The 56,869-nt window shown below is 63.5% G+C and carries 55 protein-coding genes and 2 tRNA genes (1 of these 57 cut by a window edge); 11 read left to right on the top strand and 46 right to left on the bottom strand.

Annotated features, from left to right (window positions below):
• Positions 1–726 carry the 5' end (the start) of a molybdopterin-dependent oxidoreductase gene (locus ECTPHS_RS07050; RefSeq protein WP_008932021.1) on the bottom strand. Its footprint begins 1,761 nt before the window's first position, so only the first 726 of its 2,487 coding nucleotides appear in the window; the start codon lies at positions 724–726; the stop codon falls past the left edge of the window.
• A gap of 23 nt (positions 727–749) precedes the next feature.
• Positions 750–2,015: a 4Fe-4S dicluster domain-containing protein gene (locus ECTPHS_RS07045; RefSeq protein WP_083838794.1), complete on the bottom strand. Its 1,266-nt coding sequence runs from the start codon at positions 2,013–2,015 to the stop codon at positions 750–752.
• A 187-nt stretch (positions 2,016–2,202) separates the two neighbouring features.
• Between ECTPHS_RS07045 and ECTPHS_RS07040 the strand changes: the two genes are divergently transcribed.
• The 3 genes from ECTPHS_RS07040 to ECTPHS_RS07030 are packed head-to-tail and all read left to right on the top strand — an operon-like array spanning position 2,203 to position 5,907.
• Positions 2,203–3,075: a PhnD/SsuA/transferrin family substrate-binding protein gene (locus tag ECTPHS_RS07040; RefSeq protein WP_008932019.1), complete on the top strand. Its 873-nt coding sequence runs from the start codon at positions 2,203–2,205 to the stop codon at positions 3,073–3,075.
• Position 3,076: 1 nt separating this feature from the next.
• Positions 3,077–4,534, top strand: a complete 1,458-nt coding sequence (locus ECTPHS_RS07035) for a sensor histidine kinase (protein ID WP_008932018.1) — start codon at positions 3,077–3,079, stop codon at positions 4,532–4,534.
• Complete coding sequence (locus tag ECTPHS_RS07030; RefSeq protein WP_008932017.1) at positions 4,534–5,907, top strand: sigma-54 dependent transcriptional regulator; 1,374 nt, start codon at positions 4,534–4,536, stop codon at positions 5,905–5,907. The genes ECTPHS_RS07035 and ECTPHS_RS07030 overlap by 1 nt, the downstream gene beginning before the upstream one ends.
• Position 5,908: 1 nt before the next feature.
• Here ECTPHS_RS07030 and ECTPHS_RS07025 read toward each other — a convergent pair whose 3' ends face one another.
• The 6 genes from ECTPHS_RS07025 to ECTPHS_RS07000 all read right to left on the bottom strand — a co-directional run bounded on the left by ECTPHS_RS07025 (position 5,909) and on the right by ECTPHS_RS07000 (position 11,640).
• On the bottom strand, positions 5,909–7,513 hold the full coding sequence (locus ECTPHS_RS07025; protein WP_008932016.1) for a sensor domain-containing diguanylate cyclase: 1,605 nt from the start codon (positions 7,511–7,513) through the stop codon (positions 5,909–5,911).
• A 358-nt stretch (positions 7,514–7,871) separates the two neighbouring features.
• Positions 7,872–8,453: an RDD family protein gene (locus tag ECTPHS_RS07020; protein WP_008932015.1), complete on the bottom strand. Its 582-nt coding sequence runs from the start codon at positions 8,451–8,453 to the stop codon at positions 7,872–7,874.
• 75 nt (positions 8,454–8,528) lie between these two features.
• Positions 8,529–9,821, bottom strand: a complete 1,293-nt coding sequence (locus ECTPHS_RS07015) for an arsenic transporter (RefSeq protein WP_008932014.1) — start codon at positions 9,819–9,821, stop codon at positions 8,529–8,531.
• Positions 9,822–9,856: 35 nt separating this feature from the next.
• The gene (locus tag ECTPHS_RS07010) at positions 9,857–10,342 is read right to left on the bottom strand and encodes a CBS domain-containing protein (RefSeq protein WP_008932013.1); all 486 of its coding nucleotides are present in this window, start codon (positions 10,340–10,342) and stop codon (positions 9,857–9,859) included.
• A gap of 20 nt (positions 10,343–10,362) precedes the next feature.
• On the bottom strand, positions 10,363–10,599 hold the full coding sequence (locus ECTPHS_RS07005; protein WP_008932012.1) for a thioredoxin family protein: 237 nt from the start codon (positions 10,597–10,599) through the stop codon (positions 10,363–10,365).
• A gap of 42 nt (positions 10,600–10,641) precedes the next feature.
• Positions 10,642–11,640 (bottom strand): permease, encoded by a 999-nt coding sequence (locus ECTPHS_RS07000; RefSeq protein ID WP_008932011.1) that lies wholly within the window; start codon positions 11,638–11,640, stop codon positions 10,642–10,644.
• Positions 11,641–11,739: 99 nt separating this feature from the next.
• On the opposite strand from ECTPHS_RS07000, the gene arsC reads away from it, so the two are divergent.
• Complete coding sequence (gene arsC / locus ECTPHS_RS06995; RefSeq protein WP_008932010.1) at positions 11,740–12,171, top strand: arsenate reductase (thioredoxin); 432 nt, start codon at positions 11,740–11,742, stop codon at positions 12,169–12,171.
• A gap of 63 nt (positions 12,172–12,234) precedes the next feature.
• Here arsC and ECTPHS_RS06990 read toward each other — a convergent pair.
• The 23 genes from ECTPHS_RS06990 to rlmE form a co-directional block, all read right to left on the bottom strand.
• Positions 12,235–12,311, bottom strand: a tRNA-Met gene (locus ECTPHS_RS06990).
• Between the two features lie 67 nt (positions 12,312–12,378).
• The gene (locus ECTPHS_RS06985; protein ID WP_008932009.1) at positions 12,379–12,705 is read right to left on the bottom strand and encodes a DUF2818 family protein; all 327 of its coding nucleotides are present in this window, start codon (positions 12,703–12,705) and stop codon (positions 12,379–12,381) included.
• 11 nt (positions 12,706–12,716) lie between these two features.
• The gene (nuoN, locus tag ECTPHS_RS06980; protein ID WP_008932008.1) at positions 12,717–14,153 is read right to left on the bottom strand and encodes an NADH-quinone oxidoreductase subunit NuoN; all 1,437 of its coding nucleotides are present in this window, start codon (positions 14,151–14,153) and stop codon (positions 12,717–12,719) included.
• Positions 14,154–14,171: 18 nt separating this feature from the next.
• Positions 14,172–15,686 carry an NADH-quinone oxidoreductase subunit M gene (locus ECTPHS_RS06975; protein ID WP_008932007.1) on the bottom strand — a complete coding sequence of 505 codons (1,515 nt, stop codon included), beginning with the start codon at positions 15,684–15,686 and terminating at the stop codon, positions 14,172–14,174.
• A 57-nt stretch (positions 15,687–15,743) separates the two neighbouring features.
• A complete protein-coding gene (gene nuoL / locus ECTPHS_RS06970; protein WP_008932006.1) occupies positions 15,744–17,744 on the bottom strand; it encodes an NADH-quinone oxidoreductase subunit L in 2,001 nt (666 codons plus the stop codon).
• Positions 17,745–17,747: 3 nt separating this feature from the next.
• The gene (gene nuoK, locus ECTPHS_RS06965; RefSeq protein WP_008932005.1) at positions 17,748–18,053 is read right to left on the bottom strand and encodes an NADH-quinone oxidoreductase subunit NuoK; all 306 of its coding nucleotides are present in this window, start codon (positions 18,051–18,053) and stop codon (positions 17,748–17,750) included.
• A 130-nt stretch (positions 18,054–18,183) separates the two neighbouring features.
• Complete coding sequence (locus ECTPHS_RS06960; RefSeq protein WP_008932004.1) at positions 18,184–18,777, bottom strand: NADH-quinone oxidoreductase subunit J; 594 nt, start codon at positions 18,775–18,777, stop codon at positions 18,184–18,186.
• 18 nt (positions 18,778–18,795) lie between these two features.
• Entirely contained in the window at positions 18,796–19,287 is a 492-nt protein-coding gene (gene nuoI / locus ECTPHS_RS06955; protein ID WP_008932003.1) for an NADH-quinone oxidoreductase subunit NuoI, read from the bottom strand.
• A gap of 14 nt (positions 19,288–19,301) precedes the next feature.
• The gene (nuoH, locus tag ECTPHS_RS06950; RefSeq protein ID WP_008932002.1) at positions 19,302–20,354 is read right to left on the bottom strand and encodes an NADH-quinone oxidoreductase subunit NuoH; all 1,053 of its coding nucleotides are present in this window, start codon (positions 20,352–20,354) and stop codon (positions 19,302–19,304) included.
• Positions 20,355–20,381: 27 nt separating this feature from the next.
• Positions 20,382–22,766, bottom strand: coding sequence for an NADH-quinone oxidoreductase subunit NuoG (gene nuoG, locus ECTPHS_RS06945; RefSeq protein ID WP_008932001.1), 2,385 nt, complete (start codon positions 22,764–22,766; stop codon positions 20,382–20,384).
• A gap of 32 nt (positions 22,767–22,798) precedes the next feature.
• A complete protein-coding gene (gene nuoF, locus ECTPHS_RS06940) occupies positions 22,799–24,079 on the bottom strand; it encodes an NADH-quinone oxidoreductase subunit NuoF (protein WP_008932000.1) in 1,281 nt (426 codons plus the stop codon).
• A 6-nt stretch (positions 24,080–24,085) separates the two neighbouring features.
• Positions 24,086–24,592 carry an NADH-quinone oxidoreductase subunit NuoE gene (gene nuoE / locus ECTPHS_RS06935; RefSeq protein ID WP_008931999.1) on the bottom strand — a complete coding sequence of 169 codons (507 nt, stop codon included), beginning with the start codon at positions 24,590–24,592 and terminating at the stop codon, positions 24,086–24,088.
• Positions 24,592–25,845 (bottom strand): NADH-quinone oxidoreductase subunit D, encoded by a 1,254-nt coding sequence (locus ECTPHS_RS06930; RefSeq protein ID WP_008931998.1) that lies wholly within the window; start codon positions 25,843–25,845, stop codon positions 24,592–24,594. Before ECTPHS_RS06930 ends, nuoE begins: the two co-directional genes overlap by 1 nt.
• Entirely contained in the window at positions 25,838–26,563 is a 726-nt protein-coding gene (locus ECTPHS_RS06925; protein ID WP_008931997.1) for an NADH-quinone oxidoreductase subunit C, read from the bottom strand. Before ECTPHS_RS06925 ends, ECTPHS_RS06930 begins: the two co-directional genes overlap by 8 nt.
• Before the next feature lie 27 nt (positions 26,564–26,590).
• Entirely contained in the window at positions 26,591–27,067 is a 477-nt protein-coding gene (locus tag ECTPHS_RS06920) for an NADH-quinone oxidoreductase subunit B family protein (RefSeq protein ID WP_008931996.1), read from the bottom strand.
• A complete protein-coding gene (locus tag ECTPHS_RS06915; protein WP_008931995.1) occupies positions 27,058–27,414 on the bottom strand; it encodes an NADH-quinone oxidoreductase subunit A in 357 nt (118 codons plus the stop codon). Before ECTPHS_RS06915 ends, ECTPHS_RS06920 begins: the two co-directional genes overlap by 10 nt.
• A gap of 380 nt (positions 27,415–27,794) precedes the next feature.
• Positions 27,795–27,879, bottom strand: a tRNA-Leu gene (locus ECTPHS_RS06910).
• Between the two features lie 119 nt (positions 27,880–27,998).
• Positions 27,999–28,349: a preprotein translocase subunit SecG gene (secG, locus tag ECTPHS_RS06905; protein ID WP_008931994.1), complete on the bottom strand. Its 351-nt coding sequence runs from the start codon at positions 28,347–28,349 to the stop codon at positions 27,999–28,001.
• Between the two features lie 7 nt (positions 28,350–28,356).
• Positions 28,357–29,118: a triose-phosphate isomerase gene (tpiA, locus tag ECTPHS_RS06900; RefSeq protein WP_008931993.1), complete on the bottom strand. Its 762-nt coding sequence runs from the start codon at positions 29,116–29,118 to the stop codon at positions 28,357–28,359.
• Between the two features lie 75 nt (positions 29,119–29,193).
• Entirely contained in the window at positions 29,194–30,546 is a 1,353-nt protein-coding gene (gene glmM / locus ECTPHS_RS06895) for a phosphoglucosamine mutase (RefSeq protein WP_008931992.1), read from the bottom strand.
• Between the two features lie 56 nt (positions 30,547–30,602).
• A complete protein-coding gene (folP, locus tag ECTPHS_RS06890; RefSeq protein WP_008931991.1) occupies positions 30,603–31,409 on the bottom strand; it encodes a dihydropteroate synthase in 807 nt (268 codons plus the stop codon).
• Between the two features lie 128 nt (positions 31,410–31,537).
• Entirely contained in the window at positions 31,538–33,457 is a 1,920-nt protein-coding gene (gene ftsH / locus ECTPHS_RS06885; protein ID WP_008931990.1) for an ATP-dependent zinc metalloprotease FtsH, read from the bottom strand.
• 47 nt (positions 33,458–33,504) lie between these two features.
• On the bottom strand, positions 33,505–34,128 hold the full coding sequence (gene rlmE / locus ECTPHS_RS06880; RefSeq protein ID WP_008931989.1) for a 23S rRNA (uridine(2552)-2'-O)-methyltransferase RlmE: 624 nt from the start codon (positions 34,126–34,128) through the stop codon (positions 33,505–33,507).
• 195 nt (positions 34,129–34,323) lie between these two features.
• Here rlmE and yhbY point away from each other — a divergent pair, with 195 nt between their 5' ends.
• Positions 34,324–34,614 (top strand): ribosome assembly RNA-binding protein YhbY, encoded by a 291-nt coding sequence (yhbY, locus tag ECTPHS_RS06875; RefSeq protein WP_008931988.1) that lies wholly within the window; start codon positions 34,324–34,326, stop codon positions 34,612–34,614.
• 46 nt (positions 34,615–34,660) lie between these two features.
• On the opposite strand, the gene greA is transcribed toward yhbY, so the two are convergent.
• From greA to hrcA, 8 genes are all read right to left on the bottom strand, one after another.
• Positions 34,661–35,137, bottom strand: coding sequence for a transcription elongation factor GreA (greA, locus tag ECTPHS_RS06870; protein WP_008931987.1), 477 nt, complete (start codon positions 35,135–35,137; stop codon positions 34,661–34,663).
• Complete coding sequence (gene carB, locus ECTPHS_RS06865) at positions 35,134–38,355, bottom strand: carbamoyl-phosphate synthase large subunit (RefSeq protein WP_008931986.1); 3,222 nt, start codon at positions 38,353–38,355, stop codon at positions 35,134–35,136. The genes greA and carB overlap by 4 nt, the downstream gene beginning before the upstream one ends.
• Before the next feature lie 82 nt (positions 38,356–38,437).
• Complete coding sequence (carA, locus tag ECTPHS_RS06860; RefSeq protein ID WP_040405393.1) at positions 38,438–39,580, bottom strand: glutamine-hydrolyzing carbamoyl-phosphate synthase small subunit; 1,143 nt, start codon at positions 39,578–39,580, stop codon at positions 38,438–38,440.
• A 142-nt stretch (positions 39,581–39,722) separates the two neighbouring features.
• Positions 39,723–40,535, bottom strand: a complete 813-nt coding sequence (gene dapB / locus ECTPHS_RS06855) for a 4-hydroxy-tetrahydrodipicolinate reductase (protein WP_040405392.1) — start codon at positions 40,533–40,535, stop codon at positions 39,723–39,725.
• A complete protein-coding gene (gene dnaJ / locus ECTPHS_RS06850; RefSeq protein WP_008931983.1) occupies positions 40,532–41,677 on the bottom strand; it encodes a molecular chaperone DnaJ in 1,146 nt (381 codons plus the stop codon). The genes dapB and dnaJ overlap by 4 nt, the downstream gene beginning before the upstream one ends.
• Before the next feature lie 125 nt (positions 41,678–41,802).
• Positions 41,803–43,737 carry a molecular chaperone DnaK gene (gene dnaK, locus ECTPHS_RS06845; protein ID WP_008931982.1) on the bottom strand — a complete coding sequence of 645 codons (1,935 nt, stop codon included), beginning with the start codon at positions 43,735–43,737 and terminating at the stop codon, positions 41,803–41,805.
• A 114-nt stretch (positions 43,738–43,851) separates the two neighbouring features.
• A complete protein-coding gene (gene grpE / locus ECTPHS_RS06840) occupies positions 43,852–44,415 on the bottom strand; it encodes a nucleotide exchange factor GrpE (protein ID WP_008931981.1) in 564 nt (187 codons plus the stop codon).
• A gap of 97 nt (positions 44,416–44,512) precedes the next feature.
• Positions 44,513–45,571, bottom strand: a complete 1,059-nt coding sequence (gene hrcA, locus ECTPHS_RS06835) for a heat-inducible transcriptional repressor HrcA (RefSeq protein ID WP_008931980.1) — start codon at positions 45,569–45,571, stop codon at positions 44,513–44,515.
• 120 nt (positions 45,572–45,691) lie between these two features.
• Here hrcA and ECTPHS_RS06830 point away from each other — a divergent pair, with 120 nt between their 5' ends.
• Both ECTPHS_RS06830 and recN read left to right on the top strand, forming a co-directional pair.
• Positions 45,692–46,573 carry an NAD(+) kinase gene (locus ECTPHS_RS06830; RefSeq protein ID WP_008931979.1) on the top strand — a complete coding sequence of 294 codons (882 nt, stop codon included), beginning with the start codon at positions 45,692–45,694 and terminating at the stop codon, positions 46,571–46,573.
• Between the two features lie 130 nt (positions 46,574–46,703).
• On the top strand, positions 46,704–48,374 hold the full coding sequence (recN, locus tag ECTPHS_RS06825; RefSeq protein WP_008931978.1) for a DNA repair protein RecN: 1,671 nt from the start codon (positions 46,704–46,706) through the stop codon (positions 48,372–48,374).
• On the opposite strand, the gene fur is transcribed toward recN, so the two are convergent.
• A complete protein-coding gene (gene fur, locus ECTPHS_RS06820; protein ID WP_008931977.1) occupies positions 48,375–48,815 on the bottom strand; it encodes a ferric iron uptake transcriptional regulator in 441 nt (146 codons plus the stop codon). It lies immediately after the preceding gene.
• 107 nt (positions 48,816–48,922) lie between these two features.
• Between fur and ECTPHS_RS06815 the strand changes: the two genes are divergently transcribed.
• Entirely contained in the window at positions 48,923–49,252 is a 330-nt protein-coding gene (locus ECTPHS_RS06815; RefSeq protein ID WP_008931976.1) for an outer membrane protein assembly factor BamE, read from the top strand.
• A gap of 26 nt (positions 49,253–49,278) precedes the next feature.
• On the opposite strand, the gene ECTPHS_RS06810 is transcribed toward ECTPHS_RS06815, so the two are convergent.
• From ECTPHS_RS06810 to ECTPHS_RS06800, 3 genes are read right to left on the bottom strand one after another with little or no spacing between them, the layout of a single operon-like run.
• Entirely contained in the window at positions 49,279–49,593 is a 315-nt protein-coding gene (locus ECTPHS_RS06810; RefSeq protein ID WP_008931975.1) for an RnfH family protein, read from the bottom strand.
• A complete protein-coding gene (locus tag ECTPHS_RS06805; RefSeq protein ID WP_008931974.1) occupies positions 49,583–50,020 on the bottom strand; it encodes a type II toxin-antitoxin system RatA family toxin in 438 nt (145 codons plus the stop codon). The genes ECTPHS_RS06810 and ECTPHS_RS06805 overlap by 11 nt, the downstream gene beginning before the upstream one ends.
• Before the next feature lie 16 nt (positions 50,021–50,036).
• A complete protein-coding gene (locus tag ECTPHS_RS06800; protein WP_008931973.1) occupies positions 50,037–51,428 on the bottom strand; it encodes a sodium-dependent transporter in 1,392 nt (463 codons plus the stop codon).
• A gap of 165 nt (positions 51,429–51,593) precedes the next feature.
• Between ECTPHS_RS06800 and smpB the strand changes: the two genes are divergently transcribed.
• Positions 51,594–52,076, top strand: a complete 483-nt coding sequence (gene smpB / locus ECTPHS_RS06795) for an SsrA-binding protein SmpB (protein ID WP_008931972.1) — start codon at positions 51,594–51,596, stop codon at positions 52,074–52,076.
• Positions 52,077–52,097: 21 nt separating this feature from the next.
• Here the strand turns inward: smpB and dnaQ are convergent, their stop codons facing one another.
• From dnaQ to ECTPHS_RS06780, 3 genes are read right to left on the bottom strand one after another with little or no spacing between them, the layout of a single operon-like run.
• Positions 52,098–52,817, bottom strand: coding sequence for a DNA polymerase III subunit epsilon (dnaQ, locus tag ECTPHS_RS06790; protein WP_008931971.1), 720 nt, complete (start codon positions 52,815–52,817; stop codon positions 52,098–52,100).
• A 9-nt stretch (positions 52,818–52,826) separates the two neighbouring features.
• Positions 52,827–53,270: a ribonuclease HI gene (gene rnhA, locus ECTPHS_RS06785; protein WP_008931970.1), complete on the bottom strand. Its 444-nt coding sequence runs from the start codon at positions 53,268–53,270 to the stop codon at positions 52,827–52,829.
• Positions 53,263–53,949: a methyltransferase domain-containing protein gene (locus ECTPHS_RS06780; RefSeq protein ID WP_008931969.1), complete on the bottom strand. Its 687-nt coding sequence runs from the start codon at positions 53,947–53,949 to the stop codon at positions 53,263–53,265. Before ECTPHS_RS06780 ends, rnhA begins: the two co-directional genes overlap by 8 nt.
• 380 nt (positions 53,950–54,329) lie before the next feature.
• Here ECTPHS_RS06780 and ECTPHS_RS06775 point away from each other — a divergent pair, with 380 nt between their 5' ends.
• The gene (locus ECTPHS_RS06775) at positions 54,330–55,766 is read left to right on the top strand and encodes a LysM peptidoglycan-binding domain-containing protein (RefSeq protein ID WP_008931968.1); all 1,437 of its coding nucleotides are present in this window, start codon (positions 54,330–54,332) and stop codon (positions 55,764–55,766) included.
• Positions 55,767–55,894: 128 nt separating this feature from the next.
• The gene (locus tag ECTPHS_RS06770; RefSeq protein ID WP_040405406.1) at positions 55,895–56,719 is read left to right on the top strand and encodes a Stp1/IreP family PP2C-type Ser/Thr phosphatase; all 825 of its coding nucleotides are present in this window, start codon (positions 55,895–55,897) and stop codon (positions 56,717–56,719) included.
• Positions 56,720–56,869: the final 150 nt, after the last annotated feature.

The following is a 56,869-nucleotide window of genomic DNA, read 5'->3' as shown; positions in this document are numbered from 1 at the left end:
CCCCCATACCTGCATGTTGTTGTTGTAGGGGCGGAAGGCCTCCAGGAAACCGGCACCGAACATGAGCAGCATGTTGGCGTTCTTGTAGTCGTAGCTGTTGTACCCGCCAATGCCGTCCACCGCCTTCTTGGAGATGATGCTGCCGTCGGAACACATGGAGGAGTGACCGATGGCCACGTTGGGGGAACCGTAAAGCTTGCCGAAATTGCCCAGCAGACCGGCACAGGAAGCGCCCCAGCCACGCCCGTAGAGCAAGGCGAAGCGATGGGATTCCTCCCGCTCACGCAGCCCGTTGAGGCGATCGGCCACCATGTCCAGGGCCTCGTTCCAGCTGATGGGCACAAAGCCGGGGTCCTGGTCCCGGCCCTTGTTCGGGTTGGTGCGCTTCATCGGCCCCTTGAAGCGATCGGGGTCATAGAGGATGTAGGCCCCCAGGGGACCCTTGGGGCAGAGCTTGCCGTTGGAGATGGGGTGGTCCGAAGTCCCGTAGATGGCGTGGACCCGGCCCCCGGTGGTGTAGACATCGATGCCGCAACGGGCCGGGCACTGATGGCAGATGTTTTTGGTGATGGTGGTGTCGGCCGACGGCGCCGGCGACCGGGCATGGGACAGGGTCGTCAGGCCGGGGACCACCCCGGCCCCACCGGCCACCACCCCGGCACCCGCCACGGCGCCGGTGGCCTTGAGAAAACGGCGCCGATTGATCAAGGTTTCAAGCAGCTTCATCGAGATCCCTCCTCAGGGTTGACTCAGGCCCGGGACACACCGGGCACATCCGGAGCAGCCTCCGGGGGATGACATGGATCCGCTATCCGGGCCGAATCCTCACGTTCGGCCATCTGCCGGGACAGGGATCTTGCAAAGGCCTGGGAACGGGCGCAGGGGGCACATTCGCTCTCATCGCCGTGGGCCTGGAACGGACTGCCGCAGCGGCGGCAGGTGCGCGAACCGAACTCGCGCAGGACTTCCGGCGAGCGCCAGTCATCGTCCCGCCGTGCCTCAATCCGCAGGGCCTGCTCCGGACAGGCCCGCTCACAGGCCCCGCAACCGATGCAGTGACAGGGATCAAAGACCAGTGCCGTGGACCCGCCTTCCTCCCGCCGACGAAACAAGGCCCCGGTGGGGCAGACCGAACGGCAGACCCCATGACCGCGGCAGTCATCGCCCACTTCCATGGCGCTGAACAGTCCATGGGGCATGGGCAATCCCTGTTGCCGGGCCAGTTCCAGGCAGGCGTTGAGCAGACGCAGACGAGCAGTAGAAGGCCGCGGCGGCGGCACCGGGGCCAGGGCCGGGGGTGGCGTGGGCGATGTCGTCCCGGTCGCCGAAGAGACCACCGACATCGCCGGCACGGTATGGCCCAGCCAGCGCCCCGCCTCCAGCCCCAGACGACCCAAAAAGGCCCGGCGCGAGGCATCGGGGATCGCCGGATCCCGTGCCGTCGCCCCCAAAGCCCCGGAGGCCGAAGCCGGTTCCAGGCGCGGCAGGCGAGCCGGGGGAACCCCCATGGCTTCCAGCAAGTGACGGGCCTGATCCAGGGCCGCCCCGGATGGATGGATGTCCGCCCCGCCGCCGGAGGGGCAGCGGGCACACAATCCACGGTCCACCAGTCGGGGACCCTCCCCCGCCAGACGATGGGCTTGGATCAGGGCGGCCCCATCCAGCCCACCCAGGCAGGGCACCACCCGTGATCGAGGCAGGCACGCGGAAGGCGGGACCTGTTCACACTCCAGATGCGTGGCCGGCAGCGCCTCGGATTCGTCTCCCGTCAGGGACAAGGCGCCCATGGGACAGGCCGCCACGCAACGGCCGCAGCCGGTGCAACCCTCGGCGGGTTCCGGCACCGGATCGGTGCTCGACGGCCGCAGGGCCTGGACCGGACAGACCCGCACACAGGCGTCACAGCCGTCCAGGCGAATGGAGAAGGTCGTGCAGGTCATTACCGCCAACTGCAGTCCCCGGGCAGGGTGCAAGGTACGACGCACGGTGACGGGCATGGAAGAATATGCTTGCATGACATATGCAAAGCACAAAAAATGCCTGGTTTTATACCCGCCTGTTTTCAAAGATGATTTTGACAATCATCAAAATCATCCGGAGGATTCCGTTACCATGCGGTAACATGAGCTTCCGCCAACCCGTCACCATCGAGTAACACCCGGCACAAAGCGTTACCATGCGGTAACCAGGAGTCTGTACGCCATGGGCGAACCTGCCACCAAGACCGGTTTTTCCCCGGGTCGGCGCCGGACCCTGCAGGCCCTGGGTTGCCTGGGCGCCCTGGGCTGGGCACGCGTCGGCGCCGACGAACCCATCCGGTTCGGCCTTACGCCGGTGTTCCTGGACGACCAGATGGGTTTTCTGGAACGCTGGCGGCACTACCTGGAAGGGCGCCTGGAACGGCCGCTGCAGTTCGTCCAGCGACGCAGCTATGACGAGATCCTGCGGTTGCTGCTGGAAGGACACATCGACTTCAGCTGGCTGTGCGGTTACCCCTACTGGCGTCATCGGCACCACCTGGACCTGATCTCGGTCCCGGTCTACGCAGGCGCGCCCCTCTACCGTGCCTACCTGATTCGCCACGCCGAGGACACCCACCTACAGGACCTGACCCAGCTGCGCGGGCATACCTTCGCCTATTCGGACCCGGACTCCAATTCCGGCTATCTCTATGTGCGCCATCGCCTGCAACAACAGGGCCTCGACCCGGCGACCTTCTTCGGTCGCGGTTTCTTCACCCTGGCCCACCGCCGGGTCATCGAGGCCGTGGCGGTCCGGCTGGCGGATGCGGGCGCGGTGGATGGCTACGTCTGGGACGTGCTCTCCCGCCGCGCCCCCAGGATCACCGACGACACCCGCGTCATCGAACGCTCGGGCCCCTTCGGTTTTCCCCCGGTGGTGGCCAGTCGGCACCTGGCGCCGACGCTGAGTGAATCGATGCAACGGGTGCTCAACGGGATGCACCGGGATGCGGACGGCCGGGTCCTGCTGGCGGAACTGGCCCTGGACCGTTTCCAGACCGCGACCCCCGACCTCTATGAAGACATCGGTCGCATGGCGGACGGGGTGGCCTGACATGCTGCTGCTGCGCGATCTCAGCCTACGCTACAAGATCCCCCTGCGGGCCGTGGTCCTGGTACTGATCACGGCCACCCTGCTCACCGCCGTGCAGGTGCCGCGGGAACGGGATGAGCTGCAGCGGGACCTGGAGGAAAACGCCCGGCTGCTGGGTATCACCCTCACCCAGAACCTGGTGGTGCCCCTGATCCAGGATGACGTCTGGCGGGCCTTCGAACTGTTGCGGGCACCGCTGTCCGGGGTGGACGAGCGGGCAGCGGAGCGCCTGCCCTTCGCCCTGGTGTTGTTTGACCGGGACCTGCGGGTGATGGCCAGCTCCGATCCCGCCCGCTATCCGGTGAACGCGGAGCCCGAGGCCCTGCCCCGGTTTCGGGGTATCGCCCCCTGGGTACGGGCCTCGCCCACCCTGCCCGGGGCGCGGCCCCTGGTGGTGGACGAAAACACCCTGGCCCTGGTGCTGCCAGTGGTGGCCGACGGCGTCACCCTGGGACATCTGGCCCTGGGCTATTCCCGGGACGGCATGCGCGCCCGCGCCGCCCGCCTGGTGCGGCAATCGGTGGTCTACACCCTGGCCCTGCTGGCCCTGATCCTGCCCCTCACCTGGTACTGGGGGCAGCGCACCGCCAGGCCGCTGATCAAGCTGGCCGACGGCATGGCGCAAGTGGGGGCCTGCCTGCCCGAGGATGCCGCCCTGGACCTGGAAGAGTCGGGGGACGAGATCGGTCGTGCCGGCGTGGCCTTTCGGCGCATGCTCTATGAACTGCGGCAGAAAGAGGCCCTGGAGCAGGAGGTGATGGTGAACGAACGGCTGGCGGCCGTGGGACGCCTGGCCGCCGGCGTGGCCCATGAGATCAACAACCCTTTGGGCGGGATGCTCAATGCAGTGGATACCTTCAAGCGCTACGGCGGCGATGCCGAGCAGACGGCCCGCACCCTGTCCCTGATCGAACGGGGCCTGCTGCAGATCCGGGACACGGTTTCCGCCCTGTTGGTGGAGGCCCGCCCCTCGGGCAAGCCCCTGTCCCTGCAGGACTTTGAAGACCTGCATACCCTGGTATCCGCCGATGCCCACCGACAACGGGTGAACTTTGACTGGCACGTGGCGCTGCCGGACGTACCCCTGCCCCTACCGGCCACCCTGGTCAGACAGGTGGTACTGAACCTGCTGCTCAACGCCCTGCAATCCACACCACCGGGCAAGATCATCACCGTCTGCGCCCACATCATGGGCGAGTGCCTGAGCATCCAGGTGATCAACGCAGGCCCCCCCATCCCACCGGAACGCCTCGGCCACCTGTTCGAACCCTTCGCCGGAGATCACCCCCGCGGCCACGGCCTGGGCCTCTGGGTGAGCTACCAGATCGTCCAGCAGCTCAAGGGACAGATCGCCTTGGACAGCGACGAAAGCGGCACCGGCTTCACGGTGAGACTGCCCCTGTGCCCCGTGGAGGATTGATGAAGATGAAGACGAAGGCACGCATCCTGATCGTGGAAGACGACGCCATCATGGGTGAGTCCCTGCTGGATCGTTTCCGCCTGGAACACTACGACGCCCTCTGGTGCCGCTCCGCCGAAGACGCCCTTGAGCGCCTGTCCGCCCGGCCGGTGGATCTGATCCTGAGCGACATCCGTCTTCCCGGGATGAACGGCCGCGCACTGCTGGAGGCCGTCAACGGTCTGGCGGCGGCACCACCGGTCATCCTCATCACCGGTTACGGCGCCATTCAGGAGGCAGTCTCGGCACTCAAGGCGGGGGCGGCGGACTATATCACCAAACCTTTTGATCTGAACCGGCTGATGGAAAAGGTGGCGGGCCTGTGTCCCGAGCGAGAAGACCGGGAGGGTTTCCCGCCCCTGGGCGTCTCCGCGCAGATGCGGCAACTGGAGTCCCTGTTGCCCCGTGTGGCCGCCCAGGCCGGAACCATCCTGATCACGGGAGAATCGGGCGTGGGCAAGGAACGGGTCGCCCGGCGCCTGCACGATCTGTCCGGTAGCATCCCCGAAGCACCCTTTCTGGCCATCAACTGCGCCGCCCTGCCCCATCCCCTGCTGGAGGCCGAATTGTTCGGCCACGAGAAAGGTGCCTTCACCGGTGCGGACCGCCGCCGTACCGGGCTGTTCGAGGCCGCGGGGAGCGGTAGCCTGTTCCTGGATGAGATCGGGGAATTGGATCTGTCCATGCAGGCCAAGCTGCTGCGGGCGGTGCAGGAACGGGAGGTGATGCCCATCGGCAGCCACAACCCACGACGATTCGAGGCCCGGCTGATCTTCGCCACCAACCGGAATCTTAGGGAGGAAGTGGAGCAGAGCCGTTTCCGGCAGGACCTGTACTACCGGATCAACGTGATTCACCTGCACGTCCCGCCGCTGCGGGAGCGGCGGGAGGACATCCCCTGGCTGGCCCAGGGGTTCGCGACGGACTGCTCTCGCCGACAGGGCAAGCGCTGCGTGATCGCCCCCCAGACCCTGGAGGCACTGACCACCCATGACTGGCCGGGCAACGTGCGGGAACTCAAGCACGCCATCGAAAGGGCCTGCATCCTGTCCGATTCACCGGTGATCCAGAGATGCGATATTTTCCGGGAGCGTGACGTGGGCCTATCGGAAACCCGCGCCGGGGACACCGGGACATCGGCTCCGGCGGCAAGCCATCAGGACTTTGACCTGTCCACCCATCTGCAACGCTGTGAGCGAGCCTTCATCCTGGAGGCCCTGCGGGCCAACGAGGGCAGGATCACCCAGACCGCCCAGGCCCTGGGTATCAGCCGCAAGAATCTATGGGAGAAGATGCGGCGGCTGGGGCTGGAGGCTGATGGGCCGGGGCATTGACTTATTCGGAATCTCCCACACAGATGCGGTTACGCCCCCCGGATTTGGCCTGATAGAGCAGTTTGTCGGCGGCAATCAGCAATTCCTGCAGGCTCGTGTCCGGCCTGTGCTGACAGATGCCGATACTGACCGTGACCGGCCGGGGAACCGGGAATCGATGGGCGGCGATGGCGGCCCGGATCTTCTCGGCAATGACCATTGCCGCGGCCTGATCCGTTTCCGGAAACAGGATGAGAAACTCCTCGCCCCCCCACCGCGCTACACTGTCGGTGGCGCGAACCATGCCGCGCACCAGGGCCGCCAGTTCCTGAAGCACGAGATCGCCCACATGATGGCCATGGGTGTCGTTGATCTGCTTGAAATGGTCGATATCGAAGAGCATCAGTACGAAGGTGCCCTGATAGCGACAGACCCGCGAATATTCCTGCTCCAGCTGTTCGTTCATCTTGCGACGATTCATCAGACCGGTCATGGAGTCGGTCTGGGACAGCCGCTCCAGCAGCGCATTATTGCGCTGAAGTTCCTGATTCTTCTGATACAGGGCATGTTCCGTCACCGCCTCAATGGCCTGCGAAATGGTGCCGATCTCGTTTTTCAACTCTGCCAGCGGCACTGACTTTCGCGTCTGGCCCAAGGCCTTGCCATCGACCACATCCCGAACCCGCTGCTCCAGCAGACGCAACGGCCCCACGATATGGGCACTCAGGTTTCGCGCCATGAAGGCAGACAGCAACAACGCGATACACAGCACCACGGCCACGCTTTGCAGGATGCGCCACATGATGGGCAACAGGACTTCCCGCTTCTCCACCATGGTGACCACGGTCCAGTTCAGGGGCTCTTCATGAATGAACTGCACCATCCAGGTCCTTTGATCCACTTCCAGGAAGCGCTGACCGCTTCCCTCCCCCACCATCGGAGCCAGGCTGTCCCAACCGGCAAACCGGGTACCAATCAAGCCATCCTGCGCATGAAACAGTATCCTGCCCTCATGATCCAGCACCAGGTTGCGGGCAGTGGTGAAGGAGGGATCGCGGGCGCCGATGACCTCCATCACCGCATCCACCAAAGCATCAATTGCCACCACGCCGCGTAGCCCGCCATCCTCGTCCAGCAATACCTGACTGAACGACACCAGCCACTCGTCCGACTTGATTTCACGGTAAGGGATGCCGCCCGACAATGCCGGGCCCGCTCGCACCCCCGCCTCATACCAGGGGCGGACACGGGGATCGAATCCGGGAGGCGGCACATAATCATTGATGACCAAACGGCCGTCCTCGTAGGCGGCGAAGATGAAGTGTATGGTCGGATTGGCATCCTGCAGCACACGGAACAGTTCCAGGAGCCGCGACTCATCACGGTAGTCCGTATCCATGGCCTCACGGACGAAATCCTCGGCGGCCAGATACTGCACGACGGACCGCAACGGTTGCACATAGCCGCGAATATGGTGAGCGGCAGCCAGGTTCTTGTTGCGAATCACCGCCTGGGCCGAGTCGAGGCCACTGTGATAGAGCACGACCGAGACCAGGGAGCCCAGCAGGATCACCATGGCCAACGTCAGCAAGAGCAGTTTTCCGAACAGCGTCTTCTGGAGGCTCATGCCGCCGGTATCTCTGCTTTGGCTGGTTGCCCCCGGATTGTGGGGGAACGTGGAAGGAAGGTATGCCGCGGGCGCCATGCCGGCGACCGGATCCCGCTCATCTTACCAAACAGCGCCGTCCTGACGCCGCCACTCATCCTCACCAGCTCCGCCGTCACTCATCTTGGCCAGCTCCCGTCGTCACTCCCGCGAAAGCGGGAGCCCAGGAGTTTCAGCCCGCCACTGGATTCCCGCTTGCGCGGGAATGACGGGCTGGATAGCTCCTGCATCACACTTCCGGAATACCGCTTTTGCGGGAATGCCACACCCGGAACCTCCCTGGGCCTTCAGATGAGACCGCTGATCAATGAGGGCAGGTCTACGACTGCCTGACCACCAGGGTGGAGGCAATCATGTCATGGAGACCTTGCTTGCGCCGGGTAAAGGCGATCATCAGATAGCCGATGAACAGCAAAAGCGCCGAAAGGATCTTGGACCAGTAGCGTCCATTGGCACGGCCGAAGCCGATCCGGTTGCCGTCCATGTCCGTCACCCGCAGACCCAGCATTCGCTTGCCGGGGGTGGATTGCCATTTCGAGGACTCGAACACCGTGTAGTAAAGCCATCCGAGCAGCAGGGACAGCAGATTACCCACGTCTCCCGCAACCAGGGTGATCTCCTGCTCCGTGGCGCCGCTTGCGGCCATGGATGCCCCCAGGGCAAAGCCCAGCGGAACCGCCACCACGACGGTGATCAGGGTCAGGATGATTATGTCGATCACAAACGCCAGCAGGCGATACCAGAATCCGGCATCCCTGACCGATGCCGAGACAGACGTGGCAGCGGCGCCCGTTCCCGCCGCCATGCCGGCCGGCAGCGGCTGCGTGCCGAGGGACGCCCCGCAACCGGAGCAGAAACGTGCTGAATGATCGTTGTTGTGACCACATTGCGTGCAGTACATGGCGACACTCCCTGTATCGTCGACGATGGCTAGAACAGGGATTTTACCCCGTTCGATCTCCGCCTGCCGGGTTGATCAGCGAATCAACGACAGCCACCCGGCCAGGGCCAGCAGCGTGACCAGCAGCACCGGCGGCGTGATCAGGATGCCGATCCTGAAATACTGCCCCCAGGTGATCTTGATGCCGCGCCGTGCCAGCACATGCAGCCACAGCAGGGTGGCCAGACTGCCGATGGGGGTGATCTTCGGCCCCAGGTCCGAACCGATGATATTGGCGTAGATCATCGCCTCCTTGACCACGCCGGTCACATTGGCCTCGTCGATGGACAGGGCCACCACCATCACCCCGGGCATGTTGTTCATGATGGAGGAGAAGAAGGCGGCGATGAAGCCGGTCCCCACCGCCGCCGCCGTCACCCCGTACTGGCCGATCCAGTCCAGGGCAATGGCGATGTCCGCCGTCAGACCGGCATTGCGCAGGCCGTAGACCACCAGATACATGCCCACGGAGAAAATCACGATCTGCCAGGGGGCGCTGACGAAGACCCGGCGGGTGGAAATCACATGCCCCCGCGCGGCCACCGCCAGCAGGATGGCGGCACCCAGCCCCACCATGGCGGAGATGGGCACGCCCATGGGCTCGACCACCAGAAAGCAGAACAGCAACAGGGCCAGCACCACCCAGCCCGCCTTGAACACGGCCGGGTCCTTGATGGCCTGTTCGGGTCTGCGCAGGCCATCAAGGCTGTAGGTGCGGGGGATCTGTTTGCGGAAGAACAGATACAGGATACCCAACGAGGCGGTCACCGAGACGGCGTTGACCGCCATCATCACGGCGGCGTACTCGCGGAAGTTGATGCCGAAGAAATCCGCCGAGACGATGTTCACCAGATTGGAGGTGACCAGAGGCAGGCTGGCGGTGTCGGCGATGAAGCCCGCGGCGATGACGAAGGCAAAGGCCGCCCCGGCGGTGAAGCCCAGGGCCAGGAGCATCTCCAGCACGATGGGGGTGAGCATGAGGGCGGCGCCGTCGTTGGCGAACATGGCAGCCACCACCGCGCCCAGCAGGATGATGAAACAGTACAGGCGCAAGCCGCTCCCCTTGCCCCAGCGGGCCACGTGCAGGGCCGCCCATTCAAAGAAACCGGCCTCGTCCAGGATCAGGGAGATGATGATGATGAACACGAAGGTGAGCGTGGCGTTCCAGACGATGTCCACCACGATAGGGACGTCGGAGAACTGCACCACCCCCGTGGCTAAGGCCAGGGCCGCGCCGCCCAGGGCGCTCCAACCGATGCCCAGCCCCTTGGGCTGCCAGATGACAAGGGTGATGGTGACGATGAAGATCGTCAGGGCGGTCAATAACATGGGAACGTCCTGTGGGCGGGTTCGGTGATTGTGAGTCAGGTATCGGCACGAAACGGATTGCAGCAGCCGGGGTCATCCGCCAGGCACTTGAGCAGATCAAAGCGGGACACGATGCCCACCAGCCGCCCCTCCACCGCCACCGGCAGCGCCTGGATACCATGGTTGATGAACAACCGGGCAGCCACGCTCATGTCATCTTCCGGTTGCAGGGTAAGCAGCTGTCGAGTCATCACCTCGCCCGCAGTCCGACCGCCGATGCGGTTGGGATCGTCGCTGGAGGCATCCCCCAGGGGAGAACGATACAGGGACTCCTTCCACCAGGCCGCCCGTGGTTCCACCCGCTCATCCGCCATGCGGTGAGTCAGGTCGCCGGTGGTGATGATGCCCACGAGAACGTCGCCCTCTTCCACCACGGGCAGGCCGTTGATGCGGTGCTTCACCAGCAGACGGGCCACCCGCTGAATGGGGGTATCCGGTCTGACACTCAGCGGGTCCGGCGTCATCAGGTCCTGTATGCGCATGGCGATCTCCCCAGGATGAATCAGTCAGACAACCACTGCCGCACCTGTTCGGCCTTTGGCATGGAACCGCTGTGCACCAGGATGCCATCCATTACCACCGCCGGGGTGGACATCACCTTGTATTCCACCAGGGCCTCGGGACGGGTGTCCTTGGTCACCCGGGCTTCCACCCCCATTTCCCCCACCACCTGTTCGATGAGTTGGGCGGTATCCTGACAGCGGGCACAACCGATGCCCAGCACCTTGATCTCTTTCATGATTCACCTCCAGTGATTGAAAAAATGGCCTGTCCCTTGGGGCTACATCATGCCCGACAGCAGCGGCCCCAAGGCATTGAGGATCCACCCGATCAGGGTGAAGGACACCAGCAACATAACGAAAACGATCACCAGCAACCGCCACTGCATCACCTGTTTGAGCAGCACAAACTCGGGGAAACTGGCCGCCACCGTGCTCATACAGAAAGCCAGGGTGGTGCCGATGGGCAGGCCCTTGAGCAACAGACTCTCCATCACCGGCACCACACCGGTGATATTGGTATACAACGGAATCCCCATCAACACCGCCAGGGGCACCTGCCACCAGGCCCCGTCCGCCAGATGGGTTTCCACCCAGTCATCGGGGACGAAACCGTACAGGGCCGCCCCCAGACCCACACCGATGAACACCCATTTCCAGACCCGACGCAGGATCTCCAGGGTTTCATCGCGGGCGAACTCATGACGTTGCTTCAGGCTCAGACGACGACGCTCCGGTGCCTCCACGTTATCCGTCGAAGCCTCGGCGTAAGCCTTGGCCAGAAACGGCTGCAGCCATCGTTCGGCACGAATGGCATCGAGAAAGGCCCCGCCCAACATGCCCACGGCAAACCCCACCGCCACATACAGCAGGGTGATCTGCCAGCCCAACAGCCCCCAGAGCAGGACGATAGCCACCTGATTGATCATGGGCGAGGTGATCAAAAAGGACATGGTGATGCCGATGGGAATCCTCGCAGTGGTAAAACCGATGAAGACCGGCACACTGGAGCAGGAGCAGAAAGGGGTGATCGCCCCGAAGGTGGAACCCATCAGGTAACCGAAAAAGCGGTTGCGTCCGGCCAGGAAGGCCCGCATGCGTTCCAGGTCCAGGGAGGCACGCAGCAGGGCCAGCACATAGATGAGCACCAGCAGCAGGGCGAAGATCTTGGTGACGCTGGCAACAAAAAAATGGGCCGCGACGCCCAGGGCCGTCGAGGGATCCAGGCCCGCCAGCGTGAAGACCAGCAGAGTGGCCAGTTGATTGAAAATTTCCAGCACGATGCTCTCGGGTCATTTCCTGGTCATGACAGACAAGATATACTTCATATCGCATATTCGCAAGAACAAATATTAAACCACCCCCCTGAGCACCGATACATGACTTCATCCAACGCCCCCAACATCCTTTTTCTGTGCACCGGCAACTCCTGTCGCTCCCAGATGGCCGAAGGCTTTGCCCGCCATCTGGGTGGTGACGCCTTCCGGATCCAGTCGGCAGGCATCGAGGCCCACGGCAAGAACCCCCGGGCCATTCTGGCCATGGCGGAGCTGGGCATCGACATCAGCGGCCAGGCATCCACCCGTGTCACCGATGCCATGCTGGCGGAAGTGGATCTGGTGGTGACGGTCTGCGGGCACGCGGACGAGCATTGCCCCCTGCTGCCCCCGGGCACCCGTCGTCTGCACTGGCCCCTGCCGGACCCGGCCAAAGCCACCGGTACTGAAGAAGAAATCACCCTGGCCTTCAGACAGATACGGGACGAGATCCAGGCACGGGTGAGCGCCCTGCTGGCGGATCTGAAGCGCTGAGAAGCTGAAACGAAAAAACCCGCGCCTGGATAACCGGACGCGGGTTTTTTCTTACTTTGAATGTGGTAGCGGGGGCAGGATTCGAACCTGCGACCTTCGGGTTATGAGCCCGACGAGCTGCCAGACTGCTCCACCCCGCAACTGAAGACATGTATACTACTGATCTTGCCCGGACAATGCAAGAGCTTTATGCAAATTTTTTCCAACTCATGCACCACGGTGGATCAGGTGCCGACGCAGATCGTGTCGATAGATGAATCCGGGCATGGCAAACACGGCAAACATGGACAGGGTGATGGCATAGAACTGCCAGCCCTGGACATGGATCGTGCCGGTGACCAGGCGCTCCAGCCCGAGGCCGATGGCCACCACTAAAGCGTAAAGTATACCCCACTCCAGGAAACGAATGAAGGCCGGTTTGTCGCCCCCACGGGGCGTCATGACGAACAGGACCCGCTCATTGAGCCACGGGAGATTGGCCGCCACCAGGGCGATCAGAAGATAGAGCCAAACAGAAACCTGCAAAAAATCCATATTCTCCTCCCCTATCGGACTGCCGCGGTAAGAGACATCAGGATACCGGGAAAGATCCCAAGCCCCAGCATCAGCAGGCCATTGACCGACAGCACCACATTGACATCCATGCCCCGGGACAACTCGGTCCGGTCTTCCGGCTTATCGAAGTACATGAACTTGATGATGCGCAGGTAGTAGAAGGCGCCGATCACCGACATCAACACGGCGAACACGGCCACCCAGATGAAGCCCACCTGCACCACGGCCTGAAGCACCGCCAGCTTGGCATAGAAGCCCAGGGTCGGCGGCAGACCCGCCATGGCGGCCATGAGCAGCAGCATGATGAAGGCAAACCAGGGGCTGCGCTCATTCAGGCCGCGGAAATCCTGGATATTGTCTGCCTCAAAGCCCTGGCGGGACAGATACAGCACCATGCCGAAGCCGCCGGCCGCCATCAGGGCATAGGCGATCACGTAGAACAGGGCCGCTGCATTCCCCTCCGTGGTTCCGACCATGACCGCCAGCAGCACAAAGCCCACATGGGAAATGGTGGAGTAGGCAAACATGCGCTTGATGTTGGTCTGGGCGATGGCCACCACGTTACCCACCGCCAGGGACAGCACCGCCAGGATCAGCAGCATGCCCTGCCAATCCGCGTGCAGCGGTCCCATGCCGTCCACCAGCAGGCGCATGATGATGGCCAGGCCGGCGATCTTGGGTGTCGTGCTGATGAACAGGGTCACCGGGGTGGGGGCGCCGTGGTACACATCCGGCAACCACATGTGGAAGGGCACCGCACCCAGCTTGAAGGCCAGGGCCACCACCACGAAGGCCAGGGCGAACACCAGGGCCATATTGAATTCACCGGAGGCGGTGAGGATGCCCGCGGTCACGCCGGCGATCTCCAGGGTGCCCGTAATGCCGTAGAGCATGGACATGCCGTAGAGCAATACGCCCGAAGCAATGGAGCCCAGCACGAAATACTTCATGGCGGACTCGGCCGCCTGGGTGGAATCCCGATTGAAGGCCACCAGGGCGTAGAGGCACAAAGACAGCAACTCAAGGCCCAGGTAGAGGGTGAGCAGGCTGTTGGCCGAGATCATCACCATCATGCCCAGCACGCCGAACAGCCCCAGGACATAGAACTCACCCCGGTAAAGATCCCGGGTCATCAGATAGGGCCGGGCGTACAGGAAGACCACCGCCGAGATCAGCAACACCACCGATTTGAGCAGGTCCGACATGGGATCGGCCACGAAGGTACCGGACATGGTGATACGCACCTCCGGGGCGGCCAGCCACACGGTCAACACCAGGGCGCCCAGCACGGAGAACTGGGTCAGTCCGTAGGTGATGTCCCGACGGGCCTGGGGGATGAAAAGATCCGCCACCAGGATGAAGCAGGCCATGCCCAGCAGGAAAAGCTCGGGAATGACGGGGATGAAATCCGGAATCTCAAAGGTCATATCGGCATCCAGGAGAGCTTAGAGCTTGGAAACGGCGATATGCCGCACCAGGTTGTCCACGGTGGCGTCCAGCACATCCAGCAAGGGCGCCGGCCAGACCCCCAGAAGGAGCACGGCAAAGGCCAGCACGCCCAGCACCCAGAACTCACGCCGGTTCACATCCGTCAGTTTGGCCACGTTGTCATTGGCCACCTCGCCGTAGACCACCCGCTTCACCAGCCACAGGGTATAGGCCGCGGCCAGGATCAGGGTGGTGGCGGCCAGCAGGGCAATCCAGAAGTCGGCGCGGAAGGCGGCCAGGATCACCATGAACTCACCCACGAAGCCCGAGGTACCCGGCAGCCCCGTATTGGCCATGGCAAACAGGACGAAGAAGGCGGCAAACCAGGGCATGGTGTTGGCCACACCGCCGTAATCGGCGATCCGGCGGCTGTGCATGCGGTCATAGAGCACACCCACACAAAGGAACATGGCCGCGGAGATCAGGCCATGGGAGATCATTTGCACCATGCCGCCGCTGATCCCCAGGGCGGCCCCCTGCCAGGAGCCGGTGTTGTTGTAGATCATGAAGACGATGAAGAAGCCCAGGGTCACGAAGCCCATGTGGGCGATGGACGAATAGGCGACCAGCTTCTTCATGTCCTGCTGCATCAGCGCCACCAGACCGATGTAGACCACGGCGATCAGGGACAGGGTAACCATCAGCCAGTCCAGGGCCATGGCTGCGTCCGGGGCGATAGGCAGGGAGAAGCGCAGGAACCCGTAGCCGCCGATCTTGAGCATGATCGCCGCCAGGATCACTGAACCGCCGGTGGGCGCCTCCACATGGGCGTCCGGCAACCAGGTATGGACCGGGAACATGGGAATCTTCACCCCGAAGGCCAGCAGCATGCCCAGGAAGATCAGCATCTGGGCGGTCATGCCCAGGGGCAGATGGTGGAAGTCCAGGATGGAGAAGCTGCCGGACTGGGTGTACAGGTAGATCAGGCCGATGAGCAGGAACACCGAGCCCAGGAAAGTGTAGAGGAAGAACTTGAGGGTGGCGTAGATCCGGTTGGGGCCGCCCCAGATGCCGATCACCAGGAACATGGGGATCAGCATGGCCTCGAAGAAGACGTAGAACAGCACCGCGTCCAGGGCCGAGAAGACCCCGTTCATCAGGCCCTCCATGATCAGGAAGGCAGCCAGGTACTGGGACACCCGATGCTGTATCACTTCCCAGGCGGCAATGACCACCAGCACCGTGATGAAGGTGGTGAGCAGGATCAGCGGCATGGAGATCCCGTCCACGCCCAGGTGGTAATGGATGTTGAAGGTGCTGATCCAGGGGATCATCTCCACGAATTGCATCTCGTGGGTGCCGCGGTCGAACTGGGTGAACAACGGGATACTCACCAGGAAGGTCAGCACCGCGAAGGCCAGGCCCACGCGCCGGGATGCCTCGGGCATCCGGTCACCCATGGTCAGGACGATCAGGCCGCCGAGAATCGGCGTCCATATCACAAGAGAGAGCAGTGGCCAGTCAGCGAACATTATTTCTTCCCAGTGGAATCCTGCGTTGATCCTGTCGTTGCACCCAGCACGACCGCGCTAGAAGGCAAACGCCATGATGAGTACCAGCAGACCGATGATCATGGCGAAGGCGTAGTGATAGACGTAACCCGTCTGCACCTGACGTACCTGCCGGGACAACCAGCCCACCGTCCTGGCACTGCCGTTGACGAGGGTCGTATCGATCAGCAGCGTGTCACCAAAGCGCCACAACCACTGCCCCAGGCGCTGGGTTCCCTTGGCGAACACCGCCTCATTGAACTGGTCGAAGCCATAGCTCCGGTTGAGCAGGTTGTAGGCCCAGGGCGCACGACGGCGGGCGCTGTCGGCAATGTCCGGGCGCTTCATGTAGACGTACCAGGCCGTGGCCAGACCCGCCATCGCCAGCCAGAAGGGCGGCATCGCCAGGCCGTGGGCGATGAAGCCCGTGACGCCGGTGTAGCCCTCGCCCAGACGGGCCAGTACATCCCGGGTCTCGTCCACATGGATCACGCCGGCAAAGAAATCGCCGAACAGCAGGGGACCAACGAAATAACCCGCCAGCACCGAGGGGATCGCCAGCAGGATCAGGGGCACGGTGACCACCCAGGGTGACTCCTTCGGATCTCCCTGCAGGCCGTGACCGTGGCCCTCATGGTCGTGTCCGTGATCGTGATCAGTGCCGGGTGCCCCGTGGCGGAAACGCTCCTCGCCGTGGAATACCAGGAAGAACATGCGGAAGGTGTACAGGGCGGTGACGAACACCCCCAGCAATATCAGCACGTAGGCAATACCCGCCCCCGGAATCTCCGACAGTGACACGGCCTCGATGATGCCGTCCTTGGAGAAGAAGCCGGCCAGCCCCGGGAAACCGATCAGGGCCAGGGAGCCGATCAGGGCGGTGGCATAAGTGATGGGCATGTACTTGCGCAGCCCGCCCATGCGACGGATGTCCTGCTCATGATGCATGGCCATGATCACCGAACCGGCGGCCAGGAACAGAAGGGCCTTGAAGAAGGCATGGGTCATGAGGTGGAAGATGCCCGCCGCATAGGCGGAGGCGCCCAGGGCCACCGTCATGTAACCGAGCTGGGACAGGGTGGAATAAGCCACCACCCGCTTGATGTCGTTCTGCACCAGCCCCACCAGCCCCATGAAGAAGGCGGTGACGGCACCAATGATGAGCACGAAGCTCAGGGCGGTCACGGAGAATTCGTACAGGGGCGACATGCGCGCCACCATGAAGATCCCCGCCGTCACCATGGTGGCGGCATGGATCAGGGCCGAGATGGGGGTGGGGCCCTCCATGGAGTCGGGCAGCCACACATGCAGGGGCACCTGGGCCGACTTGGCCATGGCACCGATGAACAGCAGGATGCAGGCCACGGTCAGCAGGGACCATTCGGTGCCCGGCAGGACACTGATGCCGGCCTGGGACATGCCTTCGGCCTGACCGAAGACGGTGGCGTAGTCCAGGCTGCCGGTGTAGAAGACGATGGCGGCAATCCCGAGCACGAAGGCAAAGTCCCCCACCCGGTTGACGATGAAGGCCTTGAGGTTGGCATGGATGGCGGTGGGCCGCTTGAACCAGAAGCCGATGAGCAGGTAGGACACCAGGCCCACGGCCTCCCAGCCGAAGAACAGCTGCATGAAATTGTTGGCCATCACCAGCATCAGCATGGAGAAGGTGAACAGGGAAATCAGGGCAAAGAAGCGCTGATAGCCCGGATCCTCACGCATGTAGCCGATGGTGTAGATGTGCACCATCAGGGAGACGAAGGTCACCACCAGCATCATCAGGGCGGTGAGGTTGTCGATCAAAAACCCCACCTCGAAGCGGATGCCGTCACTGACCAGCCAGGTGTAGACGGTCTCGTTGTAGACCTCGACCCCGCCGATCACGTGTTGCCAGAACACCACCAGCGAGAGCAGGAAGGAGACGGCTACCCCGGCGATGGTGGCGGTATGCGCCCCGGTCCGCCCGAGCTGCCGGCCGAACAGACCGGCGGCGATGGCCCCGAACAGGGGAGCGAGTACGATGAGCAGATAGATAGTATCCATGCCCTACCCCTTCATCTCGTCCAGATCCTGGACGTTGATGGTCTGTCGATTACGGAACACCAGCACCAGGATGGCCAGGCCGATGGCCGCCTCCGCTGCTGCCACGGTGAGGATGAAAAACACGAAGATCTGCCCCGACAGATCCCCCAGGTAATGGGAGAAGGCGATGAAGTTCATGTTCACCGCCAGCAGCATGAGCTCGATGCACATGAGCAGCAGGATCAGGTTTTTCCTGTTCAGGAAGATCCCGGTGACGCTCAGTGCGAACAGGATCGCTCCAAGGACGAGGTAATGCGACAGAGGAATCATGCTCGGTCCCGTTTCTGGCCCAGCGCAGCCCTTCAGACGGCGTCCGCTTGGGGGTTTTCGTTCAGCCCTGTGGATTCATTTTTCGAACCCGCCGCGACATGACGGGTCCAGGGTCCTGCGGCAAATGCCGCTACTTCTTTTCCGCTTCCATCTTGATCAGGCGCACCCGATCCTTGCGCTGCACCTTGATCTGCTCCGCCGGATCCATGTAGAGGCTGTCGGGCCGGCGCCGCAGGGTCAGGGTGATGGCGGCGATGATGGCCACCAGCAGGATCACGGCGGCAATCTCGAAGGGGTAGACATATTCGGTATAGAGCAACTCACCGATAGCCTTGGTGTTGCTGTAGTCCGCCTCGGCCCGGCCGGGAGATTCCACCTGGAACACCCTGGCCCCCACCACCATGGCCATCACCACCATCATGCCCACGGCCACCACCAGCCCCACCGGCAGCAACCGGACAAACCCCTCCCTGACCCGGGCCACGTTGATGTCCAGCATCATGACCACGAACAGGAACAGCACCATCACCGCCCCCACGTACACCAGAACCAGCAGGATGCCGAGGAACTCCGCCTCCAGCATGATCCAGTGGGCGGCGCTGGTGAAAAAGGCCAGCACCAGGAACAGGGCCGCATGCACCGGGTTGCGCACCGTGATCATGGCCACGGCCGCCCCCACCAGCACGACGGAGAAGAAGTAGAACAAAAACTGTTCGAAACTCATGAAAGACAGTCCCCCTGATCAGCGGTAGGGCGCATCGACGGCACGGGCGGCGGCAATCTGGGCCTCGTACTTGTCACCGATGGCCAGCAGCTTGTCCTTGGTCATGATCTGCTCACCCCGGTTTTCAAAGTGGTAGTGCATGATGTGGGTCTCGACGATGGAATCCACCGGGCAAGCCTCCTCGCAGAAGCCGCAGAAGATGCACTTGAACAGATCAATGTCGTAACGGGTGGTCCGGCGAGTGCCGTCATCCCGTGCTTCCGACTCGATAGTGATGGCCAGCGCCGGACACACCGCCTCGCATAGCTTGCAGGCGATGCAGCGCTCTTCCCCGTTGGGGTAGCGGCGCAGGGCGTGCAGGCCACGGAAACGAGGCGAGACCGGCGTGGTCTCATCCGGATACTGGACGGTGATCTTGCGGGCAAACATGTGCCGTCCCGTCAGTTTCAGGCCCAGCAACAGCTCCCACAGCAGGAAGGTCTTGAAGAACTGGCGAATCGCCGTGCTCATGATGAAAGCCTCCCTTATGCGAACCAGGGACCGATGCCCAGGGCAAAGGCCACGCCCAGAACAAACAGCCACAAGATGGTCACGGGAATCAGCACCTTCCAGCCCAGCCGCATGATGTGGTCATAGCGGTAGCGCGGGAAGGTGGCGCGGAACCAGAGGAAACAGAACAGGAAGAAGGCCGTCTTGATCAGCAGCCAGTGAATACCGCTGTCCAGCAGCCAGCCGATCACCGGCAGGGCAAAGGCGCTCTCGGGCAGGATACCCTCGAAGGGCGACAGCCAGCCCCCCAGGAACAGCAGGGCGGTCAGCGCCGAGATCAGGATCATGTTGGCGTATTCGGCCAGGAAGAAAATGGCAAAGGCCATGCCGGAGTATTCCACATGGAAACCGGCCACGATCTCCGACTCCCCTTCCGCCACGTCGAAGGGGGCGCGGTTGGTCTCTGCCACTCCGGAGATCAGGTAGACCAGGAACAGGGGGAACAGGGGCAGCAGGAACCAGTGATAGACACTGCCCTGCTGGGACATGACGATCTCGCCCAGATTCAGGCTGCCGGCGGCCATCACCACGCCCACCAGGGCAAACCCCATGGCGATCTCGTAGGACACGATCTGGGCGGCGGATCGCATCCCTCCCAGCAGGGCGTAGCGGGAGTTGGAGGCCCAGCCGGCGATGATGATGCCGTAGACACCCACCGAACTCAGGGCCAGCAGATACAGCAGGCCGGCGTTGATATCGGCCAGCACCATGCCGTCATCGAAGGGGATCACCGCCCATACCGCCAGGGCCGGGGCAATGGCCAATACCGGAGCGATCAGGAACAGATACTTGTCCGAGTTGCTGGGAATGATGACTTCCTTGAGCAGCAGCTTGAGGGAGTCGGCGATGGGCTGCAGCCACCCTCTCGGCCCCACCCGGTTGGGTCCCACCCGCACCTGCATGTAGCCGATCACCTTGCGCTCGGCGAAGGTGGTGTAGGCCACCACCAGCAACAGGGGGCCGACGATCATCATGATCTTGGTCATGATCTGCATGATCACGGGCAACCCGTCCCAGAATTCCATCATGGCTTGCTGCATGCTCGGACCCCGACCTTAAACCTTGTGCAGTTCCACCGGCCCGTATGCGGGGCCGAGGGTGCTTGTTTCCGTGATGCCACCCGGCAGCCAGACACAGCCGGCGGGTACCGTATCGTCGATCATCAGCCTCATGCGGGCAGTCAGCTTGCCCTGGCGCACCACCACTTCCTCGGCCCCCAGCAGATCCAGGCCGCGGGCCTGTGTCTCGCTGATGCGGGCCGCGCGATCAAGGGCCTCCGGCGTCTGCTGCAGAGGCAGGGACCGGCGCACCAGGCTGTCCACCCCGTACATGGCGGTGGCGGAAACCCGTTGCAGCCCGGCAGGCCTGGGCGGCAGGGCCAGGTGACGGCCCTCCAGGGAAACCCGGTTGTCGAAACCGGAGATGCCCGCCTCGGCCAGGCGGGCCTTGAGTTCATCCCTCACCTCTTCCGAGGACAGGTATTCAAACCCGGCCAGATCGCTCATGTTGCCCAGTACCCGCAATACCTTCCAGGCGGGACGGGTGTCCCCCGGCGGGGTGGCGGCGCCGGGCACGCTCTGCCAGCGGCCTTCCCCATTGACCCAGGTGCCGGAGGTCTCGGCAAAGGTGGCGATGGGCAGCAGCACATGGGCATGGCGACGCAGGGTCTCGGTGACGAACGGTGTCATGGCCACCACGAACTCCGCTCCCTGCAGGGCCTGCAGGGCCTGGACGGGATTGTCGCAATCCAGCTCCGGCTCCACGTTCAGCAGGACACAGGCCTTCATGCCGTCGGCCAGCAGGCTTTGCACATGGCGTCCCTCCGTCTGCAGGGCCGCCCCGGCCGCGCCCCGGTGAGGCACCGCGCCCGCCAGCCAGGCACCGGCGGCATTGCCGCCTTCGGGCAGGTATCCCAGGCGGGCACCGGTGACCTCGCACAGGGCACCCGCCAGCGCGCGCAGCAGGGCAAACCGGGGATGGTGCATGGCTTGGGTACCCAGCAACACCTGTCCCCGCGCCCCTGCCTGGGCCATCACCCCGGCCATGGCGGTATCGACGGCATCGGGCTTGACAGCCTTGAGCACGTCGGCCAAGGCGGTCGGCGCCGGTTGTCCCTCGCCGGCCAGCGCCGCCCGCAGCACCCCGGCCAGGGCCGTGAGCATGCCGTGAGGGTCGGTGACCCGCTGGTGCGCGAGGGGGAAGTGGAAGCCGAAATCCCGCGGATTGATGGCCATCACCGGCCGCCCCTTGAGGGCCGCCTTGCGCAGGCGGTGGGCCAACATGGGCTGTTCCTTGCGGACGTCGCCGCCCACCAGCAGCAGACCCCCGGTCTCCTCCAGATCCTCCAGGCTGCTGCCCAGATAGGGGAACAGGGGCGCCTGGCCCTGATCCGAGAAGTCCGTCTGCCGCAGGCGATGATCCAGGGACTGGATCCCCATGCCCCGCAGCCACTGCTGGGCCAGATAGAGTTCTTCCAGGCTCGACTGGGGGGACAGCAGGACACCGCACTCGGCGGCCGGCTGTGCCCGCAGACCCTCGATGACACGGGTCATGGCCGTTTCCCAGTCGGTACTCACCCACTCTCCCCTTTCGCGGATCATGGGCGAGGCGAGGCGATCTTCCGACAGCAGTCCGGCATAGCTGAACCGGTCGCGGTCCGCGATCCAGGTTTCGTTCACGCCGTCATTGCGACGGGGCACCACTCGCTTGGCCTGACCGTTGTAGGTGTGCAGGAACAGGTTGGAGCCCACGCAGTCATGGGGAGACACGGTGGGGTGCTGGATCAGTTCCCAGGCCCGGTAGGTGAAACGGGACGGCTTGGCGGTCAACGCCCCCACCGGACACAGGTCGATGACATTGCCCGAAAGCTCGGACACCACGGTACGCTGGACAAAGGTCCCGATCTCCACCCGTTCGCCACGACCGGTGGCGCCCAGTTCCCGCATGCCGGCGATCTCCTCGCCGAAACGCACGCAGCGGGTGCAGTGAATGCAACGGGTCATCTCGGTGGCGATCAGGGGGCCGATGTCCTTGTCCCTGACCACGCGCTTGGCTTCGCTGTAGCGGGACAGGTCCTCGCCATAGCCCATGGAGACATCCTGCAGTTCGCACTCCCCGCCCTGGTCACAGACCGGGCAGTCCAGGGGGTGATTGATGAGCAGGAATTCCATCACCGCCTTCTGGGCCGCCAGGGCCTTGGGCGACCGGGTGTAGACCTTCATGCCCTCGGCCACCGGCGTGGCGCAGGCCGGCATGGGCTTGGGCGCCCGCTCCACCTCCACCAGGCACATGCGGCAGTTGGCCGCCACCGACAGCTTCTCGTGGTAGCAGAAGCGCGGGATACGGATACCGGCGGCATCCGTCGCGGCGATCAACATGCTCCCCTTCCTGGCTTGCAGGGGGATGCCGTTGACCTCGAAGTTGACCAGATCGTCACTCATGCTTCACTTCCCGTTGCCCCGTTCCGCACCCGTCAGGCCGCGTCCGCCACCAGGCTGCGACCGTGCTGAATGTAGTGTTCGAACTCGTGTCTGAAGTGCTTCACAAAACTGCGCACCGGCATGGCGGCGGCATCGCCCAGGGCGCAAATGGTGCGTCCCTCGATCTTGGCCGCGACTTCGTCCAGCCGCGCCAGGTCTTCCATGCGGCCCTGACCTTCCACGATGCGCGTGACCATGCGATAGAGCCATCCCGTGCCCTCGCGGCAGGGCGTGCACTGGCCGCAGGACTCGGCAAAATAGAAGCGGGAGATACGCTGCAGCACCTTGACCATGTCGGTGGTCTCGTCCATGACGATGACGGCACCGGAACCCAGCATGGAACCCACCTTGGTCACGCCGTCATAGTCCATGGTGGCGGTCATCATGAGATCTCCCGGCACCACCGGCACGGAGGAACCCCCGGGGATCACCGCCTTGAGCTTGCGCCCCTTCCAGACCCCGCCGGCCATGGCCAGCAGGTCGGCAAACGGCGTACCCATCGGCACCTCGTAGTTCCCGGGGCGTTCCACGTGCCCGGACACCGAAAACAACTTCTCGCCGCCGGAGCGTTCCACCCCCAGGGCGGCAAACCACTCGCCGCCCTCACGGATAATGGCGGGCACCGAGGACAGGGTCTCGGTGTTGTTGATGGTGGTGGGCCGACCGTAGAGACCGAAGTTGGCAGGAAACGGCGGCTTGAACCGGGGCATGCCCTTCTTGCCCTCCAGGGATTCCAGCAGGGCGGTTTCCTCGCCGCAGATGTAGGCGCCGGCGCCCAGGGTGGGATACAGATCGAAATCAATGCCGCTGCCCTTGATGTTCCGCCCCAGCCAGCCGTGGTCATAGGCCTCCTTCACCGCCTGGCTGAAGCGCTGATAGGGCTCGTCCATGAACTCGCCGCGCATGTAGTTGTAGCCGACGGTGGCGCCGATGGAATAACCGGCGATGATCATGCCTTCTACCAGGGCGTGGGGATTGAAGCGCAGGATGTCCCGGTCCTTGCAGGTACCCGGCTCGGATTCATCCGAGTTGCACACCACGTACTTCTGACCCGGCGCCGTGCGCGGCATGAAGCTCCACTTGAGACCCGCGGGGAACCCGGCCCCGCCGCGGCCCCGCAGATTGGATGCCTTCACCTCTTCAATGACCTGGTCCGGGGTCATCTTCTCGGCGATGATCTTTTCCAGGGCCTTGTACCCGCCCACCTTGAGGTAGTTGTCATAGGTCCAGGGTTCATCGAACTGGCGGGTGATGAAGCAGATGCGGTTGGTCATGGGCGTCTACTCCAGCTTGTCCAGGATCTCATCCACCTTCTCGGGGGTGAGATGCTCATGATAGACGTGGTTCACCTGCATCATGGGGGCGCCACAGCAACCCGCCAGGCACTCCTCTTCCTTCTTGAGGAAGAAGCGGCCGTCCGGCGTGGACTCCCCCAGCTTGATGCCCAGCTTGTTTTCCACGTGGTCGAGGATCTTGTCGGCGCCGCGCAGCATGCAGGAGACATTGGTGCAGACGGAGATGCTGTGACGCCCCACCGGCTCCAGCTCGAACATGGAGTAGAAGCTGGCCACCTCGTAGACGGCGATCTCAGGCATGCCGATGTACTCGGCCACCGCATCCATCATCTCGGTACTCAGGTGCCCCTGCTCATGCTGGACGGCCCGCAAGGCCCCCAGCACCGCGGAGCGGCGCCGGTCTTCCGGATAGCGGGCCAACCACTGATCGATCTCCTCGCGCAGATGCGCATTGAGCAGGCTGGCCTTCCCCTTGGTCTGGTTGGCTGACATCAGCGGTCAATCTCCCCGAACACGATATCCAGGCTGCCGATCAGGGTGACCACGTCGGCGAGCATGTGACCCCGGGACATCTCGTCCAGGGCTGACAGATGGACGAATCCCGGCGGCCGAACCTTGACCCGGTAGGGCTTGTTGGCCCCATCGGAGATCAGATACACCGCGAACTCCCCCTTGGGATGCTCCACCGCGGAATACACCTCGCCCTCGGGCACGCAGTAGCCCTCGGTGAAGAGCTTGAAGTGATGGATCAGGGACTCCATGTCCGCCTTCATTTCCTCCCGGGGCGGCGGCGCGACCTTGTGGTCGTCGATCATCACCGGACCCGGGTTGGTCTTGAGCCACTCCACGCACTGACGAATGATGCGGTTGGACTGACGCATCTCCTCGATCCTGACCAGATAGCGGTCGTAGCTGTCGCCGTTGACCCCCACCGGAATATCGAAATCCATGCGGTCATAGACGGCATAGGGCTGTTTCTTGCGCAGATCCCAGGCCACTCCGGAGCCGCGCAACATGGGGCCGGTCATCCCCGTCTGCAGGGCACGCTCGGGGCTGACCACGCCGATTCCCACGGTGCGCTGCTTCCAGATGCGATTATCCGTGAGCAGGGTTTCATACTCGTCCACGCAGGTCGGGAAGCGGCGGGTGAAGTCCTCAATGAAATCCAGCAAGGAACCGGAGCGGCTCTCGTTGAGACGCTTCACATCCGTCGCGCTCTTCCAGCGGGAAGGCTCATATTGGGCCATGGTGCCGGGCAGGTCCCGATGGACACCGCCGGGACGATAGTAGGTGGCGTGCATGCGGGAGCCGCTGACCGCCTCGTAGCAGTCGATCAGGTCCTCGCGCTCGCGGAAGCAGTACAGGAACATGGTCATGGCGCCCACGTCCAGGGCGTGGGTGCCCAGCCACAGCAGATGGTTCAGGATTCGCGTGATCTCATCGAACATGACCCGGATGTACTGGGCACGCAGCGGCGGCTCAATCCCCATCAGGCGCTCGATGGCCTTCACGTAGCCGTGCTCGTTGACCATCATGGACATGTAGTCCAGGCGATCCATGTAGCCGATGCTCTGGTTGAACGGCTTGCTCTCGGCCAGTTTTTCCGTGCCCCGGTGCAGCAGACCGATATGGGGATCAGCACGCTGCACCACCTCGCCGTCCATCTCCAGTACCAGTCGCAGCACCCCGTGGGCGGCCGGGTGCTGAGGACCAAAGTTAAGCGTGTAATTGCGAATCTCAGGCATCGGCGGACTTCTCCTCGGCGGCATCGTCCAGATAGCGATGGTCCTTGCGGATCACCCTGGGCACCAGGACCCGGGGGGTGATGGTCACGGGCTGGTAGATCACCCGGCGCTGTTCCGGGTCGTAGCGCATCTCCACATGGCCCACCAGGGGGAAGTCCTTGCGGAAGGGATGGCCGACAAAGCCGTAGTCGGTGAGGATGCGACGCAGGTCCGGATGACCATTGAAGACGATGCCGAACAGGTCGAAGGCCTCGCGCTCGAACCAGTTGGCGCTGTTCCAGACCTCCACCAGGGACGGCATGGTGGGAAACTCGTCATCCTCGCAATACACCCGGATCCGCAGGCGATGATTGTGGGCCACCGAAAGCAGGTGGTAGACCACGGCGAAACGGGGACCGGAGCGGCCGGAGGCAGGCGGGGCTTCATCAAAGGTGAAACGGCCGAAGGTGGCCTTCTCCACCCCACGGCTAAAGCCCTCGGCAGTGGAGGACTCGGTGGTCCATTCCGTCACCCCGTAGGCGGAATAGTCCACTCCGCAGACATCCACCAGCATGTCGAACCCCAGTTCCGGGTCCCGTCGCAATGTCCCGGCAACGTCCGGCAAGTCTCCGGCGGAGACTTCGAGGGTCAATTCGCCACAGGCCTGGTGCAGGCGCCTGATCCGGCCCTTGATCTTTTCTTCCAGGCACGCGGCCAGTCTGTCGAGTTTCTCGCTCATCGTGAAGTCCAGGCTGGAGACCGCCGGCTAGCGGGCAATGGTCTGAGTGCGACGGATCTTGTTCTGCAATTGCAGAATGCCGTACAACAGGGCCTCCGCGGTGGGAGGACATCCGGGGACATAGACATCCACGGGCACGATACGGTCACAGCCGCGCACCACCGAGTAGGAGTAGTGATAGTACCCTCCCCCGTTGGCGCAGGATCCCATGGAAATGACCCAGCGGGGCTCGGCCATCTGGTCATAGACCTTGCGCAGGGCGGGTGCCATCTTGTTGCACAGGGTACCGGCCACCACCATGACATCGGACTGGCGCGGACTGGGACGGAAAATCACCCCCATCCGGTCCATGTCGTAGCGAGCGGCACCCGCATGCATCATCTCGATGGCACAGCAGGCCAGGCCAAAGGTCATCGGCCAGAGCGATCCGGTCCGGGCCCAGTTGATGAGCTTGTCCGCGGAGGTGGTGACAAAGCCCTTTTCCAGGACGCCCTCTATTCCCATTCCAAGGCCCCCTTCTTCCACTCGTAGATGAAGCCGATCACCAGGATGCCGAGGAACATGGCCATGGCGAGCAGGCCGAACATGCCGATCTCATCCAGGGCCACGGCCCAGGGGAAGAGAAACGCGATTTCCAGATCGAAGATGATGAAGAGAATGGCCACCAGGTAGAACCTGATGTCGAATTTCATGCGGGAGTCTTCAAAAGCCTCGAAGCCGCACTCATAGGGTGAGTCCTTGGCACTGTCGGGCTTGCGTGGCCCCACGGCCATGCCGATCGCCAGGGGAATGACGCCGACAAGCAGCCCGATGCCAATGAACACCAGTATTGGCAGGTAGTTTTCCAGCATTTCCCTCTCCTCCTGACCCATCGCTGAATGGCCTGGGGCAGGACTTGGTGATTTTTCGTGTGCCCGTGATTCAAATCCAGGCACATCTTTTTATTAGTTATTTGAGCCGGCGTAAAGTGCCAATGCTTCAGAGGCCCGGGAGAGTCTAGGACACCCATAAAAAAAGTGTCAAGCTCCCAATAAAACTAATGCATTGATAAGTCAGCAAATTATTTTGACAATCCGCAATATCCACCCTTCCAATGAAAGGTCGAGCGGTCGTCACAAAAACCCTGCCAGGCGGGCAAGACCCCGCGCGGGGAAGACGCGCCTCGCACAGGAAAGAGGTGCGGGAAAATTGGCGCTGGATGCAGGATCAGGACTGACAAGGACAAAAAAGATGGTGCAGATGGTCGGACTCGAACCGACACGGCTTTCGCCACCGCCCCCTCAAGACGGCGTGTCTACCAATTCCACCACATCTGCAATATTAAACAACGAGGTTTGCTCCGGCGGTTTGCCAAGCCATGTCAGCTTGCCCGCCGGACCGGCATTCTATCAGAAACCGCGCCGGGGTGAACCCCAAATTTCGCTTTATTTTCCAATCAATTCGGCACGTCGGCCGGTATATCGCGCACGCGGTCGGCGGGCACTTGATCCACCGGCTGCTCAATGACGCGAGGGGCGGTATCGATCAGATCGATGACGCTGGGTGCCTCGGGCCGGTTGGCCACTAGGTAGGCCAGCGCCAGACTGTTGACGAAAAAGGCGGTGGCCGTAAAGGCGGTGGCGCGACTGAGGGCATTGGCAGAACCGCGAGCCCCGAACACGGTGGCCGAAGCCCCGCTGCCGAATGCCGCGCCGGCGTCCGCCCCCTTGCCATGCTGCAGCAGGATCAGGGCGATCAGTCCAATGGCCAGGATGACCTGGATAACGAGCAAAATGCCATACAGCATGACGATTTCAACCTGCTTGTTCTGCGGCCTTGCAGATTGCCAGGAAATCCGAGGCCTTGAGTGAGGCGCCGCCGATCAGGCCGCCATCGATATCGGGTTGTGCAAACAGCTCGGCGGCGTTATCGGCTTTGACGCTGCCGCCATACAGGATACGCACCTTCCGCGCCACGGCCGGATCCCGGTCCGCCAGACGGGCACGAATGAAGGCATGCACCGCCTGCGCCTGTTCGGGCGTGGCGGTCCTGCCGGTGCCGATAGCCCACACGGGCTCATAGGCAATCACGGCATCGGCCAGGGCTTCAATCCCCTCCACCGCCAACACCGCATCCAGCTGGCGCGCCACGACGGATTCGGTGACGCCGGCTTCACGCTCTTCCAGCAGCTCACCCACACACAGGATGGGGGTCAGACCATGGCGACGGGCGGCGGCGAACTTGCGCGCGGTAAAGGCATCATCCTCGCCGTACAAGGTACGGCGCTCGGAATGGCCCACGATCACACAGGTGCAGCCCATCTCCCGCAGCATGTCTCCGGACACCTCGCCGGTGAAGGCACCGCTGTCCTGATCCGACACATCCTGGGCACCCAGGGCGATACCGCCGTCCCGGCACAGCCCCGCCACCTGTTCCAGGTAGACAAAGGGGGGACAGACCGCCACGTCCACCTTGCCCAGTTCGCTCACGGGGCCCACCAGCGCCTGCATCAGGGTCTGGTTGGCATTGCGTGAACCATTCAACTTCCAGTTACCGGCTACCAGGGGCCTGCGCATGAATCTGCTCCTGAGTTCGCACTGCGTGTTGTATGGAGCCGGGAATCCTACCTTCGCGGCGCGGATAAATCAATTTCATCCTGCCTCGGCGGCCCGGCGCACCACATCGGCCAGATCCTGGGCAATCCGCCTCACCAGGCGCAGATCGGACCCTTCCACCATCACGCGGACCAGGGGCTCGGTGCCCGACGGGCGCAGCAGGACACGTCCGCGACCGGCCAGGGTGTCCTCGGCTGATTGCAACGCCGTGGTGATCTCCTGGTGGTCCAGCAGGGACGCACGAGATGTGGCGGCGTTGATGGGGACATTCACCAGGGTCTGCGGATACTTCTCCATCACCGCCTTCAATGCCGACAGGGGTCTGCCGGAGGCGCGCATGACCTCCAGAATCTGCAGGGCCGCCACGATCCCATCTCCGGTACTGGTGCGGTCCAGGCAGATCAGATGTCCGGAGGATTCCCCACCCAGCACCCAGCCTTCCGACTGCAGGGCCTCCATCACATAACGATCCCCCACGGCGGCACGGCGAAACGGGATCCCCCTGGCCGACAGGGCTTGCTCCAGCCCCAGATTGCTCATGAGGGTGCCTACCACCCCGCCCTGCAGGATGCCGTCCGCATGCCGGGCCAGGGCAATGATGCACAGGGCCTGGTCACCATCCACCACTTCACCCTTTTCGTCCACCAGGATCAGGCGATCACCGTCCCCGTCCAGGGCGATGCCCAGATCCGCCTGATGGGTCAGCACCGCAGTCTGGAGCTGTCGGGGATGGAGGGAGCCGCAACCCTCGTTGATGTTGAAGCCGTCCGGCTCCACGCCGACGGGAATCACCTCGGCGCCCAATTCCTCGAACACGTGGGGCGCCACCGCATAAGTGGCGCCATGGGCACAGTCGACCACGATCTTCAATCCGCGCAGGGTCGTGCCGGTGGGGATCGTACCCTTGCAGAACTCGATATAGCGACCGGCGGCATCCACCATTCGCTCCACCTTGCCCAGCTCGGCGGAATCCACCGTCTCCATGGGTTTTTCCAGCTCCGCCTCGATGGCCTGCTCCACCGCATCCGGGAGCTTGTTGCCGCTGCTGGAAAAGAACTTGAAGCCGTTGTCGTAATAGGGATTGTGCGAGGCACTGATGACGATGCCGGCCGAGGCCCGGAAGGTGCGGGTCAGATAGGCCACAGCGGGCGTGGGCATGGGGCCGAGGAGACGGATATCCACGCCGGCGGCGGACAGGCCCGCCTCCATGGCGGACTCGAACATGTAACCCGAAACCCGGGTGTCCTTGCCGATCAGGACCAGGCCCTTGCCGTCCTGCGCCAGCACCCGTCCCACCGCCCAGCCCAGGCGCAGGGCAAAATCCGGGGTCATGGGATGGCGTCCGACGCGGCCACGGATGCCGTCGGTACCGAAATATTGTCTTTCCATGGTCGTACCTGAGTCAGTGAATGAGCCTGGCGGGGCAGTGCTGTCGTTGTCGTTGGCTATGCCAGGGCAGCCAGCACGCGCAGTGCATCCCGGGTGGCGCCCACGTCGTGGACACGCAGAATCCGGGCACCGCGCTGGGCTGCCAGCAAGGCCGCCGCCACACTTCCCGTGATGCGCTCCCGGGGCGGGCGGTCATCGCCAAGCATTTTACCGATCATGCTCTTGCGGGACACCCCCACCAGCAAGGGCAGCCCATCCACGGCCAGCGCCGGCAACTGCTGGAAAAGGGCGAGATTGTGTGCATGAGTCTTGCCGAAACCAAACCCCGGATCCAGCACCAGGTGATCCCTCGGAATTCCCGCCTCAAGACAGGCGGCCACGCGGGCGGCGAGGAAATTCCGCACCTCCGCCACCACATCGTCATAACGGGGATCGACCTGCATGCCGCGGGGCTCTCCCTGCATGTGCATCAGACAGACCCGCGCCTTCGTCCCGGCCGCCACGGCCAGGGCGCCGGGGGCCTGCAGGGCGAAGACATCGTTGATCATGCCGGCACCGGCGGCGCAGGCCTCGCGCATCACTTCCGGCTTGCTGGTATCCACCGAGATCAACGCATCCACCCGTGCGGCAATGGCCTCCACCACCGGGATGACCCGATCCAGTTCTTCCTGGAGGGACACCCCGGCCGACCCGGGGCGGGTGGACTCCCCCCCCACGTCGATGATGCCCGCCCCCTCCTCCACCATGGCGAGCGCCCGCTCGATGGCCTGCCTAGGCGCCAGGAAACGGCCGCCGTCGGAAAATGAATCGGGGGTGACATTGAGAATCCCCATGATCTGGGGCAACGCGGCGTGATGGCTCATGTCATGCATCCGGGGTACGGGATCGATCGATGAAGGGGGCAGGTTTGAAACAAAGAAGCCGCTCTCGAAAAGGCGGCTTCTCCAACGGACAGTGCATCGACGGCCCGTTTCTCACAGTGATGACGGCATCAGGTCTGGCTGGCGGGACCGCCGATGACGCCCTTGCTGTCACCCTTTTCCTGATCGCGACCGGTCGCGCCACCGCTACCGGATTCACTGCCACCGCTCCAGCCACCGGGCTCACGGGGCTCGCGCCCTTCCATGATGTCGTTGATCTGATCCACGTCGATGGTCTCGAACTTGATCAGGGCGTCGGCCATGGTATGAAGCCTCTCCATGTTGGCTTCAAGGATCTCCTTGGCACGCTCATAGCTGGTGTCGATGACGCGACGGATCTCCTCGTCGATGGCGTGCGCGGTCTCATCGGACATCTGCTTGCGCTGGGTCATCTGGCGGCCGAGGAACACCTCACCTTCCTCCTCGCCGTAGGACAACGGACCGAGGCGATCGGACAGGCCCCACTTGGTCACCATGTTGCGGGCAATGGCCGTGGCCCGTTCGATGTCGTTGGAGGCGCCCGTGGTCACCTTGTCGGCGCCGAAGATGATCTCCTCGGCGATGCGGCCGCCAAACAGGGAGCAGATCTGGCTCTCGAGTCGGGTCTTGCTGTGGCTGTAGCGGTCCTCGTCGGGCAGGAACATGGTCACGCCCAGGGCACGCCCGCGGGGGATGATGCTCACCTTGTAGACCGGGTCATGCTCGGGCACCAGGCGGCCGACGATAGCGTGACCGGCCTCATGATAGGCAGTCAACTTCTTCTCGTCGTCGCTCATCACCATGGACTTGCGCTCGGCGCCCATCATGATCTTGTCCTTGGCGCGCTCGAAGTCGATCATCTCCACCAGTCGCTTGTTGGAGCGCGCCGCAAACAGGGCGGCCTCGTTGACCAGGTTGGCCAGGTCCGCACCGGAAAAGCCGGGCGTACCGCGGGCGATCAGGTCGGCGCGCACGTTCTCGGACAGGGGGACCTTGCGCATGTGGACCTTGAGGATCTGTTCGCGACCACGCACATCCGGCAGGGGCACCACCACCTGACGGTCGAAGCGACCGGGACGCAGCAGTGCCGGGTCCAGCACGTCGGGACGGTTGGTGGCGGCAATGACGATGATGCCTTCGCTGCCCTCGAAACCATCCATTTCCACCAGCAACTGGTTCAAGGTCTGCTCGCGCTCGTCATGCCCTCCCCCCAGACCGGCGCCACGATGACGGCCCACGGCATCGATTTCGTCGATGAAGATGATGCAGGGGGCATGCTTCTTGGCCTGATCGAACATGTCGCGGACCCGGGAAGCACCCACGCCCACGAACATCTCCACGAAATCGGAACCGGAGATGCTGAAGAAGGGCACCTTGGCTTCGCCGGCAATGGCCTTGGCCAGCAGGGTCTTGCCGGTACCGGGGGAGCCCACCATCAGGACGCCGCGGGGAATCTTGCCGCCCAGCTTCTGGAACTTGCTGGGGTCGCGCAGGAAGTCCACCAGTTCGGAGACATCCTCCTTGGCCTCGTCACAGCCGGCCACATCGCCGAAGGTGACCTTGATCTGGTCCTCGCCCATCATGCGGGCCTTGCTCTTGCCGAAGGACATGGCCCCCCGACCGCCGGCACCACCCTGCATCTGGCGCATGAAGTAGATCCAGACCGCGATCAGCAGCAGCATGGGGAACCAGCTGATGAGGATATCCATCAGCAGAGAACGCTGGGCCGGCTCCTCGACGCGGATCTCAACATTGCTGGCCAGCAGATCGCCGATCAGGCCCGGATCATTGGGGGCGTAGGTATTGAAGCGCTCGCCGCCGATGGTACGGCCGTGAATGGTCTTGTCCTCAATGAAGACGCTGTCGATGCGTCCGGCCTTCACCTCATTGAGGAATTCCGAATAGGACCAGGCCTGGGGCTGAGGTTGTGTCGGGCTGAAGTTGTTGAACACCGACATCAGCACGATGGCGATAACCGCCCAGATAATCAGGTTTTTTACCAGCTCGTTCAAGGGTCTACCTCGACTTTGTCTGTCGTGTGCTCGTGGTTTAGCTGACCTTACACCAGTTTGACGCCCCTGGCCAACGCATAAACTTCCCGCGATCGGGACCGTGACGCCTCGGGCTTGCGGATCTGCACCTTGTCGAACTGTCCGCGCAGGGTCTTCACGTAGTCGTCAAAGCCCGTTCCATGGAACAGTTTGACCAGGAAATCACCGCCGGGTTTCAACACCCGGCCCGCCGTATCCAGGGCCAGCTCCGCCAGATACATGGCCCGTGGCTGATCCACGGCCTCCACACCACTGGTATTGGGAGCCATGTCGCAGATTACAAGGTCCGCCGGCTCATCGCCGAGGGCGGCGAGGATGGCCTCCAGCACCGCCTCTTCGTGAAAATCCCCCTGGATGAAGGTGACCCCCTCGATGGCATCCATGGGCAGGATGTCGGAGGCGATCACGCGGCCCTTGCGCCCCACCTCACCGACGGCGAACTGAGTCCAGCCGCCGGGGGCGGCCCCCAGGTCCAGCACTCTCATGCCGGGCCGGATGATCCGGTCACGGGCCTGGATCTCCTGCAGCTTGTAGACGGCGCGGGAGCGCCAGCCTTCCTGCTGCGCCTTCTGGACGAAGGGATCGCTGAAGTGTTCCTTGAGCCAGCGACTGCTGGTCTTGCTACGTGCCATGGGTCTTGGATTTCCGGGGTTGCTTCCCTTTGTGGGGTCGGGACCGGCGGACAATATTGCCCGGGGCCGGACTCCTACAGCGGGTGTGCGCATGCTAGACTCGGCGACTTGAGGAACGGCCCGCATGCCCCGGCCGTCCTGTCACCTCGCGGGATGCCCCCGCGTCCTGGTTATTCTTGCGGATTTTTCCCTGACATGCCCATTGAAAGACACATCAAGCACCTGCGTGCCCTGGCGCACTCCCGTAAACCCGTGGTCAGCATCGGCCGCAACGGCCTCACCGAGCCGGTCATGGAGGAAATCCGCAAGGCGCTGGACCACCATGAACTCATCAAGATCAAGGTCGCCATCGGCGACCGGGAACAGCGGGACGCGGCGATCCATGAGATCCGCGAGCAGACCGGGGCGGAACTGGTACAGCGGGTGGGATTCATCGCCACCCTGTTCCGGCGCAATCCGGACAAGCCGGTGATTGAACTGCCCTAAACCCCGAGGCCCTTCCCCCGCAAGGGGGAAGGGCCTGCCGAGACCATCAGCGGTAGTGTACCGCCAGGATCTCGAAGTGCTTTTCTCCGCCCGGGGCACTGAAGTGGATCTCGTCCCCTTCATGCTTGCCGATCATGGCCCGGGCGATGGGTGAATTCACCGAAATCAGGCCCATCTTGATGTCGGCCTCATCGTCACCCACGATCTGATACGTCACCTCCGCATCCGAGTCCAGATCCATCAGTTCCACGGTGGCGCCAAAGACCACCTTGCCGCCGGCGTTGAGGGTGGTCACATCGATGATCTGGGCATTGGAGAGCTTGGCCTCCAGTTCCTTGATGCGCCCCTCGATGAAGCCCTGTTGCTCGCGCGCCGCATGGTACTCGGCATTTTCCTTCAGATCGCCGTGAGCACGGGCCTCGGCGATGGCGGCGATTACCCGCGGACGATCCTCGCTCTTGAGGCGCTGCAGCTCCGTCTTGAGCAATTCGGCCCCACGTACCGTCAGAGGCGTCTTGTTCATGAGCAGGTCTCCTTATGCATCTCCTGCAGGCAGTACACCCGGTCGCTGTCCAGATACTCCAGGGCCTGGACCGTGGCATAGGCACCAGCCAGGGTGGTGGTATAGGTCACCTTGTGCTGCAGGGCCTCACGGCGGATGGTGAAGGAGTCGGCAATCGCCTGCTTGCCTTCGGTGGTGTTGATGATCAGGCTGATCTCGTCGTTCTTGATCATGTCGACGATATGGGGTCGACCTTCGGTCACCTTGTTGATGCGCTCACAGGTCACGCCGGCGGCCTCCAGGGCCTGGGCGGTGCCGTGGGTGGCGATCAGCTCGAAGCCACGGGCCGCCAGTTCCTTTGCCACCTGGATGATGCCGGGCTTGTCTACCTCACGCACGCTGATGAAGGCCTTACCGGTCTCGGGCAGCTTGACACCGGCACCCAGCTGGCTCTTGGCAAAGGCCTCGGGGAAATTGCGGCCCATGCCCATGACCTCGCCGGTGGACTTCATCTCGGGGCCAAGAATGGGGTCCACACCGGGGAACTTGATGAAGGGGAAGACCGCTTCCTTCACCGAGTAGTAGTCAGGCACCACGGTTTCGGTGGCGCCCTGCTCCACCAGGGAGCGGCCGGCCATGCAGCGGGCAGCGATCTTGGCCAGGGGCATGCCGATGGCCTTGGAGACGAAGGGCACGGTACGGGAGGCACGGGGGTTCACCTCCAGCACGAAGATGCGGTCCCGCTGGATGGCGAACTGGGTGTTCATCAGACCCACCACGCCCAGGGCCAGCGCCATCTTGCGCACCTGCTCGATGATCTGGTTCTGCAGATCCATGCTCAGGCTGTAGGGCGGCAGGGAGCAGGCGGAGTCACCGGAGTGCACGCCGGCCTGCTCGATGTGCTGCATGATGCCGCCGATGAGCACATCCTTGCCATCGCAAATGGCATCCACGTCCACCTCCACGGCATCATCGAGGAAGCGGTCCAGCAGTACCGGGGCGTCATTGGACACCTTCACCGCGTCGCGCATGTAGCGGCGCAGGTCGATCTCGTTATAGACGATCTCCATGGCACGACCGCCCAGCACGTAGGAAGGACGTACCACCACCGGATAGCCGATGGCCTCCGCGTGGCGTACCGCCTCGTCCACGCTGCGGGCGGTGCGGTTGGGGGGCTGAACCAGCTCCAGCTTCTCGATCAGCTGCTGGAAGCGCTCCCGGTCCTCCGCCAGGTCGATGCAGTCCGGGGTGGTGCCGATCACCGGCGCACCGGCGGCCTCCAGGTCCCGGGCCAGCTTCAGCGGGGTCTGGCCGCCGAACTGAATGATGATGCCCTTGGGTTTTTCCAGGTGCACGATCTCCAGCACGTCTTCCAGGGTCAGCGGTTCGAAGAACAGTCGGTCGGAGGTGTCGTAGTCGGTGGAGACGGTCTCCGGATTGCAGTTGACCATGATGGTTTCGTAACCATCCTCGCGCATGGCCAGAGCGGCATGCACGCAGCAGTAGTCGAACTCGATCCCCTGTCCGATCCGGTTGGGGCCGCCGCCCAGGACCATGATCTTCTCGCGGCCGGAGGGGTTGGCCTCGCACTCCTCCTCATAGGTGGAGTACATGTAGTCGGTGGTGGAGGCGAACTCGGCGGCACAGGAGTCCACCCGCTTGTAGACGGGATGGATGCCCAGTTCATGACGGTAGGCGCGCACGGTCCGTTCGGTCTCGTCGAGCAGTTTGGCCAGACGGCGGTCGGAGAAGCCGTACTGCTTGATGGTAAACAGGGTCCGGCGATCCAGATCCTTCAGGGACCGGCTCTTGAGATCCCGCTCAATGTCCACCAGCTCCTGGATCTGGGCCAGGAACCAGGGGTCGATGCGGCTGAGTTCATGCACCTGTTCAAGGGTCAGGCCGAAGCGGAAGGCATCGGCCACGTACCAGATGCGCTCGGGACCGGCATCGGCCAGCTCGCTGCGGATGATGGATTCGGCATCTTCCGCGTTCAAATCCACCATCTCGTTGAGGCCGTCACTGCCGGTCTCCAGGCTGCGCAGGGCCTTCTGGAAGGACTCCTGGAAGGTGCGGCCGATGGCCATGGCCTCGCCCACGGACTTCATCTGGGTGGTCAGCTTGGCCTTGGCGGTGGGGAACTTCTCGAAGGTGAACCGGGGGATCTTGGTCACCACGTAGTCGATGGACGGCTCGAAGGAGGCCGGGGTCACGCCGCCGGTAATCTCGTTGCGCAGTTCATCCAGGGTGAAGCCCACGGCCAGCTTGGCCGCCACCTTGGCGATGGGGAAGCCGGTGGCCTTGGAGGCCAGGGCCGAGGAACGGGATACCCGGGGGTTCATCTCGATGACCACCAGACGGCCGTCCTCCGGGTTCACCGCGAACTGCACGTTGGAGCCGCCGGTGTCCACGCCGATCTTGCGCAGCACCGCCAGGGAGGCGTTGCGCATGATCTGGTATTCCTTGTCCGTCAGGGTCTGGGCCGGGGCCACGGTGATGGAGTCACCGGTATGCACGCCCATGGGGTCCAGGTTCTCGATGGAGCAGATGATGATGCAGTTGTCCGCGCGGTCGCGAACCACCTCCATCTCGTACTCCTTCCAACCCAGCACGGACTCCTCCACCTGCACCTCGTTGACCGGAGACAGGTCCAGGCCGCGCCTGACGATCTCTTCGTATTCTTCCCGGTTGTAGGCAATGCCGCCGCCGCTACCGCCCATGGTGAAGGAGGGACGGATGATGATGGGATAGCCGATCTCCGGCTGCACCCGTTGGGCCTCTTCCCAGCTGTTGACCATAAAGGCCTTGGGCGAGGCCAGGCCGATCTCGTCCATGGCCTGACGGAAGCGCTCCCGGTCCTCGGCCATGTCGATGGCGTCTTCGGTGGCGCCGATCAGCTCGACGCCGAACTTTTCCAGCACGCCGTTGCGGGCCAGATCCAGGGCACAGTTGAGGGCGGTCTGTCCGCCCATGGTGGGCAGCACCGCATCCGGGCGCTCCCGCTCGATGATGCGGGCGACGGTCTTCCACTCCACCGGCTCGATGTAGACGGCATCGGCCATCTCCGGGTCGGTCATGATGGTGGCGGGGTTGGAGTTGACCAGGATGACCCGGTAACCCTCTTCGCGCAGGGCCTTGCAGGCCTGGGCGCCGGAGTAGTCGAACTCACAGGCCTGGCCGATGACGATGGGGCCGGCGCCTATGATGAGGATGCTCTGGATGTCGGTTCTCTTTGGCATGCGTGTCCTACCGTGAACAGCCCGGCGCCGTTGAAGGCGCCGGCGGGCAAAATGGGGGGCGGTCTTTAATGCGGAACCAGGACTAGGCGCCGGAACCCCGACGGGCTCTCATCATCTCGATGAACCGATTGAACTGCGGGGCCACGTCCTCGGGGCCGGGACTGGCCTCGGGATGGCCCTGGAAACTCACGGCGGGCCGGTCGGTCAGTTCGATGCCCTGCAGGGTACCGTCGAACAGGGAACGATGACTGGTCCGGGCATTGGCCGGCAACGTCTTCTCGTCGATGGCAAAGCCGTGGTTCTGACTGGAAATCATCACCTTGCCGGTGACCAGATCCTGAACCGGATGGTTCGCGCCATGATGGCCGAACTTCATCTTCATGGACTTCGCACCCACGGACAGCCCCAGCAGCTGATGCCCCAGACAGATCCCGTACAGGGGGATGTTTCTTTCCAGCAGCCCCTGAATGCCGCGGATGGCGTAATCACAGGGCGCCGGATCACCGGGACCATTGGAAAGCAGGACACCGTCCGGATTCAGGGCCAGGATCTCCTCGGCGGTACTGGTGGCGGGCACCACGGTGACACGGCAACCCCGATCCACCAGCAGGCGCAGCATGTTGCGCTTGACGCCGAAGTCGTAGCAGACCACGTGGAAAGGACGCTCGACGGGTTCTTGCCGATAGCCTTCACCCAGGCTCCAGCCACCCTCGGTCCACTCAAAGGTCGTCTCGGTGGTGACGGTCCGGGCCAGATCCATGCCGTTGATGCCGGGGAAGGCGCGGGCAGCTTCCAGGGCCTTGGCCTCGTCCACCTCGCCGGCCATGATGCAGCCGTTCTGGGCACCCTTTTCCCGCAGCAGACGGGTCAGGCGACGGGTATCCACGCCGGTGATGGCAACGATGCCGTGGCGCTTGAGGTAATCGGGCAGGGTTTCGGTGGCACGCCAGTTGGACATGCGCTCGGGCACATGGCGGACGATCAGTCCGGCGGCCTGGGGGCCTTCGGCTTCCTCGTCCTCGGGATTGATACCGGTGTTGCCGATGTGGGGATAGGTGAGCGTCACCATCTGACGCGAATAGGAAGGATCCGTGAGGATTTCCTGATAACCGGTCATGGATGTATTGAACACGACTTCACCCACGGTGGTTCCTTCCGCACCCAGGGCGTAACCGTGAAACAGACTGCCATCTTCCAAAGCCAGCAAGGCGGGTGTGGTTCTCAAAGAGTCCTCCGGCACACATAGAAACAGGGCGGGTTGGGAGACCCAACCAGCCCTGTCAGGGATTTCAAGACCTGTTGAATGGCGTAAATTCTAGCGGATCAGGGCCATTTCGTCCAATGAAGCCCCTGCCTGGTGAGACGCCCTATCCGGCCAGTCCCAGCACGTCCTGCATGTCGTACAACCCCGCCGGACGGCCGTTGAGCCAGGCGGCGGCGCGCATGGCGCCCTTGGCGAAGGTCATGCGGCTGGAGGCCTTGTGAGTGATTTCCACCCGCTCCCCTAGACCGGCAAACATCACCGTGTGCTCGCCGACGATGTCACCGGCCCGAATGGTCTCGAAACCGATGGTCTGCCGATCCCGTTCGCCCGTCACCCCTTCCCGGCCATAGACGGCGCAGGTCTTGAGGTCACGCCCCAGGGCATCCGCCACCACCTCGCCCATGCGCAGGGCGGTACCGGAAGGTGCGTCCACCTTGTGCCGGTGATGGGCCTCAACGATCTCGATATCCACCTCGTCACCCAGCACCCGGGCCGCCAGATCCAGCAGCTTGAGACACAGGTTGACCCCAACGCTCATGTTGGGTGCAAAGACCACGGGAATCTCTTCGGCGGCCTTGCGGATCACGGCCTTCTGCGCGTCGGTGAAGCCGGTGGTCCCGATCACCATCGCCCTGCCCGCCCGACGACAGATTTCCAGATGCGCCAGACTGCCCTCCGGACGCGTGAAGTCCACCAACACATCGAACCGGTCGACGGCGGCCGCCGGGTCCGCCTCCAGGGTCACCCCCAGGCGCCCCAGGCCCGCCAGTTCACCGGCATCCGCCCCCAGCAGACTGCTGGACGGCATCTCGGTGGCCACGGTGGGCTCAAGCCCCGGGGCCAGGATCGCCGCCTCGATCAGGGTGCGCCCCATTCGCCCACCGGCGCCGACAATGGCTACGCGTACCGCACTCATGACTTTCTCCAGAACTTGAGATCTTCAAAGAACCCCTTCACTCCGTCCAGCCAGCCCTCGTGCTGAGGGCTGTGCTTCTGGCCGCCCGCTTTCATGGCGGCATCGAACTGCTCCAGCAACTCCTTCTGCTCCTTGGTGAGGTTCACCGGCGTCTCCACCTTGACGCTGCAGATCAGGTCACCCTCGCCCCCCCCATGCACAGACTTGACGCCCTTGCCACGGAGACGGAACAGGCGGCCCGACTGGGTCTCGGCGGGGATCTTCAGGGCCACCCGACCCTTGAGAGTGGGAATCTCCAGTTCGCCCCCCAGAGTGGCGACGGCGAAGCTGATGGGCACTTCGCAGAACAGGTCGCTGCCCTTACGAGTGAACAGCTTGTGGGGCTTGACATGGACCTGCACGTACAGATCCCCGGACGGTCCGCCGTTGACACCGGCTTCCCCTTCTCCGGACAGCCGGATACGGTCGCCGCTGTCCACACCGGCGGGAATGGCCACGCTCAGGGTGCGACGCTCCTCCACCCGGCCCTGCCCCCGGCAACTCCCGCAGGGCTTGGCGATGATCTTGCCGGTACCGCGACAGCGGGGGCAGGTCTGCTGTACCGAGAAGAAACCCTGCTGCATGCGCACCCGCCCCACCCCGTTACAGGTGGGACAGGTTTCGGGGCTGGTACCCGGCTCGGCACCGGAACCGTGACAGGCCTTGCAGGTCACCAGGGTAGGCACACGGATCTTCACCTCGGTGCCGAAGACGGCCTCTTCCAGGGTCATCTCCAGGTTGTACTGCAGGTCCGCGCCGCGGAAGGCATTGCTGCCGCCGCGACCACCGGCACCACCGAAGATGTCGCCGAACAGGTCCTCGAAGATGTCGCTGAAACTGGCGCCTCCCGGTCCCCCACGGCCAGCACCGGCGGCCCCTTCCACGCCGGCGTGACCGAACTGGTCATAGGCGGCCCGCTTGCGGGCATCGGACAGCACTTCGTAGGCCTCCTTGGCCTCCTTGAAATGCTCTTCCGCCTGTTTGTCGCCGGGGTTCCGGTCGGGATGATATTTCATGGCCAACCGACGGAAGGCCTTCTTGAGTGCGTCCTCGCTGGCGTTCTTCGCCACCCCCAGGACTTCGTAATAGTCGCGTTTTGCCATGATTACCGTGGGTCTTGCAGAAACGTGAAAGCCCGTGGACCGGCACATGCCCCGGTTGCGGGCACCTGCCGGTCAACGGACCCGGATGCAGTGGGAAAGGCCCGTCCTGGGACGGGCCTTGGCCGTTACTTCTTCTTATCGTCCACTTCTTCGAACTCGGCGTCCACCACATCGTCCTGGGCACCCTTGGTACCGGCCTGACCCTGGGCATCACCGGCGCCTTCGGCGGCGGCACCCTCGGCCTGCTGGGCATACATGCGCTCCGCCAACTTACCGGAGGCCTCGGCCAGCTTCTGGGTGCGGTCCTCGATGGTCGCCTTGTCGTCACCCTTCATGGCATCCCGCAGGGCACTGATGGCGGATTCGATGGCGCTCTTCTCGCCGGCCTCCACCTTGTCGCCCATGTCCTTGAGGGTCTTCTCCACCGAGTGGATCAGGTTGTCCGCCTGATTGCGCACGCCCACCAGTTCGTGGAAACGCTTGTCTTCCTCAGCATGGGCCTCGGCATCCTTGACCATGCGTTCGATCTCGGCATCGTTCAGACCGGAAGAGGCCTTGATGACGATGGACTGCTGCTTGCCGGTGGCCTTGTCCTTGGCGGACACATTGAGGATGCCGTTGGCATCGATGTCGAACACCACCTCGATCTGAGGCACGCCACGGGGAGCCGGCGGGATATCCGCCAGATCGAAGCGACCCAGGGACTTGTTGGCATGGGCCACTTCGCGCTCACCCTGCAGCACGTGCACCGTCACCGCGGTCTGGTTGTCCTCGGCGGTGGAAAACACCTGGGAGGTCTTGGTGGGGATGGTGGTGTTCTTTTCGATCAGCTTGGTCATCACACCGCCCAGGGTCTCGATACCCAGGGACAGGGGCGTGACGTCCAGCAGCAGCACGTCCTTGACGTCGCCGCCCAGCACGCCACCCTGGATCGCGGCGCCCACCGCCACCGCCTCGTCGGGGTTGACGTCGCGACGGGGTTCCTTACCGAAGAAGTCCTTCACCGCCTCCTGCACCTTGGGCATGCGGGTCTGGCCGCCCACCAGGATCACGTCGTCGATCTGGGACACGGACAGGCCGGCATCCTTCAGGGCCACCTTGCAGGGCTCGATGGTGCGCTTGACCAGCTCTTCCACCAGGGCTTCCAGCTTGGCGCGGGACACCTTGATGTTCAGATGCTTGGGCCCGGTGTTGTCGGCGGTGATGTACGGCAGGTTGACGTCGGTCTGCTGGCTGGAGGAAAGCTCGATCTTGGCCTTCTCGGCGGCCTCCTTCAGACGCTGCATGGCCAGCGGGTCGCCGGTCAGGTCGATGCCCTGCTCCTTCTTGAACTCGGCCGCCAGGTATTCGATCAGGCGGGAGTCGAAGTCCTCGCCGCCCAGGAAGGTGTCGCCGTTGGTGGCCAGCACCTCGAACTGGTGCTCGCCGTCCACTTCGGCAATCTCGATGATGGAGATATCGAAGGTGCCGCCGCCCAGGTCATAGACCGCCACCTTGCTGTCACCGCGCTTCTTGTCCAGGCCGTAGGCCAGGGCCGCGGCAGTGGGCTCGTTGATGATGCGGCGAACTTCCAGGCCGGCGATCTTGCCGGCGTCCTTGGTGGCCTGACGCTGGGAGTCGTTGAAGTAGGCCGGCACGGTGATCACCGCCTCGGTGACCGGCTCGCCCAGGTAGTCCTCGGCGGTCTTCTTCATCTTCTGCAGCACGCGGGCGGAGATTTCCGGAGGGGCCATCTTCTTGCCGCGCACGTCCACCCAGGCGTCGCCGTTATCCGCCTTGACGATCTTGTAGGGCACCAGCTTGATGTCCTTCTGCACTTCGGGTTCTTCGAAGCGGCGCCCGATCAGGCGCTTGACCGCAAACAGGGTGTTCTGGGGATTGGTCACCGCCTGGCGCTTGGCGGACTGGCCCACCAGCACCTCGCCGTCCTCGGCGAAGGCCACGATGGAGGGGGTGGTACGACTGCCCTCGGCGTTTTCAATGACCTTGGCATTGCCGCCTTCCATGATGGCGACGCAGGAATTGGTCGTGCCCAGGTCGATACCGATGATCTTGCCCATGTGTGTCTCCAAAAGTGTTCAGGTTTCTGTCAATGCCGTGAATCCGGGATTACCCGCTTGATGGGGGTGCCGCCGGGCCTTTTCAAGCCCCGGCGAAAAATCCGTCCCTCGGGGTCATTCGCTGCCGGCCGCCGGTGCCTTGCTGACAATCACCATGGCGGGGCGCAGCAGACGATCATTGAGGGCATACCCCTTCTGCAGCACGGTCATGACGGTGTTGGGTTCCAGTTCGGCATTTTCCTGCATGGACATGGCCTGATGGCGCTCCGGATCGAAGCGCTGGCCGGCGGGGTCCACCACTTCGATGCCCTGCTTGGCCATCACCTGCTCCAGCATCTTCAGGGTCAGCTCCGTACCCTCGCGAATCTTGTTCAGGTCGGCCTCGCCGCGCGCGGCATCCAGGCCCATTTCCAGGCTGTCCTTCACCGGCAGCAGCTCACCGGCGAAACGTTCCAGGGCATACTTGTGGGCATTTTCCACATCCCGGCTCATGCGCTTGCGCAGGTTTTCCAGCTCCGCCTGGGCGCGCACCAGCTTGTCCCAGTGGTCCTGGGCCTGTTTCTGTGCGTCTTCAAGCTGCTTGAGCAGTGCCCCGGGGCTGAATTCCGGCGTCGTCTCTTCAGGGGCCGCGGGCGCCTGTTCATGCTGGGGTTTATCGACTTGTTCCTCGTTCGCCATGGAAAACTCCGATCTGCTCATGTCTTTGGTGTATTCGGCAAAAAAGCCCCTCTCACCGCTGATGACCCGGTGAGGGCATGCCTTCGTATGTGGGACTTCAGTTACGGGAATTCAAGGCCGCGCCCAGCAGCCTGGCGGTGATGTCCACCGCCGGAATGATGCGTTCGTAGGCCATGCGGGTGGGGCCGATCACCCCCAGCACGCCCACGATCCGGCCGCCCACGCTGTAGGGAGCCGTCACCACGCTGCAGTCATCGAGCACCTGATGCCCCGACTCCTGGCCGATGAAGATCTGGACCCCCTCGGCACTGATGCAACTGTCCAGCAGGGTGAGCAACTGCCTTTTTTCGTTGAAGGCCTCGAACAGGTTGCGCAATTTCTCCACGCTGGAAAGTTCCGCGTAGTCCATGAGGTGGATCTGACCGGCAAAGACCAGATCATCGCCGCCCTCGTCGTCGCAAAAGGCCTTTTCGCCCAGCTCGATGGCGGCCAGCATGAGGGAATTGACATGCTCGCGGACGGCCTTCATCTCCTTGAGCACCTGCTCCCTGGCCTGCCGCAGGTCGCGCCCGGCCAGGTGCTGGTTGAGATAATTGGCCATCTGCTGCAACTCGGCGTGGGAATATTCCCGGTCCAGTTCCAGAATGCGGTTCTGCACTTCCCGCTTGTTCATCACCAGGATCGCCAGCACCTGGCGCCCGGACAGCTTGAGAAACTCGATCTGACTCAGGGCGGCATGATCCCGCCGCGGCACCCTGACCATCCCGGCCATCTGGGTGATGGCCGAAAGCAGGTCCGAGGCGGACTCCACCAGGGCCTTGGTGTCCATGTCAGGGGTAAGGCGCTGCTTGAGCGCGCGCACCTCGGCACTGTCCAGGGGTTTGACTTCCAGCAGGCAATCCACGAACAGGCGATAACCCAGGGAGGTGGGAATCCGTCCCGCCGAGGTATGAGGAGAGCTGACCAGCCCGAGGTCTTCCAGATCCGCCATGACATTGCGGATGGAGGCGGGACTGAGATCCAGACCGGCGGTACGAGCCAGAGTACGGGAGCCCACCGGCTGTCCGTCGCGCACATAGCTCTCCACCAGCGCCCGCAGCAGCAGCCGGGCACGTTCGGAAAGAGCCTGAGATTGTGTTGTCGGGGATGTCTTCATGGTCCACCCTGGCACTCGTTGAGTGTGAGTGCCAGGCTTCGCATGTTACTCAAGGAAACGGCGGGTGGCTAGCCTGCCGGCACTCGCCACCCGCCACGCATTTCCACCATAATCCCCTGCATGAATCCTTCTTTCCACACCATCGGCATCATTGCCAAGACCCAGGAACAGCGCCTGGGACACATCCTGGAGGCCCTGATCGGGCATCTGCAGCACCATCAGCGCCGCATCCTCCTGGATGACAGCGTGCTGCCCTGGCTGGATGACACCTCCGCCGGTGAGCCGGTGACACGCACACACATGGCCGCCGAAGCGGACCTGGCCATCGTGGTGGGTGGTGACGGCACCTTCCTGGGCGCGGCCCGCACCCTGGTGGATGCCGAGGTACCGCTGCTGGGTGTCAATGCGGGTCGCCTGGGCTTCCTGGTGGACGTCTCCCCCCACGAGATGCTGGGGCGGCTGGACGAGATCCTGTCCGGTCTCTATGTGGAGGACCGACGCAGCATGCTGCATGCCCGCCTGATGCGGGGGGATGACGTGGTGGCGGCCCAGGATGCCCTGAACGATGTGGTCATGCACATTCGTGACGCCGTGCGCATGATCGAGTTCGACACCTGGATCAACGGCCGTTTCGTCAACACCCAGCGGGCCGACGGCATGGTGGTGGCCACTCCCACCGGCTCCACTGCCTATGCCCTGTCGGGCGGCGGCCCCATCCTGTCCCCCTGCCTGGAGGCCGTGGTCATGGTGCCGATCTGCCCCCATGGCCTGAGCAATCGCCCCCTGGTGGTCCCCGCCGGCAACCGTATCGAGATCGCCGTCAACGAGCATAGCCGCACCCTGGCCCAGGTGGCTTTCGATGGCCAGGATACCTTCGACATGGAGCCACTGGACCGGATCGTGATCGAGCCCAAACTCCGCAAACTGCGCCTGATTCACCCCACCGGCTACGACTACCTGCAGATCCTGAGGCTGAAACTGGGCTGGGGAGAACAACCCTGAGCACTGATCAAACATACAACAAAATCCCTGCTTCCCCCCTTCCTTCGGGGGGATTTACTCTTTACCCTCTCACGGTGATCCGGGCCGTCGCCCGCGACATGCCCATAACCTCCAACCGCGAATCCCGACCGTGCTGACCCACATCCAGATCCGAGATTTCGCCATCGTCGATGAACTGTCCCTGGACCTGTCCACGGGCATGACCGCGCTGACCGGGGAAACCGGCGCCGGCAAATCCATTCTGGTGGATGCCCTGGGCCTCGTGCTGGGCGACCGTGCCGACAGCACTGCCGTCCGCCACGGCGCGGAACGGGCCGAGATCAGCGCCCGCTTCGACATCAGCCGGGAGGCGGAGGCTCGTGCCTGGCTGGAGTCACAGGATCTGGATACGGAAGAATGCCTGATCCGGCGGGTCATTGCCCGGGACGGCAAGAGCCGGGCCTGGATCAACGGTTCGGCGGTAACCCTCCAATCCCTCAAGGCCCTGGGCGAGATGCTGGTGGACATCCATGGCCAGCATGCCCATCAGTCCCTGCTGCGCCGGGAAGTCCAGCGCCGCATCCTGGACGACTACGCCGACCACCCGGAACGACTCGCCGCCATGGCCCGTGATCACGGCACCTGGCAGAAGGCCGCCCGACGCCTGGCGGAACTGAGCGAGGACGGCGAAGCCAGGGCGGCCCGCCGGGACCTGTTGCGATTTCAGACCGACGAACTCAGGGCCCTGGACCTGGCGGAGGGAGAACTGGAACGGATCGAGGAAGAACACAGTCGCCTGGCCCATGCCGGGCGCCTGCTGGAGACGGCCGAAACCGCCTACCAGGGCCTCTATGAAGCCGACGGCAGCGCCGAATCCGTGGTGGGACGCTTCTGCACCGACATCGAACATCTGCAGGCCCTGGACAGCCGCCTGACGGAACCCCGGGAGTTGCTGGCGGCCGCCCAGATACAGATCCGCGAAGCCGCCGACTGGCTACGCCGCTATGCCGACGGTCTGGAAATGGATCCGGCACGGCTGAATTTCCTCGAATCCCGCCTGGCCGCCATCCAGGACCTGGCCCGCAAGCACCGGGTAGACCCCTCGGCCCTGCCCCAGTTGCTGGACGCACTGGAGGCGGAGCTAAGCCGGCTGGAGGAAGGCGGTGAAAACCTGGAGGCACTCACCCGGGCGGTGGAACAGGCACTGCAGACCTGCCTGCACCAGGCCGCCGAACTCTCGGACGCCCGCGGCCGGGCGGCGGAAAAACTCTCGGAGGCCGTCACCCAGGCCATGCAGGCGCTGGGTATGGAAGGTGGGCGGTTTGCCTGCAGCGTGGAGGATGACGGCCGGGGGCAGCCATCGGCCCACGGCATGGATCGGGTGGAATTTCTGGTCAGCGCCAACCCGGGGCAACCCCTCCAGCCCCTGGCCAAGGTGGCCTCCGGCGGTGAACTCTCCCGCATCAGCCTGGCCATCCAGATGATCGCGGCCCATGCCCTGCCCATCGCCACCCTGGTCTTCGACGAAGTGGATACGGGGATCGGCGGCGGCGTGGCCGAAGTGGTGGGACGTCAACTGCGCGGTCTGGGAGAGCATCGGCAAGTGCTGTGCGTGACCCATCTGCCCCAGGTAGCGGCCCAGTCCCACCGGCACCTGCAGGTGAAGAAGCACAAAGGCAAGAACCATACCACCACGCGCATCCGCTCACTGGCGGACGAGCACCGGGTACGGGAGCTGGCCAGGATGCTCGGTGGTGTCGAGATCACCGAACAGAGCCTGGCCCATGCCCGGGAAATGATCACCCGGGCAGCGACCGGTTAATCAATCCGCGCCGTCGGCCGCCTGCTTTTTGGGGCAACCGCCCTGACTGCACTCACCGTAGATGATCAGGGCATGGTCCTGGATGGTGTACCCCAGCTTGCCGGCAATCGCCCTCTGGCGTTCTTCTATGATCGGGTCCACGAACTCATCCACGCGCCCGCATTTCACGCAGACGATGTGATCATGATGACGTCCGCGCTCCAGCTCGAACACGGCCTGATTACCCTCGAAATGATGACGACTGACCAGGCCGGCCGCCTCGAACTGGGTCAGCACCCGGTAGACCGTTGCCAGACCGATCTCCTCGCCCGCCGACAACAGCTGGCGATAAATGGTCTCGGCACTCATGTGATGGTCTTCCGCAGTCTCCAGGATCTGCAGGATCTTCACGCGGGGAAGCGTTACCTTGAGTCCGGCCTTCTTGATCTCTTGGGTTTCCATGGGAGTTGATCTCCATGCGAGATGATCCGACACCTGGTGTAGAATCCCGCGCTATTGGTTTTCGGAACGTGGCCCATCTTGCAACTCACGGCCTACAGGACGCAATTATGGCAAGACTGATTCTTTATTCTATCCTCATTGGCGGATTACTGCAGGGTTGCGGCAGCGGCCTGCTGTCCGTGCACCGGCCAGACGTGCAACAGGGCAATGCCATCGAGGAGAGCCGACTGGAACAGGTTCAGATCGGCATGACCCAGCGGCAGGTCCGGTTCCTGCTGGGAGAACCGGTACTGAAAGACCCTTTCCAGGGGGATCGTCGATGGGATTACGTGTATTACCTCAAGCCCGGTGACGGCCCGGCAGTGCATCGACGGGTCATCATCCTGTTCGATGGCGGCCTGGTGTCGGGGATCGAGGACAGCGGCCCGCGGCAGTGATGTGAAGTGGGCTGACGAGGGGGCCGTCAGGCCTCCCCGGCGCCCTTCTTCATGGCCTTGCCTTCAGCGGCGCGCTTCTTGCGCACCTGCTTGGGATCCGCGATCAATGGCCGGTAGATCTCCACCCGGTCACGCTGGTTCAGCACAGCATTGAGCTTGGCGAGCTTGCCGTAGACACCGACCTTGTTCACCGTCAGGTCGATCTCCGGCACCTTGTCCAGGATACCGGACTGACGGATGGCATCTTCCACCGTCGCCCCCTGGGGCAGGGACACTTCCAGCACCCACTGCTGGTCGGAGCGGGCGTAGGCCACCTCCACCCGGAGACGTTCATCGGACACCGTAGACCTCCCTCGCTCGCTTGACGAAGGAGTCCACCAGGGTGTTGGCGATCTGGTGAAACACCGGGCCAAAGGCCATGCTCATGATCCGGTTGGAGAACTCGAATTCCAGGTCCAGGGAGACCCGGCTGGCGGTGTCGCTCATGGCATCGAAACGCCAGAAACCCTCCAGATGCCGGAACGGCCCCTCCACCAGACGCATCTCGATCATCTTGTTGCGCTGCAGGCGGTTGCGGGTGGTGAACGACTTGCGCACGGCGCCCTTGGCCAGCTCGATGCTGGCCTTCACCTCATCCTCATTGGCGAACAGCACCGCGGAACTGCGACAACCGGGCAGAAAGCGCGGATAGGCCGCCACGTCGTTCACCAGATCAAACATCTCCTTGGGCGTGTAAGGCACCAGCGCATGACGACTTATGGAAGGCATGAAGCTCCCCTGGTTATCAGATGAGATTGACCGCCTTGAGGAAGACCAGCAGGATGCCGATCGGGGCGGCGAAGCGCAGGACATAATACCATGCCCTGAAAAGTACCCGGCTGCGCAGGTCCAGCTCATCCTCCACGGAACGCTGGGTCATCCGCCAGCCCACGAACAGGGCAATCAGCAGTCCCCCCAGGGGCAGCATGATGTTGGAAGTCAGGTAATCGGCCATCTCGAACAGAGTGCCGCCGATGAAGGTGGCCTCGCCGCCGATGGTCAGGCTGAAGCCGATGGGATTGGACCAGAGGCTGAATGACAGGATGGTCCCCAACCCCAGGAACCAGGCAATGCCGCCCACGATCACCGCTGCCATGGGCCGGTCAAAGCCCCGGTTCTCCGCCAACCAGGCCACCGCCGGCTCCATCAGGGAAATGGACGAGGTCCAGGCCGCGGTGACCAGCAGCAGGAAGAACAGGGTACCGAAGATCAGTCCGCCCGGCATCTCCGCAAAGGCCATGGGCAGGGTGATGAAGATCAGACCAGGACCTTCACCGGGCGCCAGACCGCTGGCAAAGACGATGGGGAAGATGGCCAGACCGGCCAGCAGGGCCACGGCGGTGTCCGCCGACACCACCGTGGCGGACGTCTTGAGGATGGAAGCCTTGGAACTCAGATAGGAGCCGTAAATCATGATGGCGCCCATACCCAGGCTCAGGGTGAAGAAGGCCTGCCCCATGGCCAGCAAGATGGTGTCACCGCTCACCTCACTCCAGTCCGGCTTGAACAGGAAACTGACCCCCTCCATGAAGTGACCCTGGCTCATGGAATAGCCCACCAGCAACAGCAGCAAGCCGAACAGTGCGGGCATGAGGAACTTGACCGCCTTCTCAAGCCCCGAACGCACTCCCCGGGCCACCACCAGGACATTCATGATCATGAACAGGGTATGCCAGGCCAGCAGCCGCTCCGGATCGCTCACCAGGGCGTTGAACATGCCCCTGACCCCATCGGCATCCAGACCGGTGAAAGCGCCGCCCGCGGCCCTGAAGACGTAGGATAGGGACCAGCCCGCGATCACGCTGTAGTAGGAGAGGATGATGAAGCCCGCCGCCACGCCGAGCCAGCCGACGAAACCCCAGGCCCGATGCAGCCCTTCCTCCCGGGACAGGGTGGCCATGGTGTTGATGGGACTCTGCCGGCCCCTCCTGCCCAACGCGATCTCCGCCATCATGATGGGCAGACCGATCAGCAGGATACAGGCCAGATAAATGAGCACGAAGGCGCCGCCACCATTCTCTCCGGCGATGTAGGGAAAACGCCAGATGTTGCCCAGACCGACGGCCGAACCAGTGGCCGCCAGGACGAAGACCAGCTTCGAGGACCACTGGCCGTGAATCGAGCTTTCTCTTCTCATTGATGGTTTCCCCCACGCGATCGGCGCATTTTGCGGAATTTAGCGCCACGGCTCAACGTCTGCGGAATTCCGGCCGAAAACCCCCAGTAACACACACGGTAAAAGAGCCGCCGGAAAACAGCATCGGCAGTCCATTGCATCAGACAGCTCGTTTATAATCGGCGGATGAGCAAAAAATCAAAAAATGCCTCGGGCGGCAGCACCATCGCCCTGAACAAGAAGGCCAAGCACGAATACTTCATCGAGGAGCGTTTCGAGGCAGGCCTGGCCCTGCAGGGCTGGGAGGCCAAGAGCCTGCGGGCCGGACGGGTGCAGCTCAGTGAGAGCTATGTCCTGATCAAGGCCGGTGAGGCTTGGCTGTTCGGTGCCCATCTCACCCCGCTGGCCACCGCTTCCACCCACATTCACCCGGACCCCATGCGCAGCCGCAAGCTGCTGCTGCACCGGGCCGAACTCAACAAGCTCATCGGGCAGGTGGAGCGCAAGGGGTACACCCTGGTGCCGCTGGCCCTGTACTGGAAGCGGGGCCGCGCCAAGCTGGAAATCGGCCTGGCCAAGGGCAAGAAGGAACACGACAAGCGAGCGGTCTCGAAAGAGCGGGACTGGCAGCGGGAGAAGGCCCGAGTGGTCAAGAGCGTGACCCGCTGACCGCCGGCGCCAGGCCTGTTGTTACCAGGCCTGGACCTCACCCGCCTTGGCCAGCACCTTGAGATAGGCCTCATGGGCCTCCTGCTCCGCCTCGGTGGGGCGGATGACCGCCAGCGGGGATCGGTCGGTCGGTAGCCGGCGGATGCGGGTATCCGTCGAGGCGCCCCCCTGCCCTTCCGACTCCATGCCCAGGGACAGGCTTTTCTGGCCGCCGGTCATGGCCAGGTAGACCTCCGCCAGGATGCGGGCATCCAGCAATGCGCCGTGGAGCTCCCGGCCCGAATTGTCGATCTGGTAGCGCTTGCACAGGGCGTCCAGGCTGTTGCGCTGCCCCGGGTGCATCTTGCGCGCCGTCGCCAGGGAGTCGGTGATGGTGCAGTAATCCTCCAGCCTGCCCCAGTCCCCGTCCAACCGGGACAACTCGTGGTTGATGAAACCCACGTCAAAGGGGGCATTGTGGATGATCAGTTCCGAGCCGCGGACAAACTCGATGAAATCCTCCACCACATCGGCAAAGCGCGGCTTGTCGGCGAGGAATTCGTTGGTGATGCCGTGGACTTCCACCGCCCCGGCGTCCACTTCCCGGTCCGGCTGCAGATACTGGTGGTAATGGCGGGAGGTATGGCGACGTCGCACCATCTCGACACAGCCGATTTCGATGATGCGGTGGCCGTCGGACGGCTCCAGGCCGGTGGTTTCCGTATCCAGGATCACGATCCGGTCATTGGCTTGCAGAGTCACGGTCGTTCCTCACTTCACCCGCAGGGCATCGATGGCTTCGTTGGCCAGACGATCAGCCAGTTCATTTTCGGGATGTCCGTTATGTCCTCGTACCCAGTGCCAGCGCACCTGATGCCGTGAAGCCGCCTCATCCAGGCGCTGCCACAGATCCTGGTTCTTCACCGGCTCACCCGCCGCGGTACGCCAGCCGCGACGCTTCCAGTTGGGTAACCATTGATTGATCCCGTTCTTGACGTACTGGGAATCGGTGGTCAGATCCACCACACAAGGGCGCTTGAGCAGTTCCAGCGCCGCAATGGCCGCCATCAGCTCCATCCGGTTGTTGGTGGTCTGGGACTCGCCCCCCTTGAGCTGTTTTTCATGGGGGCCGAAGCGCAGCAACGCCCCCCAGCCACCGGGCCCCGGGTTGCCCCGGCAGGCGCCATCGGTAAAGATTTCCACCACGTCAGTCACGATCCGTTCTCCGGCAAAAGGGGCTGGCCAGGCCGCCGGGCACCCTGTTCCGGGACGGTCGCCAGCGTGTTCGCAGAGGCAGTACATTAGCCACGCGCTTGCGGGCCAGAATCACGTAGCCGGCCCCCAGATAGGGCAGATGACGCCCCCCCAGACACTCCACCACCCGCAGGCGGGCCTTGAATCCGGAACGGCCCTCCGGCGGGCGAAAGCCCGCGTAGGCACGCGCCAGGACCTCGAACCCCAGCAAGGCCAGCCAGTCCCGGACCCGACCCGTGGCGTGGCACTGACCGGACCAGGGCGCCCCCTTGCCGCCGAGGCGCCCGGGGAGCATCCCCAGACACCCCGGCAGGCTGAGGGGGTTGAGACCAACGATCAGGACATGGCCCTCGGGCACCAGGATGCGATCCGTCTCGCGCAGGACCTGGTAAGGATCTTCCACCTGTTCCAGACAATGTACCAGCGCCACCAGATCCATGCTGTCGGTGAGGATGGGGAGGGCATCGGCCAAGGCACTGACATCCCCGCGGCCGGGGTCGCATTCCAGGCGTACCCGATGGTGGATCCGGCTGGCGGCCAGCAGGTCATGGTTCGGATCCAGATGCCCGATCTGCAGGGCATGATAGCCGAACAGTTGCGGTACGAAACGGTCCAGATGGGACTGCAGGGCCGCCTGCATGGCTCGCCCCGGCGCAGACCCATACCAGGCTTGCAGGCATTCCCGGTGCCGGGCACATGAGGTTCTGGGTGACGACATCAGGTGAGCATAGAATCTTCAGGGGGGGCATGGCCAGCGATAATAAGTCTCTCGCCGGGGTTGAGGGCACGGGGACGCCCCGTTATCCTAGCGTCCCTATGAAAAAGAACAAGCCGAAAGGTCTTGGGGGCGTCCTGCTGGGAGCGACGTTGCTGCTATCCGCCTGCGCCAGCCTGGATGGAGGACACGCCGTTCAGGAGACCCCGACTCTTGCCGGGGCAGACCCTGTCGCGAAGAACACCCAGACCGCTCGGCTCGCCCCTCAAGGGGAGACGGCGGCCAAGCCCAGGCCCCGGATCAACGTGGCAAAGCCACTGGCCGATACCTCGCCCTCGCCCTCGCCCACCACGGATGAAACCATCTGGGGACGGGTCCGCGAAGGGTTCGGCCTGCCGGATGAGCGGGACCATGAGCGGGTCCAGCATTACATTCAGTGGCACCAGGCCAACTCCGATTATCTGGGCCAGGTCCTGGCCAGGGCGGAACCCTACCTGCACTATATCCTGGAAGAAATCGAAGCCCGGGACCTTCCCGCCGAACTGCTGCTGCTGCCGGTGGTGGAAAGCGCCTACCGTGCCGATGTCTATTCCTCGGGACAGGCGGCGGGCATCTGGCAGTTCATCCCTTCCACGGGCCGTCATTTCGGCCTCCATCAGAACTGGTGGTACGACGGCCGCAAGGACATTCACACCTCCACTCATGCGGCCCTGGACTACCTCACCCAACTGAATGAACGCTTCGACGGCGACTGGCTGCTGGCCCTGGCAGCCTACAATGCCGGACAAGGCACCGTCAGCCGGGCCATCGCCCGCAACGAATCACTGGGACAGCCCACCGACTACTGGAACCTGGACCTGCCCCGGGAAACCCAGCACTACGTCCCCAGGCTGCTGGCCCTGCAGGCCATCGTGGCCGATCCGGAGCACTACCAGGTCGGACTCTGGCCGGTGGCGGACGAGCCGCGTCTGGCCCTGGTGGATCTGGGCGGACAACTGGAACTGAGCGTCGCCGCGGAGCTGGCGGACCTGTCCCTGGACGAGATCATGCAACTCAATCCGGCCTTCCACCGCTGGGCCACGGACCCGGACGGCCCCCATCACCTGCTCCTGCCGCTGGACCGGGTGGAATCCTTCCAGATTGCCCTCGCCGCCCTGCCCCGCGAACAGCGGGTGTCCTGGCTGCGTCACCAGGTTCGGCCCGGCGAGACGCTGGGGCATATCGCGGCCCGCTACAATACCAGCGTCGCACTCCTGCAACGGACCAACGAACTGAACACTCACCTGATCCGGGTTGGAGATCATCTGCTCATCCCCACCGCCGAGCCCTCCACCCAGGAGGTTGCCGCAGGGCGGCAGGACGAAAACCGGCAGGCGTCACGAAGCCGCACGCTCCATCACCGGGTAGAACCGGGTGATACCCTCTGGGGCCTTGCCAGGACCTACGGCGTCACCCTTCGGGAACTGGCGGCCTGGAACCGCATCTCCAGCGATGCCACCCTGCGGCCGGGCCAGACCCTGCTGATACGCCAAGCGGAAACCGCCATGGCGGCAGCGGCCGGCAGTAACCGGGGGAATGTCCTGACCTATGCCGTTCGTCCCGGTGATTCCCTGTCCTCCATTTCCCGACGCTTCGGCGTGCGTATCAGCGACATACAGGACTGGAATCAGCTGGATGGCCATCTGATCCGCCCTGGCCAGCAGCTCAATCTCTACGTGGACGCCAATCCGCGGGAAAGCTGATCGAGATGCCGCCGCTTCGGCGGCGGGGTGGTACCTTTCAACCAGGATGCATGGCATCCGGGACCAGTCCGGCCTATGATTCCTGGGTAACCGACTTCCACCGTTGCCCGATGGTCCAAGCCGCCGCCATGTCCCCTTTCGAAACACTGCAGATATTCGGCCGCACCCATCCCGGCAAGGTCCGCCCTCACAACGAGGATTGCATCGGCGAAGACCCTGAACTGGGCATCGTCGTGGTTGCCGACGGCATGGGGGGCCACCTGGCCGGCGAGGTCGCCAGTCGTCTGGCGGTGGATACCGTGTTGCAGAACCTCAGGCAGTGTCTCGCCGACCAAGGCACCGAACGCCGGAACGGAGTCACCGAGCCTCGGGATGACAGCCTCGCCGTGCGACGGGCCATCATCAATGCCAACACGGCCATCCAGCAGGCGGGCAGGATCAATGCCGGTCATGCTGGCATGGGCACCACCCTGGTCATGGCCCTGTTCAATCACCATCACGCGATCCTGGCCCATGTGGGCGATTCAAGAATCTACCGCTTTCGCGAGGATCGCCTGGAACAGATGACCACGGATCACACCCTGATCCAGGAAATGGTGGATCGCGGCTTTTACTCCCATCAGGAAGCACTGGCATCGGTCAATCGGAATCTGGTCACCCGTGCACTGGGTATCGACACCACGGTGGCCGTGGATATCCGGAATGAAATGGTGCTCCCCGGAGACCTCTACCTGCTCTGCTCCGACGGTCTCAACGACATGCTCGACGATGCCCTCATCAAGGATATCCTGCGCAATCATCCCGGTGACCTGGAACAGGCAACCCATCTGCTGATCGACAAGGCCAACGAATACGGCGGCCGGGACAATATTTCCGTAGTCCTGGCAAGGCCGGCGCTGCCGCTGCCCCGCCGGATGCCCTGGTACCGACGCATGATCGATTTCTGGCGTTGATTTGCAGGAGGCGAACCGTCAACCATGCCCAGACTCTGCATTTCCTGTGGTGACACCTTCATCGCCGACTATCCCCTGGGGCACAAAACCATCACCCTCGGTCGTCGGCCGGACAACGACATACGGCTCAACAATCTGGCCGTCAGCGGC

The organism is Ectothiorhodospira sp. PHS-1 (assembly GCF_000225005.1).
In the GTDB taxonomy this organism is placed as follows: domain Bacteria; phylum Pseudomonadota; class Gammaproteobacteria; order Ectothiorhodospirales; family Ectothiorhodospiraceae; genus Ectothiorhodospira.
This window is presented reverse-complemented; position numbering and strand designations above follow the sequence as displayed.

Excerpts from the sequence above, each read along its gene's own strand:
- dnaJ (WP_008931983.1), bottom strand. The coding sequence starts at position 41,677 with ATGGCAAAACGCGACTATTACGAAGTCCTGGGGGTGGCGAAGAACGCC.
- greA (WP_008931987.1), bottom strand. The coding sequence starts at position 35,137 with ATGAACAAGACGCCTCTGACGGTACGTGGGGCCGAATTGCTCAAGACG.
- dnaK (WP_008931982.1), bottom strand. The coding sequence starts at position 43,737 with ATGGGCAAGATCATCGGTATCGACCTGGGCACGACCAATTCCTGCGTC.
- ECTPHS_RS06925 (WP_008931997.1), bottom strand. The coding sequence starts at position 26,563 with ATGAGCGAGAAACTCGACAGACTGGCCGCGTGCCTGGAAGAAAAGATC.
- grpE (WP_008931981.1), bottom strand. The coding sequence starts at position 44,415 with ATGGCGAACGAGGAACAAGTCGATAAACCCCAGCATGAACAGGCGCCC.
- smpB (WP_008931972.1), top strand. The coding sequence starts at position 51,594 with ATGAGCAAAAAATCAAAAAATGCCTCGGGCGGCAGCACCATCGCCCTG.
- arsC (WP_008932010.1), top strand. The coding sequence starts at position 11,740 with ATGACTTCATCCAACGCCCCCAACATCCTTTTTCTGTGCACCGGCAAC.
- rlmE (WP_008931989.1), bottom strand. The coding sequence starts at position 34,128 with ATGGCACGTAGCAAGACCAGCAGTCGCTGGCTCAAGGAACACTTCAGC.
- folP (WP_008931991.1), bottom strand. The coding sequence starts at position 31,409 with ATGAGCCATCACGCCGCGTTGCCCCAGATCATGGGGATTCTCAATGTC.
- nuoE (WP_008931999.1), bottom strand. The coding sequence starts at position 24,592 with ATGTCAGCCAACCAGACCAAGGGGAAGGCCAGCCTGCTCAATGCGCAT.
- ECTPHS_RS07045 (WP_083838794.1), bottom strand. The coding sequence starts at position 2,015 with ATGCAAGCATATTCTTCCATGCCCGTCACCGTGCGTCGTACCTTGCAC.
- nuoL (WP_008932006.1), bottom strand. The coding sequence starts at position 17,744 with ATGGATACTATCTATCTGCTCATCGTACTCGCTCCCCTGTTCGGGGCC.
- carB (WP_008931986.1), bottom strand. The coding sequence starts at position 38,355 with ATGCCAAAGAGAACCGACATCCAGAGCATCCTCATCATAGGCGCCGGC.
- tpiA (WP_008931993.1), bottom strand. The coding sequence starts at position 29,118 with ATGCGCAGGCCCCTGGTAGCCGGTAACTGGAAGTTGAATGGTTCACGC.
- hrcA (WP_008931980.1), bottom strand. The coding sequence starts at position 45,571 with ATGAAGACATCCCCGACAACACAATCTCAGGCTCTTTCCGAACGTGCC.
- ECTPHS_RS06770 (WP_040405406.1), top strand. The coding sequence starts at position 55,895 with ATGTCCCCTTTCGAAACACTGCAGATATTCGGCCGCACCCATCCCGGC.
- ECTPHS_RS07015 (WP_008932014.1), bottom strand. The coding sequence starts at position 9,821 with ATGTTATTGACCGCCCTGACGATCTTCATCGTCACCATCACCCTTGTC.
- ECTPHS_RS07030 (WP_008932017.1), top strand. The coding sequence starts at position 4,534 with ATGAAGATGAAGACGAAGGCACGCATCCTGATCGTGGAAGACGACGCC.
- ECTPHS_RS06930 (WP_008931998.1), bottom strand. The coding sequence starts at position 25,845 with ATGCCTGAGATTCGCAATTACACGCTTAACTTTGGTCCTCAGCACCCG.
- nuoI (WP_008932003.1), bottom strand. The coding sequence starts at position 19,287 with ATGAGCACGGCGATTCGCCAGTTCTTCAAGACCTTCCTGCTGTGGGAG.
- secG (WP_008931994.1), bottom strand. The coding sequence starts at position 28,349 with ATGCTGTATGGCATTTTGCTCGTTATCCAGGTCATCCTGGCCATTGGA.
- ECTPHS_RS06830 (WP_008931979.1), top strand. The coding sequence starts at position 45,692 with ATGAATCCTTCTTTCCACACCATCGGCATCATTGCCAAGACCCAGGAA.
- ECTPHS_RS06975 (WP_008932007.1), bottom strand. The coding sequence starts at position 15,686 with ATGTTCGCTGACTGGCCACTGCTCTCTCTTGTGATATGGACGCCGATT.
- nuoH (WP_008932002.1), bottom strand. The coding sequence starts at position 20,354 with ATGATGGAATTCTGGGACGGGTTGCCCGTGATCATGCAGATCATGACC.
- ECTPHS_RS06960 (WP_008932004.1), bottom strand. The coding sequence starts at position 18,777 with ATGAGTTTCGAACAGTTTTTGTTCTACTTCTTCTCCGTCGTGCTGGTG.
- ECTPHS_RS07040 (WP_008932019.1), top strand. The coding sequence starts at position 2,203 with ATGGGCGAACCTGCCACCAAGACCGGTTTTTCCCCGGGTCGGCGCCGG.
- ECTPHS_RS06920 (WP_008931996.1), bottom strand. The coding sequence starts at position 27,067 with ATGGGAATAGAGGGCGTCCTGGAAAAGGGCTTTGTCACCACCTCCGCG.
- fur (WP_008931977.1), bottom strand. The coding sequence starts at position 48,815 with ATGGAAACCCAAGAGATCAAGAAGGCCGGACTCAAGGTAACGCTTCCC.
- ECTPHS_RS06780 (WP_008931969.1), bottom strand. The coding sequence starts at position 53,949 with ATGCAGGCGGCCCTGCAGTCCCATCTGGACCGTTTCGTACCGCAACTG.
- glmM (WP_008931992.1), bottom strand. The coding sequence starts at position 30,546 with ATGGAAAGACAATATTTCGGTACCGACGGCATCCGTGGCCGCGTCGGA.
- ECTPHS_RS07035 (WP_008932018.1), top strand. The coding sequence starts at position 3,077 with ATGCTGCTGCTGCGCGATCTCAGCCTACGCTACAAGATCCCCCTGCGG.
- ECTPHS_RS07010 (WP_008932013.1), bottom strand. The coding sequence starts at position 10,342 with ATGCGCATACAGGACCTGATGACGCCGGACCCGCTGAGTGTCAGACCG.
- nuoK (WP_008932005.1), bottom strand. The coding sequence starts at position 18,053 with ATGATTCCTCTGTCGCATTACCTCGTCCTTGGAGCGATCCTGTTCGCA.
- ECTPHS_RS06805 (WP_008931974.1), bottom strand. The coding sequence starts at position 50,020 with ATGCCTTCCATAAGTCGTCATGCGCTGGTGCCTTACACGCCCAAGGAG.
- ECTPHS_RS07025 (WP_008932016.1), bottom strand. The coding sequence starts at position 7,513 with ATGAGCCTCCAGAAGACGCTGTTCGGAAAACTGCTCTTGCTGACGTTG.
- ECTPHS_RS07020 (WP_008932015.1), bottom strand. The coding sequence starts at position 8,453 with ATGTACTGCACGCAATGTGGTCACAACAACGATCATTCAGCACGTTTC.
- yhbY (WP_008931988.1), top strand. The coding sequence starts at position 34,324 with ATGCCCATTGAAAGACACATCAAGCACCTGCGTGCCCTGGCGCACTCC.
- dapB (WP_040405392.1), bottom strand. The coding sequence starts at position 40,535 with ATGAGTGCGGTACGCGTAGCCATTGTCGGCGCCGGTGGGCGAATGGGG.
- ECTPHS_RS06815 (WP_008931976.1), top strand. The coding sequence starts at position 48,923 with ATGGCAAGACTGATTCTTTATTCTATCCTCATTGGCGGATTACTGCAG.
- nuoN (WP_008932008.1), bottom strand. The coding sequence starts at position 14,153 with ATGACCTTTGAGATTCCGGATTTCATCCCCGTCATTCCCGAGCTTTTC.
- ECTPHS_RS06800 (WP_008931973.1), bottom strand. The coding sequence starts at position 51,428 with ATGAGAAGAGAAAGCTCGATTCACGGCCAGTGGTCCTCGAAGCTGGTC.
- ECTPHS_RS06915 (WP_008931995.1), bottom strand. The coding sequence starts at position 27,414 with ATGCTGGAAAACTACCTGCCAATACTGGTGTTCATTGGCATCGGGCTG.
- nuoG (WP_008932001.1), bottom strand. The coding sequence starts at position 22,766 with ATGAGTGACGATCTGGTCAACTTCGAGGTCAACGGCATCCCCCTGCAA.
- nuoF (WP_008932000.1), bottom strand. The coding sequence starts at position 24,079 with ATGACCAACCGCATCTGCTTCATCACCCGCCAGTTCGATGAACCCTGG.
- ECTPHS_RS06985 (WP_008932009.1), bottom strand. The coding sequence starts at position 12,705 with ATGGATTTTTTGCAGGTTTCTGTTTGGCTCTATCTTCTGATCGCCCTG.
- ECTPHS_RS07005 (WP_008932012.1), bottom strand. The coding sequence starts at position 10,599 with ATGAAAGAGATCAAGGTGCTGGGCATCGGTTGTGCCCGCTGTCAGGAT.